The organism is Kitasatospora sp. NPDC041988, from assembly GCF_055588525.1.
The window spans coordinates 57672-111763 of the sequence record NZ_JBVJCO010000020.1 but is presented as its reverse complement, the minus strand read 5'-3'; the positions used below and the strand labels follow the sequence as shown (position 1 = coordinate 111763).

Annotated in this window: 56 protein-coding genes, 1 pseudogene and 1 riboswitch (2 of these 58 cut by a window edge); of the genes and pseudogenes, 23 read left to right on the top strand and 34 right to left on the bottom strand. The window is 73.9% G+C overall.

Annotated features, from left to right (window positions below; genetic code table 11):
* The 3 genes in view from ACZ6NC_RS21255 to ACZ6NC_RS21245 are tightly spaced (at most 55 nt apart) and all read right to left on the bottom strand, a layout consistent with a single transcriptional unit that may run on beyond the window.
* On the bottom strand, positions 1 to 1065 hold the 5' portion of the coding sequence (locus ACZ6NC_RS21255) for a beta-ketoacyl synthase N-terminal-like domain-containing protein (RefSeq protein ID WP_465734958.1). 75 nt of this gene lie to the left of the window's left edge; 1065 of the gene's 1140 nt are visible here — the first part of the coding sequence; it begins with the start codon at positions 1063 to 1065; its stop codon lies beyond the left edge, outside the window.
* A complete protein-coding gene (locus ACZ6NC_RS21250; RefSeq protein ID WP_465734956.1) occupies positions 1062 to 2303 on the bottom strand; it encodes a beta-ketoacyl-[acyl-carrier-protein] synthase family protein in 1242 nt (413 codons plus the stop codon). The genes ACZ6NC_RS21255 and ACZ6NC_RS21250 overlap by 4 nt, the downstream gene beginning before the upstream one ends.
* Before the next feature lie 55 nt (positions 2304 to 2358).
* On the bottom strand, positions 2359 to 2607 hold the full coding sequence (locus tag ACZ6NC_RS21245) for an acyl carrier protein (protein WP_465734954.1): 249 nt from the start codon (positions 2605 to 2607) through the stop codon (positions 2359 to 2361).
* Positions 2608 to 2825: 218 nt separating this feature from the next.
* Here ACZ6NC_RS21245 and ACZ6NC_RS21240 point away from each other — a divergent pair, with 218 nt between their 5' ends.
* On the top strand, positions 2826 to 3107 hold the full coding sequence (locus tag ACZ6NC_RS21240; protein WP_465734952.1) for a DUF6158 family protein: 282 nt from the start codon (positions 2826 to 2828) through the stop codon (positions 3105 to 3107).
* Positions 3108 to 3234: 127 nt separating this feature from the next.
* Positions 3235 to 4623 (top strand): NADP-dependent succinic semialdehyde dehydrogenase, encoded by a 1389-nt coding sequence (locus ACZ6NC_RS21235; protein WP_465734950.1) that lies wholly within the window; start codon positions 3235 to 3237, stop codon positions 4621 to 4623.
* A gap of 50 nt (positions 4624 to 4673) precedes the next feature.
* Here ACZ6NC_RS21235 and ACZ6NC_RS21230 read toward each other — a convergent pair whose 3' ends face one another.
* Together ACZ6NC_RS21230 and ku are read right to left on the bottom strand one after the other, a co-directional pair.
* Positions 4674 to 4955, bottom strand: a complete 282-nt coding sequence (locus tag ACZ6NC_RS21230; RefSeq protein WP_465734948.1) for a hypothetical protein — start codon at positions 4953 to 4955, stop codon at positions 4674 to 4676.
* Positions 4956 to 4998: 43 nt separating this feature from the next.
* Positions 4999 to 6045 (bottom strand): non-homologous end joining protein Ku, encoded by a 1047-nt coding sequence (gene ku / locus ACZ6NC_RS21225; RefSeq protein ID WP_465734946.1) that lies wholly within the window; start codon positions 6043 to 6045, stop codon positions 4999 to 5001.
* A gap of 135 nt (positions 6046 to 6180) precedes the next feature.
* On the opposite strand from ku, the gene ACZ6NC_RS21220 reads away from it, so the two are divergent.
* Positions 6181 to 6432 (top strand): hypothetical protein, encoded by a 252-nt coding sequence (locus ACZ6NC_RS21220; RefSeq protein WP_465734944.1) that lies wholly within the window; start codon positions 6181 to 6183, stop codon positions 6430 to 6432.
* A gap of 172 nt (positions 6433 to 6604) precedes the next feature.
* On the top strand, positions 6605 to 8848 hold the full coding sequence (locus ACZ6NC_RS21215; RefSeq protein WP_465734942.1) for an MMPL family transporter: 2244 nt from the start codon (positions 6605 to 6607) through the stop codon (positions 8846 to 8848).
* A 15-nt stretch (positions 8849 to 8863) separates the two neighbouring features.
* On the opposite strand, the gene ACZ6NC_RS21210 is transcribed toward ACZ6NC_RS21215, so the two are convergent.
* Complete coding sequence (locus ACZ6NC_RS21210) at positions 8864 to 10105, bottom strand: metallophosphoesterase (RefSeq protein ID WP_465735003.1); 1242 nt, start codon at positions 10103 to 10105, stop codon at positions 8864 to 8866.
* A 309-nt stretch (positions 10106 to 10414) separates the two neighbouring features.
* Between ACZ6NC_RS21210 and ACZ6NC_RS21205 the strand changes: the two genes are divergently transcribed.
* The 4 genes from ACZ6NC_RS21205 to ACZ6NC_RS21190 all read left to right on the top strand — a co-directional run bounded on the left by ACZ6NC_RS21205 (position 10415) and on the right by ACZ6NC_RS21190 (position 15463).
* Positions 10415 to 11875 (top strand): amino acid permease, encoded by a 1461-nt coding sequence (locus ACZ6NC_RS21205; protein ID WP_465734940.1) that lies wholly within the window; start codon positions 10415 to 10417, stop codon positions 11873 to 11875.
* 151 nt (positions 11876 to 12026) lie between these two features.
* Positions 12027 to 12923, top strand: a complete 897-nt coding sequence (locus ACZ6NC_RS21200) for an EI24 domain-containing protein (protein WP_465734938.1) — start codon at positions 12027 to 12029, stop codon at positions 12921 to 12923.
* Positions 12924 to 13490: 567 nt separating this feature from the next.
* A complete protein-coding gene (locus tag ACZ6NC_RS21195; protein ID WP_465734936.1) occupies positions 13491 to 14186 on the top strand; it encodes an aggregation-promoting factor C-terminal-like domain-containing protein in 696 nt (231 codons plus the stop codon).
* Positions 14187 to 14431: 245 nt separating this feature from the next.
* On the top strand, positions 14432 to 15463 hold the full coding sequence (locus tag ACZ6NC_RS21190; RefSeq protein ID WP_465734934.1) for a glycosyltransferase family 2 protein: 1032 nt from the start codon (positions 14432 to 14434) through the stop codon (positions 15461 to 15463).
* A gap of 6 nt (positions 15464 to 15469) precedes the next feature.
* On the opposite strand, the gene ACZ6NC_RS21185 is transcribed toward ACZ6NC_RS21190, so the two are convergent.
* Together ACZ6NC_RS21185 and ACZ6NC_RS21180 are read right to left on the bottom strand one after the other, a co-directional pair.
* On the bottom strand, positions 15470 to 15673 hold the full coding sequence (locus ACZ6NC_RS21185; RefSeq protein ID WP_465734932.1) for a hypothetical protein: 204 nt from the start codon (positions 15671 to 15673) through the stop codon (positions 15470 to 15472).
* Positions 15651 to 16124: a hypothetical protein gene (locus ACZ6NC_RS21180; RefSeq protein WP_465734931.1), complete on the bottom strand. Its 474-nt coding sequence runs from the start codon at positions 16122 to 16124 to the stop codon at positions 15651 to 15653. The genes ACZ6NC_RS21185 and ACZ6NC_RS21180 overlap by 23 nt, the downstream gene beginning before the upstream one ends.
* 125 nt (positions 16125 to 16249) lie before the next feature.
* Between ACZ6NC_RS21180 and ACZ6NC_RS21175 the strand changes: the two genes are divergently transcribed.
* Positions 16250 to 19156: an FAD-binding and (Fe-S)-binding domain-containing protein gene (locus ACZ6NC_RS21175; RefSeq protein WP_465734929.1), complete on the top strand. Its 2907-nt coding sequence runs from the start codon at positions 16250 to 16252 to the stop codon at positions 19154 to 19156.
* A 39-nt stretch (positions 19157 to 19195) separates the two neighbouring features.
* Here ACZ6NC_RS21175 and ACZ6NC_RS21170 read toward each other — a convergent pair.
* A pseudogene (locus ACZ6NC_RS21170) lies at positions 19196 to 19315 on the bottom strand (SAM-dependent methyltransferase); the annotation flags it as partial.
* Positions 19316 to 19515: 200 nt separating this feature from the next.
* Between ACZ6NC_RS21170 and ACZ6NC_RS21165 the strand changes: the two are divergent.
* Positions 19516 to 19929: a PaaI family thioesterase gene (locus ACZ6NC_RS21165; RefSeq protein WP_465734927.1), complete on the top strand. Its 414-nt coding sequence runs from the start codon at positions 19516 to 19518 to the stop codon at positions 19927 to 19929.
* A 45-nt stretch (positions 19930 to 19974) separates the two neighbouring features.
* Here ACZ6NC_RS21165 and ACZ6NC_RS21160 read toward each other — a convergent pair whose 3' ends face one another.
* A complete protein-coding gene (locus tag ACZ6NC_RS21160; RefSeq protein ID WP_465734925.1) occupies positions 19975 to 20439 on the bottom strand; it encodes a CBS domain-containing protein in 465 nt (154 codons plus the stop codon).
* Between the two features lie 38 nt (positions 20440 to 20477).
* Positions 20478 to 21494, bottom strand: a complete 1017-nt coding sequence (locus ACZ6NC_RS21155; RefSeq protein ID WP_465734923.1) for a slipin family protein — start codon at positions 21492 to 21494, stop codon at positions 20478 to 20480.
* A gap of 162 nt (positions 21495 to 21656) precedes the next feature.
* Here ACZ6NC_RS21155 and ACZ6NC_RS21150 point away from each other — a divergent pair, with 162 nt between their 5' ends.
* Positions 21657 to 22451, top strand: coding sequence for a uracil-DNA glycosylase (locus ACZ6NC_RS21150; RefSeq protein WP_465734921.1), 795 nt, complete (start codon positions 21657 to 21659; stop codon positions 22449 to 22451).
* Between the two features lie 4 nt (positions 22452 to 22455).
* On the opposite strand, the gene ACZ6NC_RS21145 is transcribed toward ACZ6NC_RS21150, so the two are convergent.
* Complete coding sequence (locus ACZ6NC_RS21145) at positions 22456 to 23346, bottom strand: CHAD domain-containing protein (protein ID WP_465734919.1); 891 nt, start codon at positions 23344 to 23346, stop codon at positions 22456 to 22458.
* A gap of 382 nt (positions 23347 to 23728) precedes the next feature.
* Between ACZ6NC_RS21145 and ACZ6NC_RS21140 the strand changes: the two genes are divergently transcribed.
* The 3 genes from ACZ6NC_RS21140 to ACZ6NC_RS21130 all read left to right on the top strand — a co-directional run bounded on the left by ACZ6NC_RS21140 (position 23729) and on the right by ACZ6NC_RS21130 (position 26159).
* A complete protein-coding gene (locus tag ACZ6NC_RS21140; protein WP_465734917.1) occupies positions 23729 to 24406 on the top strand; it encodes a hypothetical protein in 678 nt (225 codons plus the stop codon).
* Between the two features lie 189 nt (positions 24407 to 24595).
* Positions 24596 to 25426 carry a DsbA family protein gene (locus ACZ6NC_RS21135; protein ID WP_465734915.1) on the top strand — a complete coding sequence of 277 codons (831 nt, stop codon included), beginning with the start codon at positions 24596 to 24598 and terminating at the stop codon, positions 25424 to 25426.
* Positions 25427 to 25490: 64 nt separating this feature from the next.
* Positions 25491 to 26159: a vitamin K epoxide reductase family protein gene (locus ACZ6NC_RS21130; protein ID WP_465734913.1), complete on the top strand. Its 669-nt coding sequence runs from the start codon at positions 25491 to 25493 to the stop codon at positions 26157 to 26159.
* A gap of 135 nt (positions 26160 to 26294) precedes the next feature.
* Here the strand turns inward: ACZ6NC_RS21130 and ACZ6NC_RS21125 are convergent, their stop codons facing one another.
* From ACZ6NC_RS21125 to ACZ6NC_RS21115, 3 genes are all read right to left on the bottom strand, one after another.
* Positions 26295 to 27395, bottom strand: coding sequence for a serine hydrolase domain-containing protein (locus tag ACZ6NC_RS21125; protein ID WP_465734911.1), 1101 nt, complete (start codon positions 27393 to 27395; stop codon positions 26295 to 26297).
* Between the two features lie 68 nt (positions 27396 to 27463).
* Entirely contained in the window at positions 27464 to 27952 is a 489-nt protein-coding gene (locus tag ACZ6NC_RS21120; protein ID WP_465735001.1) for a GNAT family N-acetyltransferase, read from the bottom strand.
* Positions 27953 to 28027: 75 nt separating this feature from the next.
* Entirely contained in the window at positions 28028 to 28444 is a 417-nt protein-coding gene (locus ACZ6NC_RS21115; protein WP_465734909.1) for an ankyrin repeat domain-containing protein, read from the bottom strand.
* Positions 28445 to 28906: 462 nt separating this feature from the next.
* Here ACZ6NC_RS21115 and ACZ6NC_RS21110 point away from each other — a divergent pair, with 462 nt between their 5' ends.
* The 3 genes from ACZ6NC_RS21110 (at position 28907) to ACZ6NC_RS21100 (ending at position 31508) form a co-directional block, all read left to right on the top strand.
* Positions 28907 to 29101, top strand: coding sequence for a hypothetical protein (locus ACZ6NC_RS21110; RefSeq protein ID WP_148646425.1), 195 nt, complete (start codon positions 28907 to 28909; stop codon positions 29099 to 29101).
* 132 nt (positions 29102 to 29233) lie between these two features.
* Positions 29234 to 30853, top strand: coding sequence for a hypothetical protein (locus ACZ6NC_RS21105; RefSeq protein WP_465734907.1), 1620 nt, complete (start codon positions 29234 to 29236; stop codon positions 30851 to 30853).
* Between the two features lie 280 nt (positions 30854 to 31133).
* Positions 31134 to 31508: an RNA polymerase-binding protein RbpA gene (locus ACZ6NC_RS21100; protein WP_030396357.1), complete on the top strand. Its 375-nt coding sequence runs from the start codon at positions 31134 to 31136 to the stop codon at positions 31506 to 31508.
* 189 nt (positions 31509 to 31697) lie between these two features.
* Here ACZ6NC_RS21100 and fxsA read toward each other — a convergent pair whose 3' ends face one another.
* From fxsA to ACZ6NC_RS21075, 5 genes are all read right to left on the bottom strand, one after another.
* Positions 31698 to 32267, bottom strand: a complete 570-nt coding sequence (gene fxsA / locus ACZ6NC_RS21095) for an FxsA family membrane protein (protein WP_465734905.1) — start codon at positions 32265 to 32267, stop codon at positions 31698 to 31700.
* A gap of 55 nt (positions 32268 to 32322) precedes the next feature.
* Positions 32323 to 33975 carry an apolipoprotein N-acyltransferase gene (gene lnt, locus ACZ6NC_RS21090; RefSeq protein WP_465734903.1) on the bottom strand — a complete coding sequence of 551 codons (1653 nt, stop codon included), beginning with the start codon at positions 33973 to 33975 and terminating at the stop codon, positions 32323 to 32325.
* Positions 33976 to 34101: 126 nt separating this feature from the next.
* Positions 34102 to 34551 (bottom strand): GNAT family N-acetyltransferase, encoded by a 450-nt coding sequence (locus ACZ6NC_RS21085; RefSeq protein WP_465734901.1) that lies wholly within the window; start codon positions 34549 to 34551, stop codon positions 34102 to 34104.
* A 44-nt stretch (positions 34552 to 34595) separates the two neighbouring features.
* Positions 34596 to 36236, bottom strand: a complete 1641-nt coding sequence (locus tag ACZ6NC_RS21080) for an amidohydrolase (protein ID WP_465734899.1) — start codon at positions 36234 to 36236, stop codon at positions 34596 to 34598.
* A 30-nt stretch (positions 36237 to 36266) separates the two neighbouring features.
* The gene (locus ACZ6NC_RS21075) at positions 36267 to 36707 is read right to left on the bottom strand and encodes an Lrp/AsnC family transcriptional regulator (RefSeq protein ID WP_030243361.1); all 441 of its coding nucleotides are present in this window, start codon (positions 36705 to 36707) and stop codon (positions 36267 to 36269) included.
* A 229-nt stretch (positions 36708 to 36936) separates the two neighbouring features.
* Between ACZ6NC_RS21075 and ACZ6NC_RS21070 the strand changes: the two genes are divergently transcribed.
* On the top strand, positions 36937 to 37392 hold the full coding sequence (locus ACZ6NC_RS21070) for a hypothetical protein (RefSeq protein WP_465734897.1): 456 nt from the start codon (positions 36937 to 36939) through the stop codon (positions 37390 to 37392).
* Positions 37393 to 37558: 166 nt separating this feature from the next.
* On the opposite strand, the gene ACZ6NC_RS21065 is transcribed toward ACZ6NC_RS21070, so the two are convergent.
* Positions 37559 to 38722, bottom strand: coding sequence for an acyl-CoA dehydrogenase family protein (locus tag ACZ6NC_RS21065; protein ID WP_465734895.1), 1164 nt, complete (start codon positions 38720 to 38722; stop codon positions 37559 to 37561).
* 209 nt (positions 38723 to 38931) lie between these two features.
* Here ACZ6NC_RS21065 and ACZ6NC_RS21060 point away from each other — a divergent pair, with 209 nt between their 5' ends.
* Positions 38932 to 39573 (top strand): uridine kinase family protein, encoded by a 642-nt coding sequence (locus tag ACZ6NC_RS21060; protein WP_465734893.1) that lies wholly within the window; start codon positions 38932 to 38934, stop codon positions 39571 to 39573.
* Positions 39574 to 40027: 454 nt separating this feature from the next.
* Entirely contained in the window at positions 40028 to 42079 is a 2052-nt protein-coding gene (locus ACZ6NC_RS21055; protein ID WP_465734999.1) for an AAA family ATPase, read from the top strand.
* A gap of 29 nt (positions 42080 to 42108) precedes the next feature.
* Here the strand turns inward: ACZ6NC_RS21055 and ACZ6NC_RS21050 are convergent, their stop codons facing one another.
* The 11 genes from ACZ6NC_RS21050 to ACZ6NC_RS21000 form a co-directional block, all read right to left on the bottom strand.
* Positions 42109 to 43092, bottom strand: a complete 984-nt coding sequence (locus ACZ6NC_RS21050; protein WP_465734891.1) for an NAD-dependent epimerase/dehydratase family protein — start codon at positions 43090 to 43092, stop codon at positions 42109 to 42111.
* 89 nt (positions 43093 to 43181) lie between these two features.
* Positions 43182 to 44228 carry a hemolysin family protein gene (locus ACZ6NC_RS21045; RefSeq protein ID WP_465734889.1) on the bottom strand — a complete coding sequence of 349 codons (1047 nt, stop codon included), beginning with the start codon at positions 44226 to 44228 and terminating at the stop codon, positions 43182 to 43184.
* Positions 44225 to 45568 (bottom strand): hemolysin family protein, encoded by a 1344-nt coding sequence (locus tag ACZ6NC_RS21040; RefSeq protein ID WP_465734887.1) that lies wholly within the window; start codon positions 45566 to 45568, stop codon positions 44225 to 44227. Before ACZ6NC_RS21040 ends, ACZ6NC_RS21045 begins: the two co-directional genes overlap by 4 nt.
* 237 nt (positions 45569 to 45805) lie before the next feature.
* The gene (locus ACZ6NC_RS21035) at positions 45806 to 46240 is read right to left on the bottom strand and encodes a PH domain-containing protein (protein ID WP_465734885.1); all 435 of its coding nucleotides are present in this window, start codon (positions 46238 to 46240) and stop codon (positions 45806 to 45808) included.
* Between the two features lie 179 nt (positions 46241 to 46419).
* Positions 46420 to 47268 (bottom strand): ATP phosphoribosyltransferase, encoded by an 849-nt coding sequence (hisG, locus tag ACZ6NC_RS21030; RefSeq protein WP_465734883.1) that lies wholly within the window; start codon positions 47266 to 47268, stop codon positions 46420 to 46422.
* Positions 47269 to 47324: 56 nt separating this feature from the next.
* Positions 47325 to 47597, bottom strand: coding sequence for a phosphoribosyl-ATP diphosphatase (locus ACZ6NC_RS21025; protein WP_030306151.1), 273 nt, complete (start codon positions 47595 to 47597; stop codon positions 47325 to 47327).
* 127 nt (positions 47598 to 47724) lie between these two features.
* Positions 47725 to 48195: a 6,7-dimethyl-8-ribityllumazine synthase gene (gene ribH, locus ACZ6NC_RS21020; RefSeq protein ID WP_465734881.1), complete on the bottom strand. Its 471-nt coding sequence runs from the start codon at positions 48193 to 48195 to the stop codon at positions 47725 to 47727.
* Positions 48196 to 48238: 43 nt separating this feature from the next.
* Positions 48239 to 49510, bottom strand: coding sequence for a bifunctional 3,4-dihydroxy-2-butanone-4-phosphate synthase/GTP cyclohydrolase II (locus ACZ6NC_RS21015; protein WP_465734879.1), 1272 nt, complete (start codon positions 49508 to 49510; stop codon positions 48239 to 48241).
* Complete coding sequence (locus tag ACZ6NC_RS21010; RefSeq protein WP_465734877.1) at positions 49507 to 50154, bottom strand: nicotinamide mononucleotide transporter family protein; 648 nt, start codon at positions 50152 to 50154, stop codon at positions 49507 to 49509. Before ACZ6NC_RS21010 ends, ACZ6NC_RS21015 begins: the two co-directional genes overlap by 4 nt.
* Complete coding sequence (locus ACZ6NC_RS21005) at positions 50151 to 50837, bottom strand: riboflavin synthase (RefSeq protein WP_465734876.1); 687 nt, start codon at positions 50835 to 50837, stop codon at positions 50151 to 50153. Before ACZ6NC_RS21005 ends, ACZ6NC_RS21010 begins: the two co-directional genes overlap by 4 nt.
* Before the next feature lie 187 nt (positions 50838 to 51024).
* Positions 51025 to 51152, bottom strand: a riboswitch (FMN riboswitch).
* 177 nt (positions 51153 to 51329) lie between these two features.
* Positions 51330 to 51692, bottom strand: a complete 363-nt coding sequence (locus ACZ6NC_RS21000) for a hypothetical protein (protein ID WP_465734874.1) — start codon at positions 51690 to 51692, stop codon at positions 51330 to 51332.
* 161 nt (positions 51693 to 51853) lie between these two features.
* Here ACZ6NC_RS21000 and ACZ6NC_RS20995 point away from each other — a divergent pair, with 161 nt between their 5' ends.
* Positions 51854 to 52102 (top strand): SCO4226 family nickel-binding protein, encoded by a 249-nt coding sequence (locus ACZ6NC_RS20995; RefSeq protein WP_209410486.1) that lies wholly within the window; start codon positions 51854 to 51856, stop codon positions 52100 to 52102.
* Between the two features lie 70 nt (positions 52103 to 52172).
* Here ACZ6NC_RS20995 and ACZ6NC_RS20990 read toward each other — a convergent pair whose 3' ends face one another.
* Complete coding sequence (locus ACZ6NC_RS20990; protein ID WP_465734872.1) at positions 52173 to 52487, bottom strand: antibiotic biosynthesis monooxygenase family protein; 315 nt, start codon at positions 52485 to 52487, stop codon at positions 52173 to 52175.
* A gap of 186 nt (positions 52488 to 52673) precedes the next feature.
* On the opposite strand from ACZ6NC_RS20990, the gene ACZ6NC_RS20985 reads away from it, so the two are divergent.
* Positions 52674 to 53387, top strand: coding sequence for an MSMEG_1061 family FMN-dependent PPOX-type flavoprotein (locus ACZ6NC_RS20985; RefSeq protein WP_465734871.1), 714 nt, complete (start codon positions 52674 to 52676; stop codon positions 53385 to 53387).
* Between the two features lie 112 nt (positions 53388 to 53499).
* Complete coding sequence (locus ACZ6NC_RS20980) at positions 53500 to 53916, top strand: HIT family protein (protein ID WP_465734870.1); 417 nt, start codon at positions 53500 to 53502, stop codon at positions 53914 to 53916.
* A 19-nt stretch (positions 53917 to 53935) separates the two neighbouring features.
* Here the strand turns inward: ACZ6NC_RS20980 and ACZ6NC_RS20975 are convergent, their stop codons facing one another.
* A protein-coding gene (locus ACZ6NC_RS20975) for an alkaline phosphatase family protein (protein WP_465734868.1) crosses the window boundary here: on the bottom strand, positions 53936 to 54092 show its end. The gene runs 1388 nt beyond the window's last position; the window shows 157 of its 1545 coding nt (coding positions 1389-1545); its start codon lies off the right edge, out of view; it ends in the stop codon at positions 53936 to 53938.

The following is a 54092-nucleotide window of genomic DNA, read 5'->3' as shown; positions in this document are numbered from 1 at the left end:
GGGTTCCCGGACGCTCTCGCCGGTCACGAGCCGGAAGCCGGCCGCCTCGTCCACCGGGTCCTCCAGGCCAACGGTCGGCGGCACCCGGCCCTCGGCGAGGGCGCTCAGCGTGACGACCAGGTTGAGCAGGCCGGAGGCCCCCGAGGTGTGGCCCGTCATCGACTTGATGGCGGTCATCAGCGGCTTGCCGGCATCGGACCCGAAGACGTCGGCGAGGGCGACGGCCTCCGCCTCGTCGTTCAGCAGGGTCCCAGTGCCGTGGACCATGACCAGGTCGATGTCGGCGGGCTTCAGCCCGGTGCGGTCGTGCGCCTCCCGGATGGCCTCGGCGATGCCGACCGGGTCGGGCGCGGTGACGTGGAAGGCGTCGCAGTTGACGGCGACGCCGCGCACCACACCGTGCACCCGGCGGCCGGGTGCCGGGTCGCGGGTCAGGACGACGGCCGCCGCGCCCTCGCCCATGAGGACGCCGGCACGGTTGCGGTCGAAGGGCCGCACCCGCTCCGGCGGCACCGGCTGGACGCGCTCCAGCAGCCCGTACATGGTCTCGGTGAGCACGTCGACGCCGGCCACCACGACGGTGTCCGCCGTGCCCTGCTCCAGCAGGTCGGTGGCCAGTGCGAGCGCGTACAGGCCGGCCGAGCAGGCGTTGGAGAAGGTGTGGGTGTCGTCGGCGTTGAAGGCCTCCCGCAGTGCCGTGCCGAAGTGCAGGTCCTGCGGCGGGAACTCGGTGCCGTCGCGCTGCCACAGCTCGACCGAGCGCAGCTCCCGCAGCCCGGTGCCGATCAGGATCGGCACCCCGCTCAGGTCGTGCTCGTCGAGCCCCGCGTCGCGGACCGCCTGGGCGATCGCGTGCTTCAGCAGCGCGGTCGCCCGGCGGGGGACGTCGACCCCGGGCGCGGGGCGGTCGTCCACCTCGTACGCGAACCGGGCGTCGTGGCGGCTGAGGTCGAAGCCCTTCAGCTCACCGACCCCGGAGACGCCGGCGCACAGGTTGGCGAAGAGTTCGCCCGGGTCGCGGCCGATGCCGGCCACCGCGCCCGTTCCGGTGACGGCCCAGCTCATGCCGGCACCTCGTCGAATTTCCCGAGCAGGACGACCGCATTGTTTCCGCCGAATGCGAGTCCGTTGTTCTGGACGATGCGGAGTTCGGCCTCGATCGCGACGTTCGGTACACAGTCGACGTCGCACTCGGGGTCGGTTGTGGTGTGATTGATCGTCGGCGGAATGAAATTGTTGGTGATGGCCAGCGCACAACCGATGGCGGAAAGCGCACTGGCCGCGCCCATGGTGTGGCCGATCATCGACTTCATCGAGATGACCTTCGGCGGCTGCGCGCCGAACAGCTCGCGGATCGCCCGCGCCTCGGTGACGTCGTTCGCCTTGGTGCCGGTGCCGTGAGCGGAGATGAGATCCACCTGCTCGGGCTTGATCCCGGCGTTCTCCAGCGCCAGCTCCATGCACCGGCCGACGCTCTCCTGGTTCGGCGCCACCTGGTGGTGGGCGTCACAGTTCAGGCCGTAGCCGAGCACCTCGGCGTAGATGCGCGCGCCGCGGGCGAGCGCGGAGTCCAGGCTCTCCAGCACCAGGACCCCGGCACCCTCGCCCGTCAGGATGCCCCTGCGGTCCACGTCGAACGGCCGGCAGCGGTCGGGGGCGATCGTGCCGAGCCGGTAGAAGCCGGAGAACGTCTTGCGGCACATGGCGTCCGCGCCACCGCAGAGGGCGTACTCGGCCTCACCGGAGCGGACGGCGTCGAAGCCGTAGCCGATCGCGTAGTTGCCCGCGGCGCAGGCGGTCGGGATCGTCACCGCCTCGACGTCGGCCAGTTGCAGCTCCTGCGCGATGGCCGCCGACAGCCGGCCGGCCGGTACCCGGCGGGCGGCCTCGGGCGCCATGTGCTCGGGGCCGTGCAGGACCTCGGCCTCGACCATGTGGTCGAGGTCGCGGGACTCGCCGTCCGTCGTGCCGATGGAGACGACACCGGGCAGCGACCGCCAGACGTCCAGGTCGAGCCCGGCGTCGTCGACCGCCATCCGGGCGGCGGCGACCGAGTACTGCGTCGCCCGGCCGAGCTGCTCGACGGGCAGGTGCCGTATCCACTGCTCGGGTTCGAAGCCGACCACCTCGCACCCGTTCGCGTGGTCGAACCCCTCGGTGTCGAACACCGTGATCGGCTTGGCCCCGCTGCTTCCGCTGCGCAGCCCCCGCAGGAACTCGTCGGCTCCCATACCGATGCTGGAGACCGCCCCCAGCCCGGTGATCACCACTCTGCGCGGGCCAGCCTGCCCCGACTCTGCCATCCCGACCTCTCCGTCCACTGTTCCGGCCGTCTCCTGCTCGAACGAGGGCGTCGCCCTACCAGCCGGCGGCCTCGGCCACGACCTCGTAGACGCCCTTGAGGTTGACCATGCGGGCGAGCTCCGACTGGTCGATGGTGACGCTGAACTGCTTCTCCAGGCCGGCGAGGATCTCGATGGAACGCAGCGAGTCCGCCGCGTGGTCCTCCTTGAAGAGGCTGGTCTCGGTGACCTCGTCCTCCTCGATTTCGAGAATGTCGCAGACAATGTCCTTGATCTTCTGCACGCGCTCGTCGTACGAAGTCATCAGGGGTAACCTTCCTATTCGGCGCGGCACCTCGGGGCCATTGCGCCCGCTTTTCTGCCGGAGATCTTTCTATGGCACCCCCGCGAGCCAGGGCAACGGCCACTGCATAAACCTGCCAACTCCGCCCGCCGGGAACTCCCCGCCCCGGGGCGGGTGTACGGCCGGGGCGGCCGGGGCACCGGGTAGTCGGGGGGCTTCCCGCCGAGGAGGTAGTGGACATGCGGCACCCCGACGCTCCGCACACCAGGCCCGAGGGCATCTCCCCGCACGCCCTGGGCAACGACACGCTGCTGCACGAGCTGGAGCAGCTGCACCGCACCCGGCACGAGACCTTTCTGTACGGGTCGGAGGAGGCGCTGAAACGCCACACCCTGCGGACCGGGCAACTGGAGGCGGAGTTCCTGCACCGGTTCCCGAACCGGCAGGTCACGGCCGCCCGTACCAGGGCCGGCGCGCGGGCGAGGGAGGCGGCGGCCCGGGTGGAGTCGCTGCCGGAGTAGCGGTCGGCGCCGCACCGCCCGGCGGGACACGCCGGGCCGTGGTGGCGTGCCCGGGGGCCGGGTGTCGGCCAGGGTGGAGGCAGAGCCCAGCCCCCCACCACCCGTACGGACACCTGGGAGCCCACCGATGCCCATCGCAAGCGTCAACCCCGCGACCGGCGAGACCCTGGAGACCTTCGAACCGCTGGACGCCGCCGGCCTCGAACAGCGGCTGGCCCGCGCCGAGGAGGCGTTCCGCACCTACCGCACCACGTCCTTCGCCCATCGCGCCGAGTTGCTGCGCCGCGCCGCCGACCTGCTGGACCAGGAGCAGGAGGCCGCGGCCCGCACGATGACCGAGGAGATGGGCAAGCCGCTGGCCGCCGCCCGTGCCGAGGCCGCCAAATGCGCGAAGGCGATGCGCTGGTACGCCGAGAACGCCGAGTCGTTGCTCGCCGACGAGCACCCCGACCCGGCCGACGTCGCCGACTCCGGCGCCGCCCGCGCCTACGTCCGTTACCGCCCGATCGGCGTCGTCCTCGCGGTGATGCCGTGGAACTTCCCGTTCTGGCAGGTGGTCCGGTTCGCCGCACCGGCCCTGATGGCGGGCAACGTGGGCCTGCTGAAGCACGCCTCCAACGTGCCCCGGACGGCCGTGGCGCTGGAGGACCTGTTCCGCCGGGCGGGCTTCCCGGAGGGCTGCTTCCAGACCCTGCTGATCGGCTCCGGCGCCGTGGAGGGCGTGATCCGCGACCGCCGGGTGGCCGCGGTGACGCTCACCGGCAGCGAGCCGGCCGGGCGCGCGGTCGCCGCCACGGCGGCCGACGAGGTGAAGAAGGCCGTCCTGGAGCTGGGCGGCAGCGACCCGTTCGTGGTGATGCCGAGCGCCGACGTGGACGCGGCCGTGCGCACCGCCGTCAAGGCACGGGCGCAGAACAACGGCCAGTCCTGCATCGCCGCGAAGCGATTCATCGTGCACACCGACGTCTACGACCGGTTCACCGCCGCCTTCAGCGAGGCCATGGGCTCACTGCGGATCGGCGACCCGATGGACGAGGCGACCGAGGTCGGCCCGCTGGCCAGCCGGCAGGGGCGGGCCGACCTGGAGGAGCTGGTCGAGGACGCGCGGGCGCACGGCGCCCGGGTGGAGTGCGGCGGGCGCCGCCCCGAGGGCCGGGACGCCGGCTGGTTCTACGAGCCGACGGTGCTGACCGGCATCACCCCGGCGATGCGGATCGACCAGGAGGAGACCTTCGGGCCGGTCGCCACCGTCTACCGGGTCGCCGACCTGGACGAGGCGGTGGCGCGGGCCAACGACACGCCGTTCGGCCTCAGCTCCAACGTCTGGACGGACGACCCGGCGGAGCAGGAGCGCTTCGTCCGGGACATCCAGGCCGGCGGGGTGTTCTTCAACGGCATGACGGCCTCGCACCCGGCGCTGCCCTTCGGCGGGGTCAAGCGCTCGGGCTTCGGGCGGGAGCTGTCGGGGCACGGGATCCGGGAGTTCTGCAACGTGACCACGGTCTGGCTCGCATAGCTCCCGCCCGGCACCCCGCACCCCCACCCCTTACTCCGGCCCGGGCCGGGTCAGGCCGCCATGCGGTGCTTGCCCGGGCCGGGTGTCACCCAGCGCGCGACCATGCCGCACAGGGCGATCAGGGTCGCGCCCCACACGACGCTGAAGATGATCAGCATCGGCAGCCAGCTCACCTGCGCCCCGACGAGACCGAGGCCGAGCGAGAGCGCGACCATGAGGGTCACGGCCGTCGGGGAGAGGCTGAGCAGCGCGTGCCAGGCGCGGTGCGCCCGGCTCGGGTGCTGCGGGGCGTCGGGACCGGTGTCGAGGTCCTTGTAGGTCAGCAGGTCCATCTGGGTTCGCCTCCGGACGTCGGGGGGACTGCCGGTGAGCAGCTCACGAGGCCTTGCGGGGAGCTGCGGACTTCCTGGGGGTGGTCTTCCTGGCGGCGGCCGTCGCGGTCTTCTTCGCCGCGGCGCCCTTCCCGGCCGCCGTACTCCTCGCCGCCGCCGTGCTCTTCCCGGCCGCGGTCGCCTTCCCGGCGGAGGCGGTCTTCCCGGCGGCGGGCGCGCGCCTGCGGGGCGCGGGCTTCTCCTCGGGCTCCTCCGCAGGCTCTTCTGCGGGCTCTTCCGCATCCGCCGCGGCCGCCCCACGGCCGCGCCGGTGCCCGCCCTTGGCCTCCTTGAGGCTGCTGCGCAGCGCCTCCATCAGGTCGATGACGTTGTCCGGTGCCTGGCCCGGCTCCTCCTCGTGGGGCACCTCGACGCCCTGCAGCCGGGCCTCGATGACCTGCTGCAGCGCGTGCTGGTAGTCGTCGTGGAGCTGGGAGAGGTCGAAGTCCTCGGAGAGGGTGTCCATGAGCGAGCGCGCCATCTTCAGCTCCTGCGGCCGCACGGTCACCTCCTCCTCGGGCGCGATCCCGGCGGCCGGCCGCACCTCGTCCGGCCAGATGCAGGTCTGCAGCACCAGCGTGCCGTCGTGGACCCGCAGCACCGCCGGGGACTCCCGGCTGCGCAGCGCGATCTTGGTGACGGCGATCTGGCCGGAGTCGGTGAGCGCGTCGCGCAGCAGTGCGTACGGCTTGGCGGCGGCCTTGTCGGCCACGCCGACGTAGTACGCCTTGGAGAACATCAGCGGGTCGATCTCGCCGGCGTCCACGAAGGCCAGCACGTCGATGATCTTCTTGCTGGGCAGCGGCAGGTCGGCGAGGTCCTCGTCGGTGAGCGTGACGGTGCGGCCGTCGGGGGACTCGTAGCCCCTGGCGATCTCCGCGTACGGGACCTCCTTCTCCTCCTGTTCGCAGTACCGCTTCATCCGCACCCGCCCGCCGTCCTTGGCGTGCACCTGGTGCAGCGCGACGTCGTGCTCCTGGGTGGCGGAGTACAGGTGCACGGGGATGCTGACCAGCCCGAAGCTGATCGTCCCCTTCCAGGTGGTCTGCACGGGGTCGCCCCTTTCCCGGAGGTCCCCCTACCGGAGATTTCCCACTCTGCCCGGATTCACCCCGATCGGCCACACGATCCCCGTGCGAGCCCCGTATCGGCGGACAATGGGCGGGCGGAACGAGGAGGTGGCGCGATGCCGGGAACAGAGCCGCCCCCGCCGCCCGACCGGACCACGTACACGGTGGCGTACACCGTCACCGGGGAGCCCGGGGTGCGGCGGGCGGAGGTGACGGTCGTGCCCGGGTACTCGCAGGAGAGCGACATCCCGCGCATCCTGGCCGCCCGCATCCCCGGGCGGCCGGCGGACGGGCAGCGGGCGGACGGGCAGCGGGACGAGCAGCCGCCGGACGGGCGCATCGTCCTGCTGGAGGTGCGCCCGGTGTGAGGCCCACGCGGCGCGGCCGGGCCTGGACGGGCCCGACCCGCCGAACGGAGGCACCGGCGCGTGTCACCGGTTGATCGTCCCGCGCCGGGCCGCTCCGCTCCCTAGCATCGGGACTCCGCGCCCTCCCCCGATATCGCGTGACGGAACGTCACCTCCCGCCCCAGGAGCGTTCATGCCCTCGTCCCCGGGCGGACCCGCCCGCACTGCCGGCCCCGGCCGCACTGCGCGCGCGCCCCGGCGCAGCTCCCTGCGCGCGCTCGGCGAGTGGTGCGCACGCCGCTCGATCCTCGTGATCGTGCTCTGGCTGGTCGCACTGGCCGGCGTCCAGGTGATCGACCGCGCGGTCGGCGGGACGTTCTCGGACGACTTCTCGCTCTCGAACACCCAGGCCCAGGAGGGGCGCGACGTCCTCCGGGAGCACGAGCCGTCGGTGGGCGGCACCAGCGCCCAGGTGGTACTCCACGACGCCCAGGCGCTGACCTCCTTCCAGAGCCAGGTCGACCAGGTGGTCGGCTCCCTGCGCCAACTGCCGCACGTGCAGTCCGTGCAGAGCCCGCTGCCGCCCTCCGGCCAGCCCGCCCCGCCCGGCGGCCCGCTCTCCGCGGACGGCCTCACCGGCTACATCACCGTCCGCTTCGACGTGAACCCCACCACCCTGGGCGACACCTACCTCGACGAGGTGGACACGGCCGTCGCCCCGCTGCGGGACGCCGGGGTGCAGGTCGAGTACGGCGGGCCGCTCGGTGAGCTGGCGCGTCCGGCCGCCGACGACCGGGTCAGCGAACTGATCGGCTTCGCCGTCGCGATCGTCGTCCTGCTGATCGGCTTCGGCAGCGTCATCGCGGCCGGCCTGCCGCTGGCCACCGCCCTGATCGGCGCCATCGTCGGCCTCGGGCTGCTCGGCCTGCTGGCCGCGGCCACCACGTTCGCCACCGTGGCCCCGACCCTGGCGACCATGATCGGCATCGGGGTCGGTATCGACTACGCGCTCTTCCTGCTCACCCGGCACCGGCAGAACCTGATGGACGGCAAGGACCCGGTGGCCGCCGCCGGGCACGCCGTGGCCACCAGCGGCCGGGCGGTGCTGGTCTCCGGCTGCACGGTGGTCATCGCCCTGGCCGGCCTGGTCGTCTCGCGGGTCGACTTCATCGCCAAGCTCGGCGCCGCCGCCGGGGTGACGGTGGTCTCCGCCGTGCTGGCCGCGCTGACCCTGCTTCCCGCGCTGATGGGCCTGATCGGCCGCCGGATGGACCGCTGGACCGTGCACCGACCGGTCGCCGAGACCGGGGCCGCACCCGGTGAGGAGATCACCGGCAGCTGGCACCGCTACGCCCAGCGGGTCGAGCGCCGCCCCTGGTGGTTCCTGACGGCCGGGGTGATCGTCGTCGCCGTCCTCGCCATCCCGCTCCTCTCCATCCAGCTCGGCCACATCGACGACGGGGCCGACCCGACCTCCTTCACCGACCGGCGCGCCTTCGACCTGATGTCCGACGCCTTCGGCCCCGGCTCGAACGGTCCGATCACCGTGGTCGTCGACCAGAGCGCCGTCCCCGCCGACGCCCGGCCCGCGCTGCAGAGCTCCGTGCAGCAGGCGCTCGCCGGCGTGCCCGACACGGCCGGCGTCACCCCGCTCCAGACCAGCTCCGACGGCGCCGTGCTGTTCGACACCGTTACACCCGCGCAGCGGCCGCAGGACCGGCAGACCACCGACCTGGTGGGCAACCTCTCCGGCACCGTCCTGCCGCAGGCCGTGGCGGGCACCGGCGCCGAGACCTACGTGACCGGAACGACCGCCGCCCAGGTCGAGTTCGGCGACATCGTCGCCGCGCGCCTGCTGCCGATCATCGCCGTCGTGGTCGGCCTGTCCTTCCTGATCATCCTCCTCGTCTTCCGCGGCCTGCTGGTCGCGGTCAAGGCGGCCGTCCTCAACCTGCTCTCCATCGCGGCCTCGTACGGCGTCGTCGTGGCGGTCTTCCAGTGGGGCTGGGGCGGGCCCGCGCTCGGGGTCTCGGGCACCGTACCGATCGAGAGCTACGTGCCGATGATGATGTTCGCCATCGTCTTCGGCCTCAGCATGGACTACGAGATCTTCCTGCTGTCCCGGGTGCACGAGGCCTGGCTGCGCACCGGGGACAGCCGGGGCAGCGTCGCGCACGCCCTGGAGATCACCGCCCGCGTGATCAGCTGCGCCGCACTCATCATGGTCAGCGTCTTCGCCGCCTTCATCGTCAGCGACAACATCGTCATCAAGATGATGGGCCTCGGGCTGGCCGTCAGCGTGCTGATCGACGCCACCGTCGTGCGGCTGCTCCTGGTGCCCGCCGTGATGACCCTGCTCGGTTCGGCCGCCTGGTGGACGCCCCGGGCGCTGGACCGGATCCTGCCGCACATCGACACGGAGGGCGAGGAGTCGTGACCCCGTGCGGCGCCCTCAGGCGTCGAGCGAGGCCAGCGTGACGATGGTGATGTCGGACGGCGCCCCGACCCGGACCGGCGGGCCCCAGGCGCCGGCGCCGCGGGTCACGTAGAGCTGGGTGTCGCCGTACCGCTCCAGCCCGGCGACGGTGGGGTTGGCCAGTTCGGCGAGGTAGTTGCCGGGCCAGAGCTGGCCGCCGTGGGTGTGACCGGACAGCTGGAGGTCGACGCCGTGCCGCACGGCGTCGTGGATGGTGACCGGCTGGTGCGAGAGCAGCACCGAGGTGCGGGAGCGGTCGCGGTCGCCGAGCGCCCTGGCGAAGTCCGGGCCGTCGCCCTCGGAGCGCCCGGCGAGGTCGTTCACCCCGGCCAGGTCGAAGCCGGGCAGTTCGACGCGCGCGTTCTGCAGCGGGTGGACGCCCAGCTCGCGGACGAAGTCCACCCAGGGTGCCGCGCCGGAGAAGTACTCGTGGTTGCCGGTGACGAAGTACGCGCCGTCGCGTGCCCGCAGCTGCGCCAACGGCTCCGCGGCACGGCCGAGTTCGGGCACCGTGCCGTCCACCAGGTCGCCCACGATCGCGATCAGGTCGGGCTGCGCGCCGTTGATCGTGTCGACGATCCGCTGCGTGTGGCCGCGGCCGAGGATCGGCCCGAGGTGGATGTCGCTGACCACGGCGATCCGGTAGCCGTGCGCGCGGGCGGGCAGCTTGGCCAGCGGCACGGTGACCTGCTTCAGCCGCGGCCCGCGCAGCACCCCGTACGCGCCGTTGCCGACGATGGCCGCCGCCGCACCGGAGGCGCCGATCGCGACCGTCCGGGCGACGAAGAGCCGGCGCTCGGGCGAGGGGGCGGACGGCGGCGCCTCCTCGGACCGGCGCTCGGGCGAAGGGCCGGACGGTGGCGCCTCCCCGGACCGGCGCGCTCCGGCGGGAGCCGGCGACGATCGACGCGGGAGCCGGAGCAGCAGCGGCCGGACGGCCTCGCCGACCGCGAGCGCCATCAGCAGGTAGAGCAGCACGGCGAGCCAGAGGTACCCCGGCCAGGCCACAAGGCGCTCGACGGACATCGGCAGCTTCCGCCCGCCGACCAGCGCGCCCACCGCGAGCAGCGGCAGGACGACGGCGAGCACCGTCCCGGTCCGGCGCCACCAGCCGCCGGGCGCGGAGACGTCGCGCACCAGGCGCCGCCAGAGGTACCAGTGCGCGAGGGCCAGGGCGGCGAGGACGGCGAGCAGGCCGAGCACCACGAGGACGATCATCACGCGGCCAGTATTCACGGCCCGCCGACGGGCTCCCGCAGCGGGCCCGTGGAGACTTTCCGGAGGCGCCCCGGTGGCCCTCCGTAGGCCCGAACTGCCTGACGCTGCCTCAGATTTGAGCTTTCCACGACATCTGTTCACCCACCCTGACCTGGCCTTTTGTGTCCGCTGAGCGAACAATTTCCGGTGCCTTGTTCCGATACTCGTAGGTAGAAGTTAGGTTGCACCGCAATGCGCGGGTCCGTCCCCCACCCTCCGGTGAACGAGCCGAGGGTCAGCCGCGCTGGAAAGGCAACAGGACACCCTCACATGAGTGCGGAAACCACCACCTCGGCCGAGAAGTCGCCGGTCGACGCCGGCACCCGGCAAGACCACGGCCACGGCACACCCGGCCTCGGCGCCGACGGGCACCTGAAGCCCGGGCTCAAGAACCGCCACCTGTCGATGATCGCGATCGGCGGCGTGATCGGCGCCGGCCTCTTCGTCGGCTCCGGCGCGGGCATCGCGTCCACCGGCCCCGGCATCCTGCTCTCCTACACGCTGGCCGGTGTGCTGGTCGTGCTGGTGATGCGGATGCTCGGCGAGATGGCCGCGGCGGACCCGCAGAGCGGCTCGTTCTCCGCGTACGCGGACCGGGCACTCGGCCGCTGGGCCGGGTTCACCATCGGCTGGCTGTACTGGTTCTTCTGGGTCGTGGTGCTGGCCGTCGAGGCCACCGCCGGAGCGAAGATCCTCAACAACTGGGTGCCCGGGGTGCCGCAGTGGGGGTGGGCGCTGATCGTGATGGCGGTGCTGACCGCCACCAACCTCTTCTCGGTCGCCTCCTACGGCGAGTTCGAGTTCTGGTTCGCCGGGATCAAGGTGGTGGCGATCGCCGCCTTCCTGGTGATCGGCGTCCTGGCCGCGTTCGGGCTGCTGCCCGGCACCCACGCGGTCGGCACGGAGAACCTGACCGGCCACGGCGGCTTCCTGCCGCACGGTGTGGGAGCGGTCTTCACCGGCATGCTGACAGTCGTCTTCGCCTTCATGGGCAGCGAGATCGTCACCCTGGCCGCCGGCGAGTCGGAGGACCCGGAGAAGGCGGTCAGCAAGGCCACCAACAGCGTGATCTGGCGGATCGGCGTCTTCTACCTGGGCTCGATCCTGCTCGTGGTCACCCTGCTGCCGTGGGACTCCGACGCCGTCAAGGGCAGCCCGTACGTGGCCGTGCTGGAGCACGTCGGCATCCCGGGCGCCGGCCAGGTGATGGACGTGATCGTGCTGACGGCCGTGCTCTCCTGCCTCAACTCGGGCATGTACACCGCCTCGCGGATGGCGTTCTCGCTCGGCCAGCGCGGTGACGCGCCCAAGGCCTTCGCCACCGTGACCCGGCGCGGCGTGCCGCTGGTCGCCATCCTCTCCTCGGTGGTCTTCGGCTTCGTCGCCGTCTTCTTCAACTACACCTCCCCCGACACCGTCTTCTCCTTCCTGCTCAACTCCTCCGGCGCGGTCGCGCTCTTCGTCTGGCTGGTGATCTGCTTCTCCCAGCTGAAGATGCGCAAGATCATCGAGAACGAGATGCCGGAGCGCCTGACCGTGCGGATGTGGCTGTACCCCTACCTCACCTGGGCCGCCATCGGCATGATCGGGTTCGTGATGGCGTACATGTTCACCGACGCCGACGGGCGCAAGCAGATGTACCTGTCGCTGGTCGCCGCAGCCATCGTGCTGACGGCATCGGCCGTGGTGGGCCGTCGGCGGCGGGCCGCGGCGGTGGCACCGGCCGCCTGATCCGGACCGCGCCGCCCGTGCACACCGGGCCCGGGAGCCGTTGCGGCGGCTCCCGGGTCCGGTGCCGTCTCCGCCTCGGACTCCGCTTCGGCACCGGACCATGACGAGGCGGATATGACCAGCCGACGGCCAGCCCCTACCCTTTCCCCCTATGCGAGATCTTGTGGCGGGGATGGGGTACCTGGCCAAGGGCCAGAAGTGGGTGGGGCGGCACGGCCGCTGGTGGGCGTTCGGGATGATCCCCGCGCTGCTCACCCTGATCGGATACGCGGTGGCGCTGGGGTTCCTCGGCGACTGGTCGGAGGACCTCGCCGCCTGGGCCACCCCCTTCGCCGACGACTGGGGCTCGCCCTGGCAGGGCCTGCTGCGCGGCGCGCTCGCGCTGATCGTCTTCGGCGGCGGGCTGCTGATCTCGCTGATCACGTTCACCGCCGTCACGCTCCTGGTCGGCCAGCCGTTCTACGAGTCGCTCTGCGAGAAGGTGGACGAGAGCGAGGGCGGCGCGCCCACCCCGCCGGACGTTCCGCTCTGGCGTGAGCTGGTGGTCTCGGCACGCGACAGCCTGTACGTGCTGGTCCGGGTGGCCGGGTTCGGCATCCTGCTGTTCGCCTGCGGATTCATCCCGGTGGTCGGGCAGACGCTGGTGCCGGTCGCCGGCTTCCTGGTCTCCGGTTTCTTCATGGCGGTCGAGCTGACCGCGGTCGCCCTCCAGCGGCGCGGGGTGCCGCAGCGCGAGCGGATCCGGCTGCTGCGTGCCCGCCTCGGGCTGGCGCTCGGCTTCGGCGTGCCGCTGATCCTGGCCTTCCTGGTCCCGTTCGTCACCGTTCTCGCCATGCCGGGGGCCGTCGCCGGCGCCACGCTGCTGGGCCGGGACCTGGTGCCGGTCGAGGAGGCCGAGAGCGAGGAGGAAGAGGAGGACGGCCCCGCCGACGGGTCCACCCCCCGCTTCCCCTCCTACCCGGCGTACACGGAGCAGCAGCCGGTGCCCGGCAACCCGTACGCGAACGCTCCGGTGGCGGCCGAGCACAACCCGTACCGGAGCCACTGATCCGGTGACCGGCCGGTCACCCTGCGCCCATCGGCGGGCGGCCCGGGTGTGAAGCCGCCCACACGGCCTTTCCCGTCTACTGCCGTCGATAGTGGTCGGCCGCGCGCGGAGGCGGCCCGGAGGGTCGGGGGCGGGGCGGCCGGACCGGCCAGCCCCGGGCCGGGAGCCGACGGGAGACCGGAAGAACGCAGGCGGCGGGCCCGTCCGGGCCGATTGTTCGTCGACGGTGCAAGCGATTCACCCCCTGTTTGAACAAAACGGACAAATCATCTCGAAGCGCCCGGCCATGGCCGGGCGCTTCGTCGTTCCCCCCGCCCCACCCACTACTGCGCGTAGTACCTGGCGCCTTTGCCGCCCGCGCCGCGCTCTGCCAAGAATGGCCCGTCGCCAGGCAGCGCGGACCGGCCCCACGGCCGCCGCGCACCCCGCCCGCCCCGCCCTCACCGCCGGGGTGCCATGGCCGTCCCGGACGGCATTGCGGGCCCCCGCTCACCCGAGCCCCGCCCCGCGTGCCGGATGCCCCCGTGCTCCCGACGCGGCCCCCGACGGAAAAGGATCGTCCGCTCCATGCAGCTCAGCCATGCCCGCCGCAACTCGCTGATCACCGGTATCACCACCCTCGTGGTGGCGAGCGCGGCCACCGCCGCCCTCGCCATCCCGCAGAGCGGCGGCAACGTCGCCGAGGCCGCCGCCCCGGTGGCCGGGGTCGCCGGGGTCTCCGTGGACGGGCAGCCGGCCGCAGCCGAGGCCCCCCAGGCCGACGCCGCCGCTGCCGCGGCCGCCCAGGCTCAGGCCGCCGCCCAGGCGCAGGCCGAGGCGGACGCCGCTGCCGCTGCCGCGCAGGCCCAGGCCGCCGCCCAGGCGCAGGCCGAGGCCGACGCGAAGGCCCAGGCGGACGCCAAGGCCAAGGCCGACGCCCAGGCCGCCGCCTCCCGCTCGCAGCAGCGCCCGGCCCTCAACGCCAAGCCGAGCTACTCCGGCAGCCCGCGCGACATCGCCGCCCAGATCGTCCCGGCCGGCCAGCTGCAGTGCTTCAGCAACATCGTCTCCCACGAGAGCAGCTGGAACCCGCTCGCCGTCAACGCCTCCTCCGGCGCCTACGGCCTGGTCCAGGCCCTCCCCGGCTCCAAGATGGCCTCCGCCGGCTCCGACTGGCGCACCAACCCGGCCACCCAGATCAAGTGGGGCCTGGACTACATGAACTCCCGCTACGGCAGCCCCTGCGCCGCCTGGTCGTTCTGGCAGTCGCACCACTGGTACTAAGCCGGCCCCGACTCACCAGGGCATAGCCGAGGACCCCGCGCGGAACTCCGCGCGGGGTCCTCGGCTTTCCCGCCCACCGAACCGCTTCCCGCCCACGGGGCCGCCGGGTGCGGTGCTGACGTGGACGCGCCCGGCACGACGGGTGAAGATATGGCGCACGCTCGTACGATTTGACGGGTATTGCTCAGAATTACGGGACGTCAGGCCTTTGCCACCTCCCGCATCCGCTCCTACGCTCCGGCCTCATGCCCTCACCTCTGATCAGCGTCGTACTCCCCGCCTACGACCAGCAGAAACAGCTCCCGGAGTGCCTGGACTCGCTGCTCGCCCAGTCCTTCCGCGACTTCGAGGTCATCGTGGTCGCGGACCGGTCCCCCGACTCCCCGGCCGGGCTCGTCGACGCGTTCGCGGCCCGGCACCCGCAGGTCACGGTGCTCCACCTGCACGCCGCCGTCGGCGTCGGCGTCAGCCGCAACGCGGGGGCGGCGCGGGCGCGCGGCGAGTACCTGCTCTTCCTGGACGCCGACCACCTGCTGCCCCGGGACGCCCTGCGGTCCATGGCCGACCGGCTGGCGCAGACCGGGCCGGTGGACGTGCTGCTGTTCGGCCACACCCGGCGGCACGGCGGGCGGGACTGGCCGGGCGGCGCGGAGGCACTGCTGGCCGAGGCGGGGCCGGACGTGTTCGGGCCGCTGGACCACCCCGAGCTGGTCGGCGCGCCCGCACTGGCCTGGGACCGGCTGCTGCGCCGCGAGCACTGGCAGGGCCGGGAGCTGGCCTTCCCGGACGGCCGGTACGAGGAGATCGCGCCGGTCCACGGGGCGATGCTGACCGCCGGGCGGATCGCCGTACTGTCACGCGCCTGCGTCCAGCTGCGCCGCCGCGAGACCGTCCACCCCACCGGCTCGCCCGGGAGCAGCCGGTTCGACATCTTCGAGCAGTACGAGCGGAGCTTCGCGCAGCTGGACGAACTGGTGGCCGGGCGGCCCGAGCTGGACACCCTCCGGGACGCGCTGTTCATCCGGATGATCCGGCACTACCTCTTCGTCTTCGACCTCGCCGGGTGCGTGTCGCGCGCCGAGCGTCCGCAGTTCTTCCACCGCGCCGCCGAGCACCACCGCCGGTTCCTGCCGGCCGGGCACCGGCGGCCGGCCGGCCGCGAGGGCGTGAAGTTCTCCCTGCTGGCCGGCGGTGCCTACCCGGCGTTCGAGATGGCCAAGCTCTCGCACATCGCCAAGGGCACCCTCACGGGCTCGGCGCGGCGCAAGGCTTCCTGACAGCGGTCACGCGTGGGCGGTGCCGCCGTCGGCGGCCATCGCGGCGGCGATCCGCCGGGCGGTCGCGGCCCACGCCTCGGCGGACAGCGGCGGCAGGACGTCCATCCAGAGCGGGAGGGTGGAACCGCGCAGCTGCATCATGCCCTCGGGCCGGGCGATCAGCCAGAGGTGCAGGCGCGCGGCGCCGTCACCCCACTTGTTGACGTGCACCCGGGCGATGCCGCCGAGCGAGAGCAGGGCCGCCTCGACCCTCCCCCAGCCTTCGGCTGGGAGGTGCCCCCATCCGCATCGGGCCGAGCTCGGCGGCGCGCCCGGGCGGCAGGTCGAGCAGGTCGTGGTGGTCGCGCGGCTGGAGCAGGACGACGGCGGGCAGTCCGGAGGGGGCCTCGGCGGTGCTCAGCCGCCAGTGCTCGTCCGTCCAGAGGAAGTCCGCGTCCGGGCGGGCGCACTGCCGGCAGCTCTCCGGCCCGTCATCGCCCTGGCGGGGCGGTTCGGGCAGCTCGGGCGCGTCGAGCACCTTGGCCCGGAGCTCGCCCTCGAACGGGAAGATGTCCCAGGAGTGGGCGCCGTCGACCGGGAGGGGCGGGCGCTCGCCGATCGGCAGGCCGGCGAGGTAGGGGCTGGTTCCGGCGGTGTCGCCGGTCTCGTCCTCGGTGATCATGGCAGTCGACCCTCCCAGATGACACCCCGTCGGCGGTACCCCGGGGTGGCCCGTACCGCGGGCGGGGGCCCGGCTGCGATGATCGGCGGCGGTACGCCAGCCCGCCCCACCCCGGGAGGACCACCGTGAGCCGACCGTCCGCCCACCCCGGCGCCGACCTCGCCCGGGAGTTGGCCGCCACGCTGCGCGGCGAGGTCCGCTTCGGCGCCGCCGAACGCACCGTCTACAGCCACGACGCCTCCAACTACCGCCACCTGCCGCTCGGCGTGGTCAAGCCGGCCGACCTGGACGACGTGCGCACCGCGCTCGCGCTCTGCCGCCAGTACGGCGTGCCGGTGGTGCCGCGCGGGGCCGGGACCAGCATCGGCGGGCAGGCGATCGGCCCGGGCGCCGTCGTCCTGGACTTCCGGCGCCACCTGGGCGCGGTGCTCGGGGTGGACCGGGACCGCCGCACCGCCCGGGTGGAGCCCGGCGCCGTCCTGGACGACCTCCAGCGGGCCGCCCGCCCGCACGGGCTGCGGTTCGGGCCGGACCCGTCCACACACAGCCGGTGCACGCTCGGCGGCATGATCGGCAACGACTCCTGCGGCGCGCACTCGGTGGCCTGGGGGCGGACGGCCGACAACGTGGAGTCGCTGGACCTGCTGCTCGCCGACGGCACCGAGCTGACCGTCGGCGGCCCGCTCGGGCCCCACGAGCGCGCCGCACTGCTGGAGCTGCCCGGCCGGGCCGGCCAACTCCACCGCGATCTCCAGGAGTTCACCGACCGCAATCTCGCCCTGATCCGCCAGGGCATGCCGGACCTGCCCCGCCGCACCTCCGGCTACCCGCTGGACGCGCTGCTGCCCGAGCGGGGGTACGACCTCGCCCGGGCGCTCACCGGCACCGAGGGCACCTGCGCGCTGCTGCTCGGCGCGACCGTCCGGCTGGTCGAGGAGCCGCCGGTCCGCGCCCTGGTGGTGGCCGGCTACCCCGACGAGACCGCCGCCGCCGACGCCGTGCCCGCACTGCTGCCCCTGCGCCCGCTGACCGTCGAGGGGATGGCCGCCGACCTGATCGCCGCGCTGCTCGCCGCCGGGCCGCGCCCACCGGCACTGGACCGGCTGCCCGACGGCTCCTGCTGGCTCTTCCTGGAGGTCGGTGGCGCCACCGCGCTGGAGGCCTACCAGGCCGCCCGAGGGCTCGCGGACGCGGTGCGCCGCGAGCCCTCGGCCGCCGTCGCCCTGGTCACCGACCCGGGCGAGCAGCGTCAGCTGTGGAGGGTGCGCGAGGCCGGCGCCGGGATCGCCACCCGGCTGCCCGGGGGCGGCGAGGCCTGGCCCGGCTGGGAGGACTCGGCCGTCCCGCCGGAGCGCCTCGGCGACTACCTGCGCGACCTTCGGGCACTGCTGCGCCGGCACAGTCTGCGCGGAATCCCGTACGGGCACTTCGGCGAGGGCTGCGTCCACCTGCGGATCGACTTCCCGCTCACCGAGCCCCAAGGGGTGCTGGTGTTCCGGGAGTTCATGGAGCAGGCGGCCGATCTCGCGGTCTCGTACGGGGGTTCGCTCTCCGGCGAGCACGGCGACGGGCAGGCCCGGGGCGAGCTGCTGCCACGCATGTACCGGCCCGAAATCATCGGCCTGTTCGGCGGGTTCAAGCGGATCTGGGATCCCGAGAACCTGCTCAACCCGGGCACCCTGGTCGACCCGCGCCCGCTCGACTCCGACCTGCGCTTCGCCGGGCCGGTACGCGAACTGCCGCTCGCCCTCCCCTACGAGCAGGACGGCGGCAGCCTCGCCAAGGCGGTGCGCCGCTGCGTCGGCGTCGCCAAGTGCGTCGATCCCGACACCGGGGTGATGTGCCCGAGTTACATGGCCACCAGCGAGGAACGGCACTCCACCCGGGGCCGCGCCCGGCTGCTCGCCGAGATGCTGCGCGGCGGCGCGGGGGCCACCGGGAGCGCGATCCCGGACGGCTGGCACTCGCCCGAGGTCCGGGAGGCGCTGGACCTCTGCCTCGGCTGCAAGGGCTGCGCGAGCGACTGCCCGGTCCACGTCGACATGGCCACCTACAAGACCGAGTTCCTGTACCAGCACTACCGCCACCGGCCGCGGCCCCTCCCCCACTACTCGATGGGCTGGCTGCCGCTCTGGCTGCGGGCGGTCGCCCTCGCCCCCGGCGCGGCCAACCTGGTCGCCCGTTCCCCCGCGGCCGGGCTGCTGAAGCGGCTCGGCGGGGTGGACCGGCGCCGGGTCGTCCCGGTCTTCCCGCCCGAGACCTTCACCCGCTGGTACCGCCGCCACCGCGCCGCCGGCCCGGCCCCGGCCGGCGCCCGGCCCGTGCTGCTCTGGCCGGACACCTTCTCCGACCACCTCCAGCCGAACGTGCTGCGCGCCGCCGTCGAGGTGCTGGAACACCTCGGCTTCGACGTCCGGCTGCCGGCCGGCCCGGTCTGCTGCGGCCTGACCTGGTACTCCACCGGCCAACTCGGCACCGCCCGGCGGGTGATGCGCCGCAGCCTGCGGGCGCTGGCCGCCACCGGACTGCCCGAGGACACCCCGGTGGTCGGCATGGACCCGAGCTGCACCGCCACCCTGCGCGAGGACCTGCCCCGCCTGCTCGGCCCCGACGGCCGCCCGCTCGCCCTGCGGACCCGCACCTTCGCCGAGTTCGTCGACGAGTACGCGCCGGACGCCCCGCTCCCCCAGGCCCCCGTCGACGCGATCACCCAGACCCACTGCCACCAGCACGCCGTGCTCGGCACCGCCGCCGACCGCCGGGTCGAGGCCCGGATGGGCCTGCGGAACCGGGTCCTGGACTCCGGCTGCTGCGGCCTGGCCGGCAACTTCGGCTTCGAGCAGGGCCACTTCGAGGTGTCGGAGGCGATCGCCGAACGCGTCCTGCTCCCGGAGGTCCGGGCTGCCGCGCAGTCCACGGTGATCCTGGCCGACGGCTTCAGCTGCCGCACCCAGATCTCCCAACTCGCCGAAGGGCGGCAGTCGCTGCACCTCGCGGAGCTGATGCAGCGGGCACTGCGCGAGGGCCGATGACGGTTCGATCCCGCACGCCTTCGGTCTGGGTAGCCGGCGCTAGCGCTTGACCGCCACGCCCCCGTACATCGCGATGTCCTGGTCGCGCACGGGGGCGGCGTCCGCGTCGGGCCGCCAGTGGTGGACCAGGGTCACGCCCGGGTCGAGCAGCTCGTAGCCGTCGACGGTGACTCCCGGACAGGGCTTGGCAGTTCCCGGATCGCGGGCACCGCCGCGGGGCGAGACCTGCGACGCCCGCACCCCGGACGCGCGCACCCCAGACGCGCGCACCGCAAAGGCGCGCACCCCCGGACGCGCACACCGGACGCGCACCGGACGAATCGCTGACACCGCCCACCCCGGCCCGCCACAATGACGGCATGACGCTGACCACCGCCGAGGCGGACAAGATCCTCGCCGACAACTTCGCCCGCTGGGTGCAGGAGCTCGGCCTCTCGGTGACCGAGACCGGCCCACGGCACGCCGTCCTGCGGCTGCCGTGGTCCGACCGACTGGCGCGCGAGGGCGGCGGGTTGTCCGGTCAGGCGCTGATGGCCGCCGCCGACACCGCGAGCGTCGTCGCGGTCTCCGCGGCGCTGGGCGGCTTCGGGCCGATGACCACCGTCCAGCAGTCGACCAGCTTCCAGCGTGCCGTCACCGGCCGGGACGTCCTGGTGCACGCCCGGGTCACCAAGCTGGGGCGGCGGATCGCCTTCCTCGACATCACCCTGACCGCCGAGGGCGAGGACGAGCCCGCCGCCCACGCCACCACCGTGTACGCGCTGGCCGGTTGAGGCCCGTCGCCGGTCACACGCCCGGCCGCCACAGGCCCCGCGCCGCTACACACCCTGCGGCTGCTGCACCTCCGTCGACCTCGGGTTCTCCTCCGCGCAGACCGCCGAGACGAACTCCGCCAGCCGGGCCTGCGGCAGCCCCCGGGCGATGTCGGCCTCGCTGATCATCCCGACGAGCTCGTGCTCCGGGTGGTTGATCACCGGCAGCCGGCGCACCCGGTACTGCTCCATCACCCGCAGCACCTGCTCGGCGTCCTCGTCCGCCTCGACCGTCATCGGCCGCCCCTGGGCCAGTTCGCCCGCGGTGACCTCCGCCGGGTCGCGGCCCTCGGCGACGCACTTCAGCACGATGTCCCGGTCGGTGACGATGCCCAGCAGCTTCTGCCGCTCACCGCAGATGGGCAACGCCCCGACGTCGCGTTCCTTCATGATCCGGGCTGCGGTGGCGAGCGTCTCGTGCTCGCGGATGCACTCCGCGCCCGGGTGCATGATGTCGCTGGCTCTGGTCATGATCGGCCTCCTGACGTGCCTGTCACTGCCGCTGCCGCTTACTCCAATCGTGGTCCGGCCCCGGAGGTGCCGCCACCGGGCCCCGCGGTCGCTCCGTCGGGCGACGCCTCCGGACGGCCCCCGTCCGGTGGCGGGTCGGACGGCGGTTCCAGCGGCGAGTGCTCCAGCAGCTCCTCCAGCGGCGGCAGTTCGAGCTGCTCCACCGGCGGAAGCCGCGGCCCCTCCGTGCCCGGACGGACCGCCGCCTCCTCCTCCCCGCCCCCGTCCCCCTTTCGGGCCGACTGCCGCTGCACCTCGGCCGCGCTGTCCAGGAACCGCAGCAGCTCGACCGGGAACGGCAGCACCAGCGTCGAGTTCTTCTCCGCCGCGACCTCCACCACGGTCTGCAGCAGCCGCAGTTGGAGCGCCGCCGGGGTCGCGCTCATCACCGCCGCCGCCTCCGACAGCCGCGCCGACGCCTGGTACTCGCCGTCCGCCGTGATGATCCGCGCGCGGCGCTCCCGCTCGGCCTCCGCCTGCCGGGACATCGAGCGCTTCATCGACTCCGGCAGGGCGACGTCCTTGATCTCCACCCGGTCGATCTCGATGCCCCAGCCGAGCGCCGGGCTGTCGATCATCAACTCCAGGCCCTGGTTGATCGGCTCGCGGTTGGCCAGCAGGTCGTCCAGCTCGCTCTTGCCGATGATCGACCGCAGCGAGGTCTGCGCGACCTGCGAGATCGCGAAGTTGTAGTCCTGCACGTTGACGGTCGCCTTCACCGGGTCCTCCACCCGGAAGTAGACGACCGCGTCCACCCGCACGGTCACGTTGTCGCGGGTGATGCCCTCCTGGGCGGGGATCGGCATCGTCACGATCTGCACGTTCACCCTGCGCAGCCGGTCCGCCACCGGCATCAGCATCACCAGCCCCGGATCCCGCACCTCGTCGCGCACTCTGCCGAAGCGGAACACCACGCCGCGCTGGAACTGCTGGACCACCCGGAGACTCAACCCGGCCACCAAGGCCGTCAGCAGCATCACGCCGACAATGACTCCCAACACCACATCGACGACCATCACGGCCTCCTCGCGCGCAGCAGCGAGTCCCGGCGGTCGCCGACCCGGCCCAGCCGGGAGCCGCCGGAGCAGCTGATTCCACGCTACGCCTGCGCGGGCGCCGCCGGAACGCGCGGACTCGGCAGCCGTGGTGGTGTCCGGCCACGCCCTAGGATCGGGGCCATGCCCCAGCCCGCCGCCGGAGGCCCGGCCGCCGACCCCGACGACCCGCGCCACCCCGCCGCGGCCGCCGCCCGGGCCGAGGGGCTGGCCGCGCTCGACCGGGTGGTCACCGGCTGCCGCGCCTGCCCACGCCTGGTCCGGTGGCGCGAGGAGACCGCCCGCACCAAGCGCCGTGCCTACCTCGACTGGGACTACTGGGCCCGCCCGATCCCCGGCTTCGGCCCGCCCGACGCCCCGCTCGTCCTGGTCGGCCTCGCCCCCGCCGCCCACGGCGCCAACCGCACCGGCCGGATCTTCACCGGCGACCCCTCCGGCGACCTGCTCTACGCCGCCCTGCACCGGCTCGGACTGGCCAACCGCCCCGAGTCCGTCCGGTACGGCGACGGGCTGCGCCTGCACGGCGTCCGGATCACCGACCCGGTCCGCTGCGCGCCGCCCGACAACAAGCCGACCACCGGCGAACGCGACACCTGCCGCCCGTGGATCGTCCGCGAGCTGGAGCTGCTGCGGCCCACCGTCCGGACCGTGGTCGCGCTCGGCGGCTTCGCGTGGCAGGCGCTGCTCCCCGCGGTCGAGGCCGCCGGCTGGCAGCTCCCCCGCCCCCGGCCCGCCTTCGGCCACGGCGCCCACGTCACCCTGCCGGCCCGCGACGGCGGCCCTCCGCTGGAGCTGTACGGGTGCTACCACGTCAGCCCGCGCAACACGAACACCGGCCGGCTCACCACCCCGATGCTGCGCGACCTGCTCCGCACCGCCGCCCGCTCGGCGGGGCTCACCCCGAGCGAGGAGGAGTAGCGGCTCAGCCGAACCGCGCCGCCTTCCGCTTCGCCGCGCGCGCCCAGACCGCCGGCAGCTCCCGCCGTGCCGCCTCGCCGGCCGCCAGCTCCTGCGCGTACAGCACGCCGTATCCGAACGTCTCGCCGGAGGCCTCCGCGTGCTGCCGCAGCGCCTCCGCCGCGACCACCGCGTCCTGGTGCTCCCCGAGCACGTCCTGCACGGCCTTCATCCGCTCGACGTACTCCTCCGCCGCCCGGCCGCCCACCGGCAGTGCCGTCTCACCCACGTACCGGGCCCGCTTCGCCGCCTTCCGGGCCTCGTGGAGGGCCTCGTCCCGGCCCGGCCCGGTGCCGTCCTGCCCGACGGCCAGCGCCCGTCGCACCCGCTCCGCCGTCCGCCGCTGCTCCCGTACGGCGACCCTGGCCAGCTCCCGCCCGGCGGCCCGCTTCGCCCGCCCGCGCAGCGGCGGTTCGGCCAGCAGCGCGGCCAGGCCGTCCGCCAGGGCGCGCCGCCGCGGGCTGTCCAGCGCCGCCACCACCTCGGGCCGGACCCGCCGGTACTCGGCCCGCCCCCACCGCTCCAGCTCGGCCGCCACCCGCTCGGGACGGCACACCGCCGGCAGCGCCCGTGCCCGCGCCACCAGCCGCTCGCCCAGCACCTCCCGGTCCCGGGCCCGCCCGAGCGCCGCCCCCAGCCAGCGCAGCTCGGCCACCAGCTCGTCGGTGGCCCCGGCGGCGAACAGCCTCCGGTACGTCCGCAGCGCGCTGCGCAGCCGCCGGCAGGCCACCCGCATCCGGTGCACCGCGTCGGGTTGGTCCGCCCGCACGGCATCGTCCAGTCCGGCCAGCACGGCGGCCTGCTCCCCGATCCGGTCGAGCACCACCGCACCGACCGTGGGACCGTCTGCGCCCACGCGCACTCACCCCCTCGTCGGGGCCTCCGGGACGCCTTCCAGGCTAGCCCGCCACGCCCCGGGCGGGGCGGTGGGCGGCGGCGTGGTCGGCGCGGAGCCGGTAGGTGTTCCGCTCCGGGGTGGTGATCTCGGACAGTTCGCCCCGGCGCCGGTCCGGGTCGAGGGCGCACGGGGACGGCGTACGTCAGCATCCGGGCTGTCAGGGGCCGGATGCTGACGGCCCGGAACCCCTCCGCGCCGCCCCGGACCCGTCCCGCCGGTGAACTCCGCGCCCCTGGCCCGCGAACGGTCGGCCTCCGCCGGGCAATCCCGTGCGGCGGCTGCCCGCCGGCCCCCGACGCGCCCTCGTGCGGGATGTAAGCGCCGTGGCATACTCCGGGGCGTGACGACTTCCACCCCTGCGACGAGGGCCCTGCGGGCCGCGGTGTTCACCGCGCTCGCCGTGCCGCTGTCCGCGCTGGGCCAGGTCGTCATCACCGGTCGCCCGCTGCCGCTGACCCTGGTGGCCGCCGCGACCGTCGTCGTCTTCCTGGTGGCGGCCGCGCTGGCCGGCGGGGAACGGCGGCTGTTGCACATCTCGGCCGTGCTGGTCCCGGTCGAGCTGCTGCTCAACACGACCTTCAACCTGGGCCAGACCGGCTGTGGTCCGGTGCTCGGGGCGGACCACGTCCCCGCGCGCGGCATGAACCTGCTGGTGTGCGGCGGCGGCTCGGTGGACGGGTCGCTGTTCTCCGGGCAGTTGGGGCATACCGGGCCGGTCGCGCCGGCGGTGACCCAGCTGCTGGTGCTGCTGGTCCACCTGCTGGTGGCGCTGGCCGCGGCCGCCTGGCTGCGGCTGGGCGACGCCGCCCTGTCGGGTCTGACCCGGGCACTGCGGGCACTGCGCCAGTCGGTGGCGGCCCCGCTGCGGGCGCTGCTCCTGCTGCTGGCGCCGGTGCCGGTCCGCCCGGTGCTGCGGGTGCCGCTGCCCGCCTCGGACCGTCCGCGGCCACGCCGCGAGGCCGTGGTGCTCAGCCCTGCGCCCCGGCGCGGTCCGCCGGTCCTCGCGCCTGCCTGCTGACGCCTGGCGTCCGTCACCCCGCTGCTCGGCAGCGTCCGACGCCTGCCCGCGCAGGCAGCGCGCACAACTCCCGCGTTCACCGACCGAGCCCCCTCGTCCCCGCGCACGCGCCGGCGCCCAGCGCCGCCGCCGCGCCGAGGCGGGCATCCCCGCGCGCTCCCGCGCGCCGCGTACAGGAGTTGACCCACCATGGCCCAGCCCACCGACAAGCCCACCCGTAAGCAGTCCGAGCGGATCAGTGCCCGCCAGCGGATCCAGGAGGCGCAGCGCCTGGAGCAGCTGGCCGCCAAGCGCCGGCAGCGGATCGTGGTCGCCGTCTCGATCGTCGCCGTGCTCGCCCTGGCGGGCGGGACGGCGCTGGCGATCACCGCGGCGGGCGGCGACAAGTCGTCCTCCGACACCGCGGCGGCCGCCGAGCCGACCGCGCTGGTCGTCCCGGCCAACGCCGGCGGCCCGGACGGCACCGTGATCACCTACGGCAAGGCGGACGCCGCGCACACCCTGCAGGTCTACGAGGACTTCCGCTGCCCGGTCTGCAAGAACTTCGAGGAGACCAACGGCGACACCGTCAAGAAGCTGGCGGACGACGGCACGGTCAAGGTGGAGTACCACCTGGCCGCGTTCCTGGACAAGAACCTCGGCGGCAGGGGCTCGCGCACCGCGCTGGCCGCCGTCGGGGCCGCGCTCAACGAGGGCGTGGACAAGTTCAAGCAGTTCCACGACGTCCTGTACGCCAACCAGCCGGACGAGCGCGAGGACGGCTTCGGCAACGTCAACCACCTGCTGGACCTGGCCGACAAGGTGCCGGGCCTGAAGACGGACGCCTTCGTGAAGGCGGTCACCGAGCGCACCTACGCGCCGTGGGCGGCGAAGGTCGCGGACGCGTTCAACGACAGCGGGGTGACGGGCACGCCGACGGTGAAGCTGGACGGCAAGCCGATCACCCTGTTCAGCGGGAACCGTGCGGTGACGCCGGAGCAGTTCACCACGCAGGTGAAGCAGGCCGCGGGCTTGCAGTGAGCACCACCGGCCCGGCCGACACCCCGGCCGGGCCGGCCCTTCTCGCCCACCGGAGTGCTCTGCCATGACCGCCCCGACCGCCGTGAACCCCGTGAACCCCTCCCGTCCCGCCGCCACCGAAGCCGCCCCGCCGGGCGGCGCCCCGGTCGGCGCGGGCCGGGTGTTCTCCCTGTTCGTCCTCCTCGGTGCGCTGATCGGGCTGGCCGCCTCGGCCGTCCTGACCTTCGACAAGCTCCGCATCCTGGAGGATCCGTCGTACATCCCCAGTTGCAACATCAATCCGGTGATCAGCTGCGGTTCGGTGATGCGCACCGAGCAGGCCGAGGTCTTCGGTTTCCCGAACCCGCTCATCGGCCTGGCCGCGTTCGGCGCGCTGGCGGCGGTCGGGGCCGGGCTGCTGGCCGGCGCCGCGTACCGGCGCTGGTTCTGGTTGGGCCTGCAGGCGGGCACCGTGTTCGGCGTCGTCTTCGTGCACTGGCTGATCGACCAGGCGCTGTACGAGATCGGCGCGCTCTGCCCGTACTGCATGGTGGTCTGGGCGACGGTGGTGGCGCTGTTCTGGTACACGACGCTGCACAACCTGCGGACCGGCGTGATCCCGGTCGGGCCGCGGTTGCGGGTGGTCGTGCGCGAGGCGGCCCGCTACCACTGGGCGCTGCCGGTGTTGTGGGCGGCGGTGATCGCGCTGATGATCCTCAACCGGTTCTGGTACTACTGGTCCACCCTGATCTGACCGCCGGTCACCTCGCTGCCGGGCACCGACATGCCCGGCAGCACCATGCCCGGCCGCACCCGTGCCGTTCCTGGGGTTCGACTCGTCCGCGCCTCGGCCACGGTCCGGGCCGGCCGGCCCGGCGGCGGGCGCGGCTCAGCCGAAGACGGCGCGGCGGAAGGCGTTGCGCAGGTCGGTGAGCGGCTGGAACTCGCGGTCGTAGTGGACCTTGTTGGTGAGCAGCAGCGCCCAGCGGCCGAGCCGGCGGGAGACCCAGATCCCGGTGCCGGTGAAGCCGTAGTGGACGAAGGTGCCCTCGGCCGGGTCGGTGCCGGCGGCGCAGAGCCAGGAGAGGCCGCGGGCGGGGGCCAGGCCGCCCGTCTGTTCGCGCAGCGATTCGGCGATCCAGTCACCGCCCCAGGGCAGTCCGGCCGGCGGATCGAGCAGCGCGGTGAGGAACCGTTCGAGGTCACGGGCGGTGGAGAAGACGCCGGCGTTGCCGGAGACGCCGCCGAGCAGCCGGGCCGACGGGTCGTGGACGACGCCGCGCAGCACGGCGCCGGCCAGCTCCTCGTGCTCGGTGGGCGCGGTGCGGGCGGTCTCGGCGGGGCCGAGCGGGCCGTACCAGGTGTCCGTCATGCCGAGCGGCTGCCACACCTGCCGCTCGGCGAGGGCGTCGAGCGGGGCGCCGGCCAGCGACTCGACCAGATGGCCGAGGAGGACGGCGGCCCGGTCGGTGTACTCGACGGCGGTGCCGGGCGGCCGGTGCAGCGGGGCGGCGAGGACACCGGCCAGGATCGCCGCCCGGTCGCGCCCGTAGAGCTCGGCGAACCGGGTGCGCAGCGGCATCCCCGCGGTGTGGGTGAGCAGTTGACGGGCCGTCACGACGCCGGTCGGGCGGCCGGCGGCGGCCGGCCAGTAGTCGCCGAGGGGCCGGTCGAGCGGGAGCCGGCCGGCCTGCCAGAGGACCCCTGCGCAGGGCCAGAGTGCGACGATCTTGGTGATGCTGGCCAGGTCGAAGACGGTGTCGGGCCCCATGTCCAGCCGCCCGTACGGGCCTTGGCCGAGGACGCCGGTGATGCCGCCGCCGCGCCGGCCACCGGCGTCACCGACGGCCCAGACCGCGCCGGAGCCGACCGCGCGCAGCCCGCCCGCGACCAGCCGCTCCAGCTCCCCGCCGGGGGCGGCCAGATCGGGGAGCGGGGCCGGGGCCGACAGCGGGACGGGAGGTGCGCTCGCCCGCGTCGGCTCGTCCATGCCCTGCCCCCCGCCCCCGCGGCCGCCCGTCGGCCGGTCCGCCGGGAGCCTACCCAGCGGGCGCCCGGTCAGACGGCGGGCGCGCCGCCGAAGTCCTTGCCGAGGCAGATGCTCTGCGGGTGTTCGCGGTACAGGCCGAACTTCCGGATCGGCTCGTACCCCTCGGAGGTGTAGAGCGCGACCGCCTCGGGCTGCTCGGTGCCGGTCTCCAGGACGATCCGGGCCCGCCCGGCCTCGGCGGCGGTCTGCTCCAGGCGGCGCAGCACCGCCCGGGCGAGGCCGCGGCCTCGGGCGGCCGGGACGACGAACATGCGCTTCAGTTCGGCGTCGCCGTCCCGCAGGCCGTGCGGGTCGGCCTTCTTGGCCCGCCAGCCGCCGCAGGCGACCGGCTCGCCGGCCTGGTAGGCGATCAGGAAGAGACCGGCCGGCGGCTCGAAGTCGTCCGGGTGCAGCACGGTGAGGTCGCCGTCGCCGTAGCGGCGGACGTACTCCTCCTGCACCTCGGCCGAGAGGCGCTGGGCGTCCGGGTGGCCGTAGCCGGTGACGCGGATCTCGATGCTGTCGCCCTTGCTGTCCTGCAGGACGGCCGTCTCCGTGATGCTCTCCATGGTTGAAAAGCCTACGACCTGCGGTCAGCGCCCCTCGAACCGGGCGACCAGCTCGTCCTTGCCGAACATCCGGGCGGTGTCGACGGCGGACGGGGTGCCGGCCTCGGGGTCGGCGCCGCCGGCCAGCAGCACGGCGAGCACGTCCTCGGCGCCCTTGAAGACGGCACCGGCCAGCGGGGTCTGGCCGCGGTCGTTGGCCCGGTTCGGGTCGGCGCCGCGCTCCAGCAGGGCGGTGACGGCGGCGGCGTGCCCGTGGTAGGCGGCGAGCATCAGCAGGGTGTCGCCGCGGTCGTTGGTGAGGTCGGCGGGCGCGCCGGCGTCGACGTACGCGGCGAGGGTGGCGGAGTCCCCGGCCCGGGCAGCGTCGAAGAGCTTGCCGGCGAGCGCGATCACCTCGGCGTCGGGGGCGTCGGCGGGCTGCTGGCTGGCGGCGTCGGTCATGTCGGGCCTTTCGGGCTGTGGCCTGGCGCCCTTCCGCGGGGTGTCCTGCGGCCGGGCGTCCTGCGGTCGGGTGTCTGCGGTCAGGTGTCCTGCGGAGGCGGTCGCGCCTGTCGCACCGTAACGGCCGGACCGGGCGTGATCCACCCGGCGTCCGGATTCCGGATGACCGGCCGGTGCGGCGTTCCCCGTACGACCCGCGGGCGTGAAGGTTGCGCAGCCGTTCGAGCGAACTTCCCGGCACCCCCGGAGGCTTCCCGCCCGCGCACCGGGAATGCCTCGCCGCGCCGGAACGACGCGGCGAACTGCCCCACCGGGGGCGGTTCGCATACCTCCACCCGGCACCCGGGCCGGTATTGCCCGGGAAGACCACCCATTTGCACCGTTCCATCATCTATTACTTTTTGTCACGATTAGGGCACATTCCGTGACACTGTCCCTGTCCCCCTCCCCGAGGAGCAGAACGTGATCCTCTCGATTTCCGGCATCGTCCTGTTCGGCACCATCGCCTTTCTCTTCTTCCGCCGGGACGGACTAAAGGTCTCCCACGCGATCGTCTGCGCCCTCCTCGGCTTCTACATCGCCGGTTCCTCGATCGCCCCCAGCATCACCGCGGGCGGCGCGAGCCTGGCGAGCCTCCTCGGCGGCATCAAGTTCTAGCCGCCGGCACTCTCCGTCTGACGGCAGGCCCCGGGCCCGGGCGCGGATCCCACCGCCCCGGGCCCCGTCGTACCGCCCGCCGGACCGAACCCTCCTCAACCCGACCGTCCCACTCGCCCGGGGAGCCAAGGAATGCCGCTCAACCGCCACCTCAGCAAGGGCCGTGACCTGGCCCGTACGGCCGGCGACCACGCCTCCGACATGTTCGCGCCGCTCACCGTCATCGGGCGCGGCCTGCGCCACCACGTCGGCTGGGCCAAGGGCCGCTGGCAGGCCACCCCGAAGGATCGGCGTGGGCCGACGGTCTTCCTCGTCGCCGCGATGCTGCTCGGCATCTACCTGCTGCCGCACGGCCTGCTCTTCGCCCTGGTGGCCCTGATGGCCAGCGCCGCCTGGGTGGGCCGGGCCCCCAAGGCGCCGTCCGCCCCGCCCGCGCCGGACGTCGCCGACACCAAGCTCTCCGCCCTCTACGCGGCGCTCACCCCGTACCTGGCCGCGCCGGAGGACCTCAACCCGCTCTACCACCACGAGCGCGGCCACAAGGACGCCTTCCGCGACTGGGAGTTCGACGGCGAGGGCCGGCTCTCCCGGCTGGAGCTGGACTATCCGGCGTACTTCACCGACACCGAGCCGGCCGCCCGGGCCCGGATCGAGCAGGTCGTCCAGGGCAAGGCGGGCCGGGCCCGGGAGTACCGCTTCGACTGGGACGAGGAGTCCAACAAGCTGCGGATCGCCGCACTGCCCCCGCTGCCGACCGACATCGCGGCGCAGCGCTTCGTCACCGCGCCCGGCGAAGTCGTGCTGGGCTTCACCGACGAGGACGGCAGCGCCCGCACCATCCCGGTCGGCCAGGGCGGGACGATCGCCCAGCAGCCGCCCGTGGTCTGGCGCACCGGACCGCGCTCCGCGGAGCCGCACCTGCTGGCGCTCGGCGTGACCGGCTACGGCACGTCCAGCCTGATCCGCTCCATCGCGCTCCAGGCGCTCCCCTTCGGCGATCTGGTGGTCATCGACGGCGCGGGCACCGGCGAGCACGCCTGCCTGGTCAACCGGCCCGGCGTGCACACGGTGGAGACCAGCCTGCACGGCGCGCTGGCCGCACTGGAGTGGGCCACCCAGGAGACCGAACGCCGGCTGGCCGCGCTGAACGCCGCCCGGCACGCCGGGTCGGCGCCGCCGGAGGACGTCACCCGGCCGCTCTGGCTGCTGCTCGACCACCCGACCGAGCTGAGCGAGCTGGCCCACGCCGAGGGCCGCCCGGACCCGCAGGACCTGCTGGAGCTGCCGCTGCGGCACGGCCGGGCCGCCCGGGTCACCGTGGTGATCGCCGACGACGTGGAGGCGCGCGACCGGATCACCCCGACCGTCCGGGCCACCACCCGGGCCCGGGTGCTGCTCGGCCCGGCCGGCCCCGAGGAGGGCCACGCCGCGCTCGGCGCACCGCTGGACATCGTGCCCGCCGCACACGCCCCCGCCGGGCGCGGCTACGCCCGGATCGGCAACAGCGCGCCCGTCCGGCTCCAGGTGCCGGCCACCGTCGACCCGCTGGACGAGGAGGCGCCCGCCCAGCTGCGCGAGGCGGTGATCGCCCTGCTGCCGCACCGGGACACCCGTACGGAGGCGGCCGCACCGGCGGACGTGCCGCCCCGCCCGGCCGGCCCTCCCCCGGCGGCGCCGGCCGACCCGGGGGCCCGGCCGGCCGTCGATCTGGGCAAGGAGCACACCCCGCTCCGCTTCCGTCCACTCGCCTGATCGGGCGGCCGTACCCGGGGGCGGCGCCCGGCCCGGCGGGTCGTCCCGGTACGCTCGTCCCGGAAAGGCCGACCGATCACCAGATGTGAAATAGGTGACACCTGGGGTGATATCACCGGCCAGATGTGACAAATCGGGCGCCGGTGGGTACAAACAGGGGCGGCACGACAGACGACGCATGTCCCGGGACGGGAATCTTCGTCGGAAGCCGAGCGTTGACCGAACGACGAAGAACAGCGACCACTAGTCCTGTGGGCCATAAGCCCGGGAGGCACGATTCATGAGCGAGCGAGCTCTCCGCGGCACGCGACTCGGGGCCACTAGCTACGAGACCGACCGTGGTATCGATCTGGCTCCCCGCCAGACCGTCGAGTACGCATGTCAGAACGGACACCGATTCGAGGTTCCTTTCTCGGTCGAGGCGGAGATCCCGTCCGCCTGGGAATGCCGCTTCTGCGGCCAGGAAGCCGTACTTCTCGACGGTGACGAGCCGGAGGAGAAGAAGACCAAGCCCACGCGCACCCATTGGGACATGCTGATGGAGCGCCGGACGCGCGAGGAGCTGGAGGAGGTGCTGGCCGAGCGGCTGGCCGTGCTCCGCTCCGGAGGGATGAACCTCGCGGTACACCCGCGGGACACCCGTAAGAGCGCCTGACCCGGCCCCCGCCACCCGGCGGGAGCACGCGAAAAGGGACCCTGGCCACCAGGGTCCCTTTCGCGTTGTCCGGACCCGCTGTCCGGATCGTTCGTCTCGGTTGCCGTCTCGCGGTCCCGCCGTCTCGCCGTCTCGCCCGCCGTCCTGATCCGCCGGCCGGGGTCGGCCGGCGGATCGGGACGGACGGGGTCAGCCGCTGATCGGCGGGCGGTAGGTGGTGTCGGGGCCCTGCGGGCCGGCGCCGGGCTCGACCACCTCGCCCTGGATCACCTTGCCGTCCGGGCGGTGGATCCGCAGCTGCTCCTGCAGCCGCATCGCGTCCGCGAGCGGGTCCGCGCCCACGGCGGAGGTGCTGCGCAGCGCCTTGTCGGCGAAGCGGCGCCCGGCGGCCCGCCAGAGGGCCCGGGTGGGCGGGAACAGCAGCGTGAGCGCCAGGGCGTCCGAGAGGAAGCCCGGGACGATCAGCAGCAGGCCGGCCAGCACGGTGAGGCTGGTGCCGGTCTGCGGCTGCTGCGACTTCGGGTCCCGGCTCTGGTCGATCGCCGCCGACAGCGCCTTCAGCCCGGCCCGCTTGATCAGCGAGCCGCCGATCAGCACACCTGCGAGGAGCAGCAGCACCACGGTCAGGCCGCCCAGCCACGAGCCCACCTGAACCAGCAGCCAGATCTCCAGCACCAGCCAGGCGGTGATCAGCAGCGGCACGACCCGCCGGAGCTTTCCGCGCGGGGCCGGACGGGCGGGGGCATCTTGCTGGGTCACGGTACGAATCCACTCCAAGCGGTGCTCTGCGCGCCGCACGGGAGGTCCGGGCCGGCTACGGCACCACCTGGTCCAACGACTCGCCGGCGGCGGGTGTTCCGGCGCCGGCGAGCGGGCGGTTCACCCGCCGCCGGCCGGCCAGCAGTGCCGCACCGCAGGCCAGCAGGCCGCCGACGGCCAGTGTCCACTCCGGCACTGCGCCCACGCGGTCGGCCACCGTGGTGCCGTCGCGCAGCGGGACGACGGCGGACAGCTCGGCGGCGGTCAGCTCCTCGGTCTGCTGCTGCACCGTGCCGTCGGGGGCGATCACGGCGCTGATGCCGCTGGTGGCGGCGATCAGCACGGCCCGGCCGTGCTCCACGGCGCGCAGCCGGGACATCGCGAGCTGCTGCTCGGGCTGGCCGGTCTTCGCGTAGGTGGCGTTGTTGGTCTGGACGACCAGCACCCGGGCGCCCTTGTCCACGGTGTCGCGGACGATCTCGTCGTACGCCACCTCGAAGCAGATGACGTCGCCGATCTTCGCCGGGCCGAGCTGCATGACGCCGTTGTGGTCTCCGGGGTAGAAGTCCCGGGCGACCCGCTGGAGCCGGGTGATCACCTTCATGAGCTGGTCGCGGAACGGCACGTACTCGCCGAAGGGCACCGGGTGCTGCTTGGTGTAGGAGGCGCCGGGGCCGGTCTTCGGGTCCCAGACGATGCCCTCGTTCTGGACGTGCTGCTCGTCCGGTCCGTCCACCAGGGTGCCGACCAGGGTGGGCACGCCGACCGCCCGCACGGCCTCGTCGATGCGCTGGTAGGCGAGCGGGTCGCTGAACGGGTCGAGGTCGGAGGAGTTCTCCGGCCAGATCACGAGGTCCGGCTTCTCGGCCTTGCCGGCCTTGATGTCGGCGGCGAGCTTCTCGGTGGCGGAGGCGTGGTTGTTGAGGACCATCATCGGGCGGCCGAGGAAGTCCATGCCGGGGTTGGGCACATTGCCCTGGATCAGGGCGACCTTCACGGTGTCGGCCGCGGCGGTGGGCACCGGCACCAGGTAGCCGGCCAACAGGGTGGCGACCGCGCCGAGCGCGGCCAGCGCGGCCGCCTTCGGGGCCCGGCGGGGGCCGCGCAGCCGCAGCGCCGCCCAGCCGAGCAGGGCGCCCGCCAGGGCGACGGCGAAGGTCACCAGCGGGGCGCCGCCGAGCGCGGCGAGCGGGGTGAACGGGGTGGCGGTGTTGGCGAAGGCGAGCCGGCCCCAGGGGAAGCCGCCGAGCGGCAGCCGGTCGCGGGCCCACTCCTGGGTGACCCAGAGGCAGGCCGCCCAGAGCGGCCAGCCGGGCAGCCGGGAGGTGAGCGCGAGGCCGGCACCGAGGAGGGCCAGGAAGAGCGCCTCGACGACCGAGAGGCCGACGGTGGCGTCCCAGCCGACCACCCGCAGCCAGCTCAGCAGCAGCAGGAAGAACGGCAGGCCGAACGCGAAGCCCGTCCAGGCGGCCTGCCGGACGGTGCGGCCCCGGGTGAGCAGCGAGAACGCGGCGACGCCCACCAGCGAGAGCGGCCAGAGGTCGAACGGCGGGAAGGCGAGGGCGAGCAGCAGTCCGGCGAGCACGGCCAGCCCGGTGCGGGGCAGCCCGGCCCGGACCTTGGCGAGCACCCGCGCCCGCCGCCCGGGCACGGGAGCCTCGTCGGGTGTCTCGGGCGCGGTCCCGGACCGCTCCTGGGTGACGGGCATGGCCACCGGCGCACCATCTCTCTCGGTGCCGCCTCGCGGAGGTACGGGGACGGCTGTTCGGACGCTGTCCGAAGAAGGTACCCCGGAACGTCACCTCACCGTGAGGTCGGGTGGTTCGGGCCCGGCTCAGCGCGGGAAGTAGCGGACCTCGCGCAGCGGCCAGGCCTCGGCGAGCCAGGCGGAGACCGTCCGGTGGAGCACGGCGTCCAGATCGGCGCGGTCGGCGCGGACCCAGGAGCTGACCTTGGTGACGGACGGCTCCTCGCGGTCCGGGTAGATGTAGACGCAGCCGACGACGGCGTCCCCGGGGGTCTCCAGGACGGTGTAGGTGAAGCCGAAGCGCTTCTCGAAGTCGGCGGCGTGCCGGCGCAGGTCGGCGAGGTTCTGCTCCGGCGTCATGCCCTCGGCGGGCGGCCAGCTGCCCGTCCAGCCGGGGGTGGCGTGGATGTGGTCGATGCTCGACGACCAGGCGGCGAGGTCGGAGGCGTTGTGCTGCTCGCCGAGGGGCTCCAGGCGGAACCCCTCGGCGGTGAGCGTGCGGGGGACGGTGAAGTCGGCAGGTACGAGATCGGTCATGTGGATCAACCTAGGACCGACGGCGCCCCCGCCTCATCCGGTTTTCACCCGGCGGCGAGGTGGACGGTACGACCGCGGACGACGGTGCGCAGGCAGGTGGGCAGGGGGCGGCCGGGGGTGAGGTCGGGCAGGCCGGGGGTGCCGGAGCGCGGGTCGGTGGACCAGCCGGCCACCCGGGAGTCGGGAGCCTGCACGACGAGCTCGTCGGCGGCCCAGATCGCGTAGCTGGCGACCGCACCGGGCACGAGGACGCCGTCCTGGTCGCGGCCGAGCGCGCGCCAGCCGCCGCGGGTGTGCGCGGTGAAGGCGGCCCGCACCGAGATCCGGTGGTCCAGGGTCCGGTGGAAGGCCGCCGCCCGGACGGTGCCCCACGGGTCGAGCGGGGTGACCGGGGCGTCCGAGCCGAAGGCGAGCGGGACGCCGGCCCGCAGCAGCGCGGCGAACGGGTTGAGGGTGGCTGCCCGCTCGGCGCCCAGGCGCTGGACGTACATGCCGTCCGGGCCGCCCCAGGTGGCGTCGAAGGCGGGCTGGACGGAGGCGGTGAGGCCCAGCTCGGCGAAGGCGGCGATCGACTTGTCGTCCAGCGCCTCGGCGTGCTCGACCCGGTGGCGCAGCGCCCGGACCCGGTCGGCGCCGACCCGCTCCCCGGCCGCCCGGACGCCGTCCAGCACGGCGGTGATCGCGGCGTCGCCGATGGCGTGGAAGCCGGCCTGCAGCCCCGCCTCGGTGCAGGCGGCGACGTGGTCGGCGACCTGCGCGGCGCCCAGGTAGGAGGTGCCGGTGTGGTCGGCGTCAGCGTAGGAGGCGTGCAGGCAGGCGGTGTGCGAGCCGATCGCGCCGTCGACGAAGAGGTCGCCGCCGGCGCCCACCGCGCCGAGCCTGGCCGCCGTCTCGACACCGCTGCGGCCTTCGCCCCCCAACTCGCCCCAGTAGCCGAAGACTTCGGGGCCCTCACCCTCGGCGGCCAGGGCCAGCAGGGCGGTCAGGTCGGCCTCGGAGGAGATCTCCGGGCCGGCGCACTCGTGCAGCGAGCCGATGCCGAGTTCGGCGGCCCGGGCGAGGGCGGCGCGCTGGGCGCGGCGGCGCTGCTCGGGGGTGAGGTGGGCCAGCGCGGTCTGCCGGACGGCATGGTGGGCGTCGCGGATGAGCGGGCCGTCGGCGTCGTGGCCGGGCTGCTCCGCGAGGCCGGGGACGAGGGCGCGCAGCGCGGTGGTGGCGAGCGCGGAGTGCACGTCGGTGCGGGAGAGGTAGACGGCGGCGCCCCCGGCGGCCGCGTCCAGCTCGGCGAGGGTCGGCGGGCGGCCTTCCGGCCAGCCCGTCTCGTCCCAGCCGTGGCCGATGAGCACACCGCCGGGCTCGTCCTGGGCCGCGGCGGCGGACTCGGCGAAGGCGGTGACGGCGGCCAGGGCGGCGGCGAGCGAGGGGCTGCCGGTGAGGTCGAGGCCGGTGAGCGCCAGCCCGGCGGAGGTGGCGTGCACGTGCGCGTCCACGAAGGCGGGGGTGACCAGCGCGCCGTCCAGCTCGACGATTTCGTCCACGGTGTCGGCGTACGCCTCGGCGGCGCCGTCGCTGCCGACCCAGGCGACGTGTTCGCCCTCGACGAGCATCGCGGTGGCGAAGGGGTCGGCGGGGCTGTAGACGGCGCCGCCGCGCAGCAGGACGGTCCGGGGGGTGCGTTCGGTCATGGGGCTTAGTCTGCACCTGTCCGGACGTGGTCAGAGCTTCGGGGGCCGCGCCTCGTACGGGGTCGAGAGGACGACGGTGGTGCGGGTGGAGACGCCGGCCGCGCTGCGGATCCGGGCCAGCAGGTCCTCCAGGTCACCGGGGGCGCCGACGCGGACCTTGAGGATGTAGTTCTCGTCCCCGGCGACGCTGTGGCAGGCCTCGATCTCGGGCAGCCCGGCGAGCCGCTCGGGGGTGTCGTCCGGGGCGCTCGGGTCGAAGGGCTTGACCGAGATGAACGCGGTCAGGGCCAGGTCGACGGAGTCCGGGTCGATGATCGCGGTGTAGCCGCGGATCACCCCGCGCTGCTCCAGGCGCCGCACCCGTTGGTGCACCGCCGAGGTGGACAGGCCGGTGGCCTTGCCCAGGTCCGTGTAGCTCATCCGGCCGTCCTCGAGGAGCAGCTGAACGATGCGTTGGTCGAGATCCTCCACAAGGCGCAAACCTACCGCTTCGGGGGCGCGGGCTGCGCCACGGCCGGAGCGCGCGGTGGCACGGGTGGTGGCGCGGAGTGCCGGGCGGGCACATGCCGGGCGAATGTGGCGAAGGACACACCCGGTGCATCACAGTGCACCGAGCTGCAGGGTTATGAGTCCGCGTCGCAGGGAAATGCTGGTTGTGGCCCCGGGCGACCACGCCGGGCCCGATCCGAGGGGGATCACCATGCGTGCAACCGACCTGCGTTCGCCGAGCGCCGACGACACCCACGATATGACCGGCCGCGACAGCCTCGCGGTCCCGAACGGCCCCGCGCCGGGGGTGGACCCGGGCGAGGCCGACACCTGGGAGATCTTCCGCGTGCACTGCCCCGAGTGCCGCCGCCCGATCGCCCTGGTGGGCGACGAGGAGCGGCTGCCTCAGCACGCGGTGCTGCCGACCGCTTGGCACCCCTTCTCCCCCGCGGTCTGCCCCGGTTCGGGCGCGCCGACGGACGACCTGGCCGAGGTGGAGTCGGCTGAGGACGCCGAGGCCGACGGCCTGGAGGCGCTGCTGGCGCTGCCGGCCGAACTCGACTGGCGCACGCAGCCGTTCTCGCACGCGGTGGCGCACCGCCCGGTGCAGGTACCGGCCGTCGCTCCGGTGATCCCGCAGCAGCGCACCCGGCTCGCCCGGCGCTGACGGCGCGCCTCCGCCCTCGAGTCCGCCCGCCCCGCCGGCGGGTCGACCGCCCGTCAGCCGGCGGCCGGCCCCGGCGGGGACATGCCTCCGGGCGTCACTCCGCACCCTGGAGTGACGCCCGGAGGCCGTTCGAGGGGGCCCGCCCGTGGGCCGGCCGGGAGGGCCGTCAGCCCTGGGTCAGGTGGCGGCCGATCACCAGCCGCTGGATCTGGTTGGTGCCCTCCACGATCTGCAGCACCTTGGCCTCGCGCATGTAGCGCTCGGCCGGGAAGTCCTGGGTGTAGCCGTAGCCGCCGAGCACCTGGACGGCGTCGGTGGTCACCCGCATCACCGTGTCGGTGCAGAACAGCTTCGCCATCGCCGCCTCCTTGGAGAACGGCCGGCCCGCGTCGCGCAGGCGCGCGGCGGACAGGTAGAGCGCGCGCCCGGCCTCGATCTGGGTGGCCATGTCGGCGAGCATGAAGGACAGGCCCTGGAAGTCGGCGATCGGCCGGCCGAACTGGCGGCGGGTGCGCGCGTAGTCGACGGCGAGGTCGAGCGCGGCCTGGGCGACGCCTATCGCGCAGGCGGCGATGCCGAGGCGGCCGGAGTCCAGCGCGGCGAGCGCGATCTGGAAGCCCTGGCCCTCGGCGCCGATCAGCCGCTCGCGGGCCACCCGGGCGCCGTCGAAGTGCAGCTGGGCCGTCGGCGAGGAGCGCATGCCCATCTTGTGCTCCGGCGGGGCCGCCGAGAGGCCGGCCGTCGAACCGGGTACCAGCAGGCAGCTGATGCCGCGCGAGCCCGGCTCGCCGGTGCGTACCAGGGCGCTGTAGAAGTCGGCCTGCCCGCCGTGGGTGATCCACGCCTTGGTGCCGCTGACCACGTACTCCCCGCCGTCCAGGTCGGCGCGGGTGCGCAGCGCGGCGGCGTCGGAGCCGGACTGCGGCTCCGAGAGGCAGTAGGCGCCGAGCTGCTCGCCGGAGAGCATGCCGGGCAGCCAGGCGGCGCGCTGCTCGTCGGTGCCGAAGGTGGCCAGGGCGTGGCAGGACAGGGTGTGGACGCTGACGCCGAGGCCGACGGCCAGCCAGCCGGCCGCCAGCTCCTCCAGGACCTGGAGGTACACCTCGTAGGGCTGGTCACCGCCGCCGTACTTCTCCTCGTACGGGAGGGAGAGCAGGCCCGCCTCGCCGAGGGTGCGGAAGACGTCGCGCGGGAAGCGGTCGGCGGCCTCGTCCTCCGCCGCGCGCGGCTGGAGCTCGCGCTGGACCAGGTCCCGGGTGAGGCTCAGCAGTTCACGGGCCTCCTCGGTCGGCAGCTGGCGGTCCACGGCTTTCGCAGGGGAGGGGGTCATGGCGGCTGGTCGCCTCCTCGTTCGGGCGACGAGCCCTGGCGTGGCGGGCCCGACGCGGGTGTGGCAGGTCGGCCCGACCGGCACCGGGTTGCGGTGAACGGCCGTTCACATGCGTGGCGAAGTGAGTATGCCCGATCCCGGCGCTGCCGTCACGACCTGCGCCGCTTCACTGTCCGTACCGGCGCACGGGCCGCCGTAGGGTGGCCGATGTGGCTGCTTCCGAAACCCCCCGAACCCGCCCCGGCGCCCCGCCCGGCGCGCCCGCCGCGGACCTGAGCGCGCTGGCCGCCGAGCTGCGCGGGCTGGCGCCGTCCTGCGGGCCGGTGCGGCTGGTCGCGGTGGACGGGCACGCGGGCTCCGGCAAGACCACCTTCGCGGGCCGGCTGGCCGCCGCGCTCGGGGGCGCTCCGGTGGTCCACCTGGACGACCTGGCCACCCACGCCGAGCCGTTCGGCTGGACCGGGCGGCTGCGCACGCAGGTGCTGGAGCCGCTGGCGGCCGGGCGGGACGCCGCGTACGAGGTGTACGACTGGACGCTGCGCCGGTTCGCCTCGACGGCGGGGGTACCGCTCGCGCCCGTGGTGCTGGTGGAGGGGGTCGGTGCCGGGCGGCGCGCGGTGCGGCCGCGGCTGGCCCGGCTGGTCTGGATGGAGCTGGCGGCCGAGGACGCCCGGCGGCGCGGCGAGGAGCGGGACGGCCCGGCACTGGCGGAGTTCTGGGAGGGCTGGGCGCGGGCCGAATCGGCACATTTCGCCGCCGACCCGAGCCGCCCGTACGCCGGGACGACGGTCGACGGAGTGACCCGGCGGATCTTGCCGAGCACCGTCGGTGAACCTTCAACAAGCCCTTGACCTGCGGTATCACCAGAACATAGGTTCTCCTCAGTTGCCCAACTCGTTGAGCGGGCAACATTCGGACGCGGCATCCCCGGCTTGTTCCCCCGTGAGCCGGGGGTGCCGTCTCCGCCCTCCCGCCCGAGTGCCGGCCCCGTTTCCGGCCCGAGCGCCGGCCCGGACGCCGGTTCGAACCCGTCCGACCCGTGCGAACGCCCAACAACCGTGCCCTCGATCGCATTTGACTGCGCGCGGCACCCTTCCGGATCAGCGCCACGCCGGTACGATTCCTGGCAGGCGCATTGGCGCCCCGGGGGCTTCGACCACCGGCCGGCTCTCCGCACACGACATGCCGGCCGAGCCCCGAGGCACACCGCGGGGGGCGTGAGTGACGACGGTGGACAATTCCGACAGCAACAACGCGGGCGGCCCGGCTCCGAACCGGCTCGCCGACCGGGCCTGGCTGCGCGCCATGGACGCCTACACGGCGGGCGCGTACGCCCGCGCGGAGGAGGAGTTCCGCGCGGCCGTCAGGCTGGACCCGGGGATGGCCGACGCCTGGCTCGGCCTGCACGCCCTGCGCAGCGACACCTCCGGGGCGCTGCTGGCGATGTACCGCCACCAGAAACGTTTCGGCGAGCAGCGCAGACTCCACCGCCGCCCGCTCAGCTCCTGGTACTGGCTGGGCTGGTGGGTCCAGCCGGTCCTGGAGGACGCCCGCGACCTGGCCCTCGCGCACGCCTCGCACTGGCTGGACGGGCGCCATCTCGCCGAGCTGGACCAGGCGTTGGAGCAGTGCCCGGCCCCCGGCGAGGACCCGTCCGCGCGGTTCCTGCACGCCTGCCGCTCCTACCTGCTCAAGGACTGGGAGCAGCTGATCCGGGACACCGACCGGCTGCTGGACGACCCGCTGCTCGGAATCGAGGCCGGGCTCTTCGCCGGGATGGCGCGGGTCCGGCTGGACATGTGCGCGCAGGCCCAGGCGCCGCTGGCGGCCTCGCTCGCCCGCTGCCGCTCCGAGCAGCCGCAGCGCAAGGAGCTGCGGTACTGGCTGGCCCGGGCGTATGAGGGGGCCGGGCGCAGCGCCGCCGCGCTGCCGCTCTACCGGGCGGTGCACCGGGCCGATCCGGCGTTCATGGACACCGCGTCGCGGCTGGCGGCGATCTCGGCCGAGGACGGGCTGGTCGACGGGCTGCTGGACGCCGTCGGCGGGGGCGCCGGCCGCGAGCCGGGGTCGGCCGTGTTCGGCGAAGAGGCGTTCGACGCGGCCGAGTTGGACGCTGCGGAGGCGGACACGGCGGGCCCGGATCCGACGGGGGCGGACGTCGCGGGGTACGGGGCTCCCGGGTTCGGCCCGGGGACGTTCGAGGCCGAGGCGTTCCCGGGGGACGCCTTCCCGGCCGAGGAGTTTCCGGCGGGGGAGTTTCCGGGTGCGGCGTTCCCGGCCGGGGAGTTTCCGGGTACGGCGTTCCCGGCCGAGGCCCCGGCGTCCGGCGAGGGGGCGGCCGAGCCCGCGGAGGCCGGGGCCCCGCCGCTGGCCGCCGGCGAGCGCTCCGGCTCGGCCGTCCCGCCCGTCGCCCCGGCCCCCGCCGCCGGGCCGGTGCCGAGCCGGGGCGAGGCCCTCCCCCGGGTCGCGAGCGCTTTCGCGCCCGCCGAACGGGAGGGCGGCGAGCGGGAGTTGGACGAGGCCCTGGCCGAACTCGCCCGGATGGTCGGCCTGGAGCCGGTCAAGCGGCAGGTCCGGGCGCTCTCCGCGCAGCTGCGGATGTCCCGGCTGCGGGCGGCACAGGGCCTGCCGGTCCAGCCGCCCAAACGGCACTTCGTCTTCTCCGGCCCCTCCGGCACCGGCAAGACCACCGTGGCGCGCATCCTCGGCCGGGTCTTCCACGCCCTCGGCCTGCTCTCCGGCGACCATCTGGTCGAGGCCCAGAGAGCCGACCTGGTCGGCGAGTTCCTCGGCCAGACGGCCGTCAAGGCGAACGACCTGATCGACTCCGCGCTGGACGGCGTGCTCTTCATCGACGAGGCGTACAGCCTCTCCAACTCCGGCTACAGCAAGGGCGACGCGTACGGCGACGAGGCGCTCCAGGTGCTGCTCAAGCGGGCCGAGGACAACCGCGACCGGCTGGTGGTGATCCTGGCCGGCTACCCGGAGGGGATGAACCGGCTGCTCGCCACCAACCCCGGGCTCAACTCCCGCTTCACCACCCGGGTCGACTTCCCCAGCTACCGCCCCGGCGAGCTGACCGCGATCGGCGCGGCGCTCGCCGACCGGGACGGCGACGGCTGGGACGAGGACGCCGCCGAGGAGCTGGCCAGCATCTGCACCCATGTGGTGCGCGAGGGCTGGATCGACGACCTCGGCAACGGCCGGTTCATCCGCACCCTGTACGAGAAGTCCTGCGCCTACCGGGACCTCCGGCTCTCGCTGCTGCGCGAGCCGCCGGGCCGCGAGGACCTGGCGACGCTGCGGCTGCCGGACCTCGTGCAGGCCTACGGCGAGCTGATCGACGGTCGGGGCTGACGCTGCAGCCCCGGCCGCCGGTCCGCCGCTCAGCCGGCCAGGACCTTGGCCTCCCGCTCCGGGTCGAGGCCGACCACCGGCCGGTCCGGACGCTGCGGAGCCGTCCCGCCGACGGACTGCAGCCAGGCCCAGGTGTCCGCGACCGTCTCCGCCACCGGCCGGCAGCGCAGCCCTGCGGCCACCGCCCTGGCCACGTCGGAGCCGTGCAGGGCGTCGTGCAGCTCGCCCGGCGGGGTCCAGACCGGCAGGTCGCTCCAGGGCTCGATGCCGGCCGCCAGGATCGGGCCGGGCTCGGTCCAGCGCAGCTCGGCGTCCGAGCCGGTGACCCGGACGCAGGCCTCCAGCAGCCCGCCCATGGTGGCGTGCCCCTGCGGGCTGACCAGGTCGTACGCGCCGCCGAGACCGGCCGCCAGGGCGTCGAGGGTCCAGACCGCGACGTCGCGGGCGTCGATGTACTGGATCCCGAGGTCGCGCGGGCCCGGGGCGAGCACCGGGCCGCCGCGGGAGATCCGGCCCAGCCACCAGGGCAGCCGGCCGATGTTCTCGTACGGGCCGATGATCAGCCCGGCGCGGGCGAACAGGGCCCGGTCACCGAGGGCGTCCAGCAGGGCCAGCTCGGCGCCCCGCTTGGCCTGCGGGTACGGCACCTCGCCGGCGTCCGGCGAGCCCTCGACCACCGGCGCGCTCTCGTCCGCCCCGGCCGGGGTCGGGTACTCGTACACCGACCGGCTGGACACGTACCCGTAGCGGCCGACCCGGTCGGCCAGCAGGCGGGCGCTGTCGCGCACCGCCGAGGGGGCACCCGACCAGGTGTCCACCACCGCGTCCCACTCCCCCTCGGCCAGCGCGGCCAGGCCGCCCTCGGCCGTCCGGTCCCCGTGCAGGGCGCGTACGCCCTCCGGGGGCTCGTGCGTCCCCCGGTGGAAGACCGTCACCTCCCATCCCCGGGCCAGCGCCTCCTCCGTGACGGCGCGACCGACGAACTCCGTTCCACCCAGCACCAGAAGCCTCATGCCGACCACCCTGCACAGAAGGTGGCCGGCATGGGAACAGGCGAACGCTCAGAGCAGAATCGCCCACAGCGGAACCGCCCGGCGGCGGGTCAGGCGGCGGAGCGGTGGTCCGGGTCGTGCACCTCGCCGACCAGCTCCTCCACCACGTCCTCCAGCGTCACCACGCCGAGCGTGCGCCCGTCCTCGTCGAGCACGGCGGCCAGGTGGCAGGTGGCCCGGCGCATCGCGCCGAGCGCGTCGTCCAGCAGGAGCGTGCCGCGCAGCACCGTGATCGGCCGCCAGAGGCGGGCCGGGACGGGAGCAGACTGGTCCTCGACGTCCAGGATGTCCTTGAGGTGCAGGTAGCCGAGGTAGCCGTGGCCGGCCGGGTCGCCGTCCGTGACCGGGAAGCGCGAGAAGCCGGTGCGCAGCGCCAGCTCCTCGACCTGCGCGGCGGTCACCTTGGTGTCCACGGTGACCAGCTGCTCGGGCTTGAGCAGCACGTCGGTGACCGGGCGGCGGCCCATCTCCAGGGCGTCCTCCAGGCGCTCCTGGCGATCCTCGTCGAGCAGGCCGGCGTCCCGGGAGTCGAGCAGCAGGTACATCAGCTGCTCGGTGGTGAACACCGACTCCACCTCGTCCTTGGCCTCGACCTTGAACAGCTTCAGCACGCCGTTGGCGGAGGCGTTCAGGAAGCGGATCACCGGCGTGAGCCAGCGGGCGAGCCGGTCCAGCGGCGGGCCGAGCCAGAGCGCGGCCTTCTCGGGGCCGGCCAGCGCCATGTTCTTCGGCACCATCTCGCCCATCACCATGTGCAGGAAGACCACCACGGCCAGCGCGATGCCGAACGACAGCGGGTGCATCAGGCCGGACGGGATCCCGACCGCGTGGAACGGGCCCTCCAGCAGGTGGGCGATGGTCGGCTCGGCGAGGGCGCCGAGGCCCAGCGAGCAGACGGTGATGCCGAGCTGGGCGGCGGCGAGCATCGCGGAGACGTTGGAGAGCGCGTGCAGCACGGTGCGGGCGCGCCTGTTGCCGGCCTCGGCGAGCGGTTCGATCTGGCTGCGCCGGACCGAGATGACGGCGAACTCGGCGCCGACGAAGAACGCGTTGCCGAGGAGCAGCAGGAGCGCGACGGCCAGTTGGAGCGCGGTCATCGGGTCCCGTCCTCGTCGTCGCCGAACTGGTGGTGGCCGCCGGTGCGTTCCACCCGCACCCGGCTGGTGCGGTGGCGGTCCACGGCCTCGACGGTGAACCGCCAGCCGGGCAGCTCGGCCTGTTCGCCCGGGGCGGGCAGCCGGCCGAGCAGGTCGGAGACCAGGCCGGCCAGCGTCTCGTACGGACCGTCCGGGGCGTGCAGGCCGATGGCCTCCAGCTGGTCGATCCGGGCCCGGCCGTCGGCGGCCCAGACGGGCTGCCCGCCGACCGGCGGCAGCGGGACCAGCTCGGGGGTGTCGGCCGGGTCGTGCTCGTCCTGCACCTCGCCGACGATCTCCTCGACGATGTCCTCGACGGTGACCACGCCGGCGGTGCCGCCGTACTCGTCCACCACGATGGCCATCGGCTGGAGCCGGCGCAGCTGGTCGAGCAGCCGCTCGGCCGGGAGCGTCTCGGGCACCAGCAGCGGCGGCACGGCGAGCTCGCCGACCCGCACCAGGCCGCGCCGGGCGGGCGGGACGGCGAGGGCGTCCTTGAGCGTGACGGTGCCGGTGACCTCGTCCAGGCTGTCCGTGTAGACCGGGAAGCGGGAGAGGCCGGTGGCCCTGGTGAGGTTGAGCACGTCGGCGGCGCTGGCATCCCGCTGGAGGGCGGCGACGTCCACGCGCGGGGTCATCACCGACTCGGCCGTCAGCTGGCCCAGGCCGAGCGTGCGCACGAACAGGGTGGCCGACTCCTCGTCTATCGCACCGGCCTTCGCCGAGTGCCGGGCCAGCGAGACCAGCTCAGCCGGGGTGCGGGCGTGGCCCAGCTCCTCCTGCGGCTCGATCCCGAAGGCGCGGACGGTGCGGTCCGCGGAGCCGTTCAGGAAGCTGATCAGCGGGCGGCAGGTGCGGGAGAACGCCATGTGCGGGGCGGCCACCGCGCGGGCCACCTGGAGCGGCCGGGAGATCGCCCAGTTCTTCGGGACGAGCTCACCGATCACCATCTGCACCACGGTGGCCATCAGCATGCCGATGATGACGGCGGCGCCGCGGGCGGCCCCGTCGGACAGGCCGACGCCGGTGAACACGGGCTTCAGCAGGACGGACAGCGCCGGCTCGGCGAGCATGCCGACCACCAGCGAGGTGACGGTGATGCCGAGCTGGGCTCCGGAGAGCTCGAAGGAGAGGTGGCGCAGGGCCCTGGCGACCCGGCCGGACTGCGCGTCGCCGGCCTCGGCGGCACGCTCGACGGCCCCGCGCTCGACGGTCACGAAGGCGAACTCGGCGGCCACGAAGAGGCCGTTGGCGAGGATGAGCAGAAGTGCCGCGAACAGCAGCAGCCAGGCGGTGATCACAGTGCCGCCTGCCTTCCGGTGGTGGGAAGTGGGGCGGCGTGGGTACTACCGGACGGATCGTCCATGGACGGGGGGTGTCACTCCTCTGGTCGTTGCGGAGCAGGGCCAGAGGACCGCCGGCGGTGCGCTTTGCCCTGCTTTTACCAGCGTAGACGATACCCGTACGACTGTCGGATCCGTGTTCGGACAGACCGCCCACGGCTGTGGGGGCCTGCCGGGCCGTTCGCGGCCGGCCGGTCAGCGGCCGTGGTGCTCGACGAGGTCGCGCAGCGCGCGGGCGTCCGCGATCGCCTGCGCCTTGCCCACGCCGGACTGGATGCCGACCGCCGCGAGCGAGGTGCCGTCGGCAAGGTCGAGCGTCGCCCACGGGTCGCCCTGGCGGAAGTTGACCCGGACGATCTCGGCCCAGCTCAGCCGGCGGCGGCGGACGAAGTTCACCACGGTGATGCCCTCGGCGTCCGCGCTCACCCGCGGGCGGGCCAGCATCAGGCCGGCGGCGGCGAAGAAGACCCCGCTGAGCACCATCATGATCCGGTCGTTGAGCTGCCAGCTCGCCGGGAGCGCGACCGCGATCACGGCGAACAGGACGACCAGCAGCGCGCAGACCGGCAGCAGCACGGCCCGGGTACGGCGCGGCGCCCAGGTGACGGGGAGCTCGGCGGGGGTGGACACGTGGGGTCTCCGGGGGTCGTTCTGGGGGAGTCCGGCCTGGGGAAGTCCAGCGGATGGGGGGGGGGGGGGGGGGGGGGGCCCCCCCCCCCCCCCCCCCCGCCCCATTGAACCGGTGCTTGACTCCGTGCCGGCGGCCGCCTCCGGGGCCGGAGGAGGCCGGCGTCAGAGGCCGCGGGCGGTCAGAGGCGGCAGGCGTGGATGTTGGTGACCAGGATCGCCCGGGCGCCGATGCCCCAGAGGTCGTCCATGATCCGCTGGGCCTCCTTGCGGAGCACCATCGAGCGGACCGCGACCCAGCCCTCGGTGTGCAGCGGCGAGACGGTCGGCGACTCCAGGCCCGGGGTCAGCGCGACGGCCGCGCTCACGTTCTCGGCACGGATGTCGTAGTCCATCAGCACGTAGCGGCGGGCCACCAGCACACCCTGCAGGCGGCGCAGGAACTGGTCGACGCCGGCGTCCTCGCCCGCGCCCTTGGGGCGGATGACCACCGCGTCGGAGACCAGGATCGGGTCACCGAACACCTCCAGGCCGGCGTTGCGCAGGCTGGTGCCGGTCTCCACCACGTCGGCGATCACGTCGGCGACGCCCAGCTGCACCGCGGTCTCCACCGCACCGTCCAGCTTGGTCACGGTGGCCTTGACCCCGTGGTCGGCGAGGTGCTGCTCGACCAGACCGGTGTACGAGGTGGCGATCCGCAGCCCCTCCAGGCCCTGCACGTCCTTGACGTCCACGCCCTCCGGGCGGGCGAAGCGGAAGGTGGAGCCGCCGAAGCCGAGCGCCAGCACCTCCTCCGCGTTGGAGTGCGAGTCGAGCAGCAGGTCGCGGCCGGTGATGCCGACGTCCAGGCGGCCGGAGCCGACGTACACCGCGATGTCGCGCGGGCGCAGGAAGAAGAACTCGACCTGGTTGTCCGGGTCGACGAGGACGAGCTCCTTCGGGTCCTTGCGCTGGCGGTAGCCGGCCTCATGGAGCATCTCCGCCGCGGGACCCGAGAGCGAACCCTTGTTGGGGAGGGCGATGCGCAGCATGGAGGTCGGTTCCTTACCTGTTTTGGTGGGGTGGTGCGGTTTCTCTGGACCGGTGACTAGAGGTACTTGTAGACGTCGTCGAGCGTCAGCCCGCGGGCGACCATCATCACCTGAAGGTGGTAGAGGAGCTGGGAGATCTCCTCGGCGGTCTGCTCGTCCGACTGGAACTCGGCGGCCATCCAGACCTCGGCGGCCTCCTCGACGACCTTCTTGCCGATCGCATGGACGCCCTGCTGGACGAGCTGCGCGGTACGGGAGGACGAGGGGTCGCCGGTGGCGGCCTTCTGCTGGAGCTCGGTGAAGAGCTCCTCGAATGTCTTCGAAGCCATGATGGACTCACCTTAAGGCGTGCGGGCTTACAGGCGGTAAACGGTCCCGGACCGTGGACAGTCCAATGGACATCCACGGTCCGGGGGGCCGAACGCGGGTTCGCGGGGAGCGCGCGGGGGCGTCAGGTCAGAGCGCGCGCAGGGCGACGGCGGTGGCCACGGCGGCGGTGACGGCCTCGTGACCCTTGTCCTCCGCGGAGCCCGGCAGGCCCGCGCGGTCCACAGCCTGCTGCTCGTTGTCGCAGGTCAGGACACCGAAGCCGACCGGCACGCCGGTGTCCACACTGACCTGGGTGAGGCCCGAGGTCGCCGCCTGGCAGACGTAGTCGAAGTGCGGGGTGCCGCCTCGGATGACCACGCCGAGGGCGACCACGGCGTCGTAGCCGCGCTCGGCGAGCCGCTTGGCCGCGACCGGCAGCTCGAAGGTGCCGGGGACGCGCAGCACCGTCGGCTCGGCGATGCCCAGCTCCTTCAGCGCGCGGTGCGCGCCGTCCAGCAGGCCGTTCATCACCTGCTCGTGCCACTGGGCGGCGATCACGGCGACCTTGAGGTCGGCGGCGTTGTCGATGGTCAGCTCGGGGGCGCCGTGGCCGCTCATGTGCTGGTCCTCTTTCGGGGTTCGGTCGGGAGGTGGTTCGGGTTCAGGAGCCGAGGCCGGGCAGGTCGTGGCCCATCCGGTCGCGCTTGGTGCGCAGGTAGCGCAGGTTGTGCTCGCCGGCCGGGGTCTCGACCGGCACGCGACCCTTCACCTTGAGGCCGTGCTCGGTGAGCGCGGCGAGCTTCTCCGGGTTGTTGGTGAGCAGGGTGAGCGAGCGCACCCCGAGGTCCCCGAGCATCTGCGCGCCGATGCTGTAGTCGCGGGCGTCGGCGGGCAGGCCGAGGTCCAGGTTGGCGTCGACGGTGTCGCGGCCCTGCTCCTGCAGCTCGTAGGCGCGCAGCTTGTGGGCCAGGCCGATGCCCCGGCCCTCGTGGCCGCGCAGGTAGAGGACGACGCCGCGGCCGGCCTCGGCGACCTTCCGGAGCGACGCCTCCAGCTGCGGCCCGCAGTCGCAGCGCAGCGAGCCGAACACGTCGCCGGTCAGGCACTCGGAGTGGACCCGCACCAGCACGTCCTCACCGTCCGGCAGCCGGCCGTCGGCGTCCAGGCCGCCCGCGACCAGGGCGAGGTGCTCGATCCCGTCGATGCTGCCCTGGTAGCCGACCGCGGTGAACTCCCCGTACGCGGTGGGCAGCGCGGTGACGGCGGCCCGGTCCACGTGCAGCTCGGTGCGGCGGCGGTAGGCGATCAGGTCCTCGATCGAGATGATCGCCAGGCCGTGCTCGCGGGCGAAGGCGACCAGCTCGGGCAGCCGCGCCATGGTGCCGTCATCGTTGACCACCTCGGCGATCGCACCGGCCGGCGCCAGCCCGGCCAGACGGGCCAGGTCGACGGCGGCCTCGGTGTGGCCGGGGCGGACCAGCACCCCGCCCTCGACGGCCCGCAGCGGGAAGACGTGCCCGGGGCGGGTGAGGTCGGCCGGCTCGGTGCCGGCCGAGGAGAGCAACCGGACGGTACGGGCGCGGTCGGCGGCCGAGATACCGGTGTCGACCCCGTCGCGGGCGTCGACCGAGACGGCGTAGGCGGTGCCCTTGCGGTCCTCGTTGACCTGGGTCATCGGGGGCAGCTTGAGCCGGTCCAGCTCGTCGCCGGTCATCGGCGCGCAGATCACACCGGAGCTGTAGCGGATGGTGAACGCCATCAGCTCGGGGGTGGCCGCGGAGGCGGCGAAGACGATGTCGCCCTCGTTCTCGCGGTCCTCGTCGTCGACCACGATCACGGCGCGGCCGAGCGCGATGTCGGCGACGGCCCGCTCGACGGGGTCGAGCACGAGGTCCTCGGCCAGGAGGTCTTCGGTGGCGGGGTCGGTGCTCATGCGGAGGCTCCCTGGAGGACGGTGGCGGACGTGGTGCGGGGCTCACGGGTGCTCAGCCACCAGGAGCGCAGGCCGAGCAGCACCAGAACGAAGTAGATCGAGTAGGTGAGGCCGGAGAACGAGTAGCCGCTGTTGAAGGCGAGCGGGACGCCGACGACGTCGACGGCGATCCAGGCGAACCAGAACTCCACCCAGCCGCGGGCCTGGGCGACCATCGCCGCCAGCGTGCCCACGAAGATGTAGGCGTCCGACCAAGGGCTCCAGGACAGGCTGGGGTTGGCCAGGAACAGCCAGGCCAGAGCGCCCGTGCCGAGCGCGGTGCCGGCCACCAGGGCGGCCCGCTCCGGCCAGCTCGCGAACCGGACGGCGATCTCACCGGTGCCGCGGCGGCCGCGCTGCCACTGCGTCCAGCCCCAGGCGGCCGTGGCGACGACGATCAGCTGCTTGCCGATCAGGCCGGGCACATGGCCGTTCAGGTAGGCCGTGATCAGCACGAGGCCGGAGAGCAGCTGGACCGGCCAGCTCCACACCGAGCGGCGCCAGCCCAGCGCGAGCGCGGACAGCCCGAGCAGGTTGCCGAACATGTCGGCCCACTTCACGTGCTCACCGAAGACGGTGAACGCTTCTCCACTGAGCCAGTTCACTTCGACTCTCCGGTCGTCTCAGCGGTCGTCCCGGCAGCGATCGTGGGGGGCAGGGTGCGCGATTCGAGCAGGCGCTCCACGTACTTGGCGAGGACGTCGACCTCAAGGTTGACGCTCTCACCGACGGTCTTGGCGCCCAGCGTGGTCAGCGCGAGGGTGGCGGGGATGAGGCTGACGGTGAAGCTGTCCCGGGCCGCCTCGACCACGGTGAGGCTGACGCCGTCCACGGTGATCGAGCCCTTCTCCACCAGGTAGCGGGAGATGCTGTCGGGCAGCGAGAAGCGCAGCACCTCCCAGCGGAGGTTGCCCTCCGCGTCGCGCTCGCCGGGCTCGCGGCCCAACAGGGTGCCGGCGGCGTCGACATGACCCTGCACGAGGTGGCCGCCGAGCCGGGCGCCGAGCGCCATCGCCCGCTCCAGGTTGACCCGCGAGCCGGGCTTCAGCTCGCCCAGGCTGGAGCGGTGCAGCGTCTCGGCCATCACGTCGGCACTGAACTCGCCGCTCTCGGCGGCCAGTTGCTCGGGGCTGTCGACGACGGTCAGGCAGACGCCGTTGACCGCGATGGAGTCGCCGTGGTGCGCGCCCTGACAGACCACCGGGCCGCGCAGGCGGATTCGCGAGGAGTCGCCGATCTCCTCGATCGACACGACCTCGCCGAGCTCTTCGATGATGCCGGTGAACACCCGGGTTCTCCTCGCGCTTGGGGCGCGGACTCCGGGGCGGCATGGGAGAGGACACGGACGGGCACGGGTGCACGGACTCCGGACACGACCCGTCGCCGGGGTGCCGCAGAACCGCCGGGAGAGAGCTCTCCCGTCGCACACCTTCCCGAGGTCCACCGGGGGACCACGGGCACTGCTCTTCGTCCGCCGCGCACGCCTCCCATCCGGACTTTAACCGTCGGTCCAGGAATTTCACCTGGTCAACCGGCCGCTGGCTGCGGACGGGTCGCGGACTGTAACCGCCGGTTCGGATTTTCACCGACCCCGGAGTGCGCTGAACGTCACTGCTACTACTGACGTCATTGTGCCATGATCCGCGCGAAGCGAGGGAGAGCCTTTCGCTGTGGCCTGTTTCACGTGCGGGGCGGGAATGCGCCGGGGTGCGCGGACGACGGATTCCGGCCGCCCGGCGCAGGACCGGCGCCGCCCGTCACGGCTCCGACGGCACCGTCGTCAGGGTTCCAGCAGCGTCACCTCGGCGCGGTGGCGGCGCTGCTGTTCGGCGTCCCAGTCCCCCGTGCAGTAGACGCAGACGCGGTCGATCGCGCCGTCCCGGACGTCGGCGCGCAGCAGCTCGCGGCAGTACCAGCGCCCGCCGTCCTGCTCCCAGCTCTCCTCGACCTCCAGGACGAACCCGGTGCCGGTCCGGTCCATACGGTGGCGCGCAACGGTGCCGGGGGCCGGGTGGCCGCTCTTCCTCAGGGCGACCAGGCCGTCGACACCGCGGGACTGCAACCGCCAGTACGGGACGGTGAGGTCGCAGAACACATCGGGGCGGAAGAGGCCGTCGCGGCCGACGAAGGGAAGCACGGGCATCGGGCCGTCCTCTCACCCGGGGCTGCACCGGGGGTGGCCCCGTTCCGAGCCTAGGGCTCCGCACCGGTGGGTGTCCGGTGGCGGGCCCGGGTGCGACGGGCGCAGGCTGGTGGTACGCGGCCGGCGACGGCCGGCCGGGGACTCCTGGAGGTGCGAGAGCGATGGCCAAGTTCATGGACGTCCACCACGGCATGGCGGGTATCACCGAGGAACAGCTGCGGATGGCCCACCGGGCCGACCTGGCGATCGAGGGCGACGAGGGCGTGCACTTCGAGCAGGCGTGGGCCGACCCGGAGTCGGGCACCGTCTACTGCCTCTCCGAGGCGCCGTCCAAGGAGGCCGTGCAGCGCATCCACGAGCGCAGCGGGCACCCGGCGGACGAGATCCATCCGGTGCCGCTGATGGTCTGACCGCCGACGGACCGGACCCGGGCTGTCCGCCGGTCGGCGTCAGCGCAGGTCAGACCGGCGTCGGCGTGGGTCAGAGCGGCCGGACGGCCGGGATCGGCGTGAAGTGGGTGACCTCGGGCGGGTGCGCCAGGTAGCGCAGCTCGCCCTCCGACCAGACCGGCCGGATCCGCCACATCGGCCCCGCGTACCCGCGCAGGGCCTCCTCGTCGCGCCATCGGCTCACCACCAGCACCCGGTGGCCGTCCTCGGTCACCGACCGCAGCAGCTCGCCGCCCAGGCAGCCGTCCGTCTGCCCGAGCTGCGGGATCACCTGTGACGTCAGCAGGGCGCAGAACTCTTCGATGTGCCCGGCCATGACCTGCCCGGCCCAGATCCTCACGATCACGGCCACCACCTCCCTGAGGCACTCCGCACCAGGCTGCGGGCCGATGGAAACACCACAATTATCCGCCGTGGCGCCGTTCCGGCACCTGCCTCCTTTCCGGCAGTCGCGCGGAGGGTGCCCGACCAGTCCCGGGGGCGGGCGGACGGGGCTTCCGGGCGGTTGGGGGGCCTCCGCTAGATTTCCGGTATGACCAGCACACCAGAGACTGTCGTTCCGTCAACCACCGGGCCGGACGGGCCCGTCTCGCAGGGCGCGCAGGGGGGCCTGTTCGCGGCGCTCAGCGCGGACGCCGTGAAGGACGCGGCAGACCTCCGGGAGATCTACGAGCAGCCGAGCGACCATGCGCGGCGCAAGCAGGTGGACCGGATCCACGAGGTGGCCCGGCAGCTGATCGCCTGCTCGTCGCTGGTCTTCGTGGCCAGTGCGGATGCCGCCGGGCGGTGCGACGTGTCGCCGCGCGGCGGGCCGGCCGGGCTGGTCTCGGTGCTGGACGAGCACACGCTGGCGATTCCGGACGCCACCGGCAACAAGCGGCTGGACACCCTGCACAACATCATCGAGACCGGGCAGGTCGGGCTGATCTTCGTGGTGCCCGGCCGGGACACCACACTGCGGGTCAACGGGCGGGCCTGCGTCTCCACCGATCCGCGGCTGCTGGAGCAGCTGACGGCGGTCGGCAAGCCACCGCGCAGTGCGATCGTGGTGGCGGTCGAGGAGGTGTACGCGCACTGCCCGAAGGCGCTCCTGCGCGGCTCGGCGTGGAAGCCGGAGAACTGGCTCGCCAAGGACGCGCAGCCCACCTCGGCGGCGGTCACCCTCTCCCACCTGCGGGATCCCTCGCTGACGATCGAGATGATCGAGCAGAACGAGCGGGAGGCGCTGCTGTACCGCTACGAGTAGCCGGGCGGCGGTCGGCGGCCCGCCGCACCCGGGCGGCGGCCGGACGGGTGAAGCCGCGCCGTGGAGGGTTCGCGGGCGTGCCGGGGCGGCGGGCGGTCGCTTGAATGGACGGATGGACTGCGTCTTCTGTGCGGTGGTGGCGGGCGAGGAGCCCGCGCACCGGGTGCTGGACGACGAGGCGGCGGTGGCCTTCCTGGACCGGCGGCCGCTCTTCCCCGGCCATGTGCTGGTCGTTCCGCGCGCCCACCACCGCACGCTGGCGGACCTGCCGGCGGCGGAGGTGGGCCCGTTCTTCCTGCAGGTGCAACGGGTGGCGGCCGCCGTGGAGCGTGGGCTCGGGGCGGCGGGCAGCTTCGTCGCGGCGAACAACCGGATCAGCCAGTCGGTGCCGCACCTGCACGTCCATGTGGTGCCGCGCAATCCGAAGGACGGGCTGCGCGGCTTCTTCTGGCCGCGCGGGAAGTACCCGGACGAGGCGGGCGCGGCGGAGGTCGCCGAGCGGCTGCGCGCGGCGCTCGCCCCGTCCTGACGGTTGCCGTCCGGGCGGCTCAGCCCACCCGGACGTTGTCGAGCACCCAGTACCAGTTGTTGCTGCCGGTGTACCGGAACCGCAGCCGCAGCCGGCTCGCACCGGCCGGGACGGCCAGGGCCAGCGTCTGCCGGCCGTTGGTCTCGGCGCTGTAGCTCTTGACGACGACCGGCGTC

Coding starts and splice junctions, on each gene's coding strand:
- ACZ6NC_RS21250 (WP_465734956.1), bottom strand. CDS start 2,303: ATGGCAGAGTCGGGGCAGGCTGGCCCGCGCAGAGTGGTGATCACCGGG.
- ACZ6NC_RS21245 (WP_465734954.1), bottom strand. CDS start 2,607: ATGACTTCGTACGACGAGCGCGTGCAGAAGATCAAGGACATTGTCTGC.
- ACZ6NC_RS21240 (WP_465734952.1), top strand. CDS start 2,826: ATGCGGCACCCCGACGCTCCGCACACCAGGCCCGAGGGCATCTCCCCG.
- ACZ6NC_RS21235 (WP_465734950.1), top strand. CDS start 3,235: ATGCCCATCGCAAGCGTCAACCCCGCGACCGGCGAGACCCTGGAGACC.
- ACZ6NC_RS21230 (WP_465734948.1), bottom strand. CDS start 4,955: ATGGACCTGCTGACCTACAAGGACCTCGACACCGGTCCCGACGCCCCG.
- ACZ6NC_RS21220 (WP_465734944.1), top strand. CDS start 6,181: ATGCCGGGAACAGAGCCGCCCCCGCCGCCCGACCGGACCACGTACACG.
- ACZ6NC_RS21215 (WP_465734942.1), top strand. CDS start 6,605: ATGCCCTCGTCCCCGGGCGGACCCGCCCGCACTGCCGGCCCCGGCCGC.
- ACZ6NC_RS21210 (WP_465735003.1), bottom strand. CDS start 10,105: ATGATCGTCCTCGTGGTGCTCGGCCTGCTCGCCGTCCTCGCCGCCCTG.
- ACZ6NC_RS21205 (WP_465734940.1), top strand. CDS start 10,415: ATGAGTGCGGAAACCACCACCTCGGCCGAGAAGTCGCCGGTCGACGCC.
- ACZ6NC_RS21200 (WP_465734938.1), top strand. CDS start 12,027: ATGCGAGATCTTGTGGCGGGGATGGGGTACCTGGCCAAGGGCCAGAAG.
- ACZ6NC_RS21195 (WP_465734936.1), top strand. CDS start 13,491: ATGCAGCTCAGCCATGCCCGCCGCAACTCGCTGATCACCGGTATCACC.
- ACZ6NC_RS21190 (WP_465734934.1), top strand. CDS start 14,432: ATGCCCTCACCTCTGATCAGCGTCGTACTCCCCGCCTACGACCAGCAG.
- ACZ6NC_RS21180 (WP_465734931.1), bottom strand. CDS start 16,124: ATGATCACCGAGGACGAGACCGGCGACACCGCCGGAACCAGCCCCTAC.
- ACZ6NC_RS21165 (WP_465734927.1), top strand. CDS start 19,516: ATGACGCTGACCACCGCCGAGGCGGACAAGATCCTCGCCGACAACTTC.
- ACZ6NC_RS21160 (WP_465734925.1), bottom strand. CDS start 20,439: ATGACCAGAGCCAGCGACATCATGCACCCGGGCGCGGAGTGCATCCGC.
- ACZ6NC_RS21155 (WP_465734923.1), bottom strand. CDS start 21,494: ATGGTCGTCGATGTGGTGTTGGGAGTCATTGTCGGCGTGATGCTGCTG.
- ACZ6NC_RS21150 (WP_465734921.1), top strand. CDS start 21,657: ATGCCCCAGCCCGCCGCCGGAGGCCCGGCCGCCGACCCCGACGACCCG.
- ACZ6NC_RS21135 (WP_465734915.1), top strand. CDS start 24,596: ATGGCCCAGCCCACCGACAAGCCCACCCGTAAGCAGTCCGAGCGGATC.
- ACZ6NC_RS21130 (WP_465734913.1), top strand. CDS start 25,491: ATGACCGCCCCGACCGCCGTGAACCCCGTGAACCCCTCCCGTCCCGCC.
- ACZ6NC_RS21125 (WP_465734911.1), bottom strand. CDS start 27,395: ATGGACGAGCCGACGCGGGCGAGCGCACCTCCCGTCCCGCTGTCGGCC.
- ACZ6NC_RS21115 (WP_465734909.1), bottom strand. CDS start 28,444: ATGACCGACGCCGCCAGCCAGCAGCCCGCCGACGCCCCCGACGCCGAG.
- ACZ6NC_RS21105 (WP_465734907.1), top strand. CDS start 29,234: ATGCCGCTCAACCGCCACCTCAGCAAGGGCCGTGACCTGGCCCGTACG.
- ACZ6NC_RS21100 (WP_030396357.1), top strand. CDS start 31,134: ATGAGCGAGCGAGCTCTCCGCGGCACGCGACTCGGGGCCACTAGCTAC.
- lnt (WP_465734903.1), bottom strand. CDS start 33,975: ATGCCCGTCACCCAGGAGCGGTCCGGGACCGCGCCCGAGACACCCGAC.
- ACZ6NC_RS21085 (WP_465734901.1), bottom strand. CDS start 34,551: ATGACCGATCTCGTACCTGCCGACTTCACCGTCCCCCGCACGCTCACC.
- ACZ6NC_RS21080 (WP_465734899.1), bottom strand. CDS start 36,236: ATGACCGAACGCACCCCCCGGACCGTCCTGCTGCGCGGCGGCGCCGTC.
- ACZ6NC_RS21070 (WP_465734897.1), top strand. CDS start 36,937: ATGCGTGCAACCGACCTGCGTTCGCCGAGCGCCGACGACACCCACGAT.
- ACZ6NC_RS21065 (WP_465734895.1), bottom strand. CDS start 38,722: ATGACCCCCTCCCCTGCGAAAGCCGTGGACCGCCAGCTGCCGACCGAG.
- ACZ6NC_RS21055 (WP_465734999.1), top strand. CDS start 40,028: ATGGACGCCTACACGGCGGGCGCGTACGCCCGCGCGGAGGAGGAGTTC.
- ACZ6NC_RS21050 (WP_465734891.1), bottom strand. CDS start 43,092: ATGAGGCTTCTGGTGCTGGGTGGAACGGAGTTCGTCGGTCGCGCCGTC.
- ACZ6NC_RS21045 (WP_465734889.1), bottom strand. CDS start 44,228: ATGACCGCGCTCCAACTGGCCGTCGCGCTCCTGCTGCTCCTCGGCAAC.
- hisG (WP_465734883.1), bottom strand. CDS start 47,268: ATGCTGCGCATCGCCCTCCCCAACAAGGGTTCGCTCTCGGGTCCCGCG.
- ACZ6NC_RS21025 (WP_030306151.1), bottom strand. CDS start 47,597: ATGGCTTCGAAGACATTCGAGGAGCTCTTCACCGAGCTCCAGCAGAAG.
- ribH (WP_465734881.1), bottom strand. CDS start 48,195: ATGAGCGGCCACGGCGCCCCCGAGCTGACCATCGACAACGCCGCCGAC.
- ACZ6NC_RS21015 (WP_465734879.1), bottom strand. CDS start 49,510: ATGAGCACCGACCCCGCCACCGAAGACCTCCTGGCCGAGGACCTCGTG.
- ACZ6NC_RS21000 (WP_465734874.1), bottom strand. CDS start 51,692: ATGCCCGTGCTTCCCTTCGTCGGCCGCGACGGCCTCTTCCGCCCCGAT.
- ACZ6NC_RS20995 (WP_209410486.1), top strand. CDS start 51,854: ATGGCCAAGTTCATGGACGTCCACCACGGCATGGCGGGTATCACCGAG.
- ACZ6NC_RS20985 (WP_465734871.1), top strand. CDS start 52,674: ATGACCAGCACACCAGAGACTGTCGTTCCGTCAACCACCGGGCCGGAC.
- ACZ6NC_RS20980 (WP_465734870.1), top strand. CDS start 53,500: ATGGACTGCGTCTTCTGTGCGGTGGTGGCGGGCGAGGAGCCCGCGCAC.